Origin of the sequence: Pseudarthrobacter albicanus (assembly GCF_018224015.1) — a bacterium.
In the GTDB taxonomy this organism is placed as follows: Bacteria; Actinomycetota; Actinomycetes; order Actinomycetales; family Micrococcaceae; genus Arthrobacter; species Arthrobacter albicanus.
Map to the genome: position 1 here is coordinate 1 of NZ_JAGPOT010000042.1, position 54,129 is coordinate 54,129.

Below are 54,129 nucleotides of genomic sequence, written 5' to 3' on the forward strand. Positions count from 1 at the left end.
CGCCCGAACCAGCTGGACCGGCTCCGCGAGGACGTCACCCCGGACGACCGCGCCCTGCTCGACATCGCCTCCACCACCGGCACCATCACCGAACAGGGCATCCGGAACAACATCGAGGTCGGGATCCGCTACATCGAGTCCTGGCTGCGCGGCAACGGCGCCGTGGCGATCCACAACCTGATGGAGGACGCAGCCACCGCGGAGATCTCCCGCTCGCAGCTGTGGCAGTGGATCTTCGCCCGCGCCATCACCGACAAGGGCGACGTCATCACCCGCGAGTGGGTGGAGGACATGCTCGACGAGGAGTTCGCGAAACTGGAACGCTTCGAAGGGGACCGCTTCGCCGACGCGCGGGACATCTTCGAGGAAGTCACGCTCAGCGCCGAGTTCCCGGCCTTCCTGACGCTTCCCGCCTACGACAGGTTCCTGCACGAGGCGCGCGACGGCGTCGACCTTGCCAGCGAGGACCCCGCGCTCGTGCCGGCCTGACCGGAACGGAACGGACCGGTGGGTCCGCAGAGATTTCCGTCAGCCGGGCTGCCACGCCCTTCGCAACAGGCACCCCGAGATCCGGGGCGGCGGCCCGGCGGCGGAACACCCCGTTCCACTCCGCCGAGCGGACAGTTCAGGCCCATGTTTGCGCGGCAACATGGGCCTGAACTGTCCGCTCGGCGCTGTTGGTCAGTGCTGTTTCGGGACGTGGCGCAGCGAGAGGGCGGTGCCGAGGGTGAACACCGCCGCCGAGCCGAGGATGATCAGCAGCGGACCCGTCCAGGACCCGGAGACGCCGTGCACGTAGCCCAGCAGGGTGGGGGCCGCGGCCCCGAAGCAGTAGCCGGCGCCCTGGACGACGGCGGACATCCGGCCCGCCGAGGCCTGGTCGCGGGCCAGCTTGATGATGGCGATGAAGATCAGCGTGATGCCACCGCCCTGGGCGACGCCACCGAGCGAGGACCACAGCCACCACAACTCCGGGGCCAGCAGCAGGCCCAGCGGAACAGTCAGCCACAGCGCCCCCAGGGCGAGGCCCGCCGTCGTCGTGCTGACATAACGGGCTACGAACGGCACTCCCAGCCCGCCGGCGATCGCAAAAATCTGGAAGAGCGAGGACCCGGCGCCGGCGGCCGCGGCCGTCATGCCGAGCTCATCGGCCAGCAGGGTGGGAAGCCAGGCGGTCACGCCGTAGTAGGTGAAGGCCTGGCCGGCGAACCCGGCAGTGAGGCCTGCCGTGATCCACCGCGACGCCGGCTTGGCTGCCGGCCGGGCCGGATCCGGCACCGGCACAGCCTCGGGAATGAAGGCCCTGCGGCGCACCGCCAGCGCCCAGAACACCGCCCCGGCCACGGCAAGACACCGCAGGAAGCGAGCGCCAGGCGCCAGCCGAGCAATTCGGCCAGGGGCGCCGTGACCATGGCGGTAATGAAGGAGCCGATGTTCAGCGACGCCGTGTAGACACCCATCGCCGCGCCCTGGCGGGCGGGCGTGAAATCGCGCCGGATGATCAGCGGGACGACGATGTTGCCCGCCGTGATCGCGACGCCCAGTATGACGGTGCCGAGCATGACGAGGGCGCCGCCGCCCGCGGACCGTACTGCTACGCCCAGAAGCACGCCGAGCAGGGTGAGCGTGATCGCGAACTCCGGCCCCGTCTTCCGCCCGGTCAGGGCGGACAGCGGCGCGGCCAGGGCGAAGCACAGCACCGGGATGCCGGTGAGGTAGCCCAGTTCCGCCGGCGAAAACCCGAGGTCCCGGTTCATGGCGCCGACCACGGGCGCCACCGCCACGAGCGGACCGCGCATGTTCAGGGCGATCAGCCCGATCGCGGCCAGCAGGATCCAGCCGCTGGGCCCCCTGGAAGGAATCTTGGTCGACATGCGGCGGCCCGGGTTGCCGGGCTTGGAGCTGGAAGTGACTTTCATCAGTTCCATTGCTATCACGGCGGCCGCCGTACTGCGCAGCGGAATGCGACTAGGGTTTTTGGCATGAACCATGTGATCCGGAGAGCCGGTGCGGACGACGCCGGAAGCCTGGCTGAGCTGGCGGCCGTAACCTTTCCGCTGGCGTGCCCGCCGGGTTCGGCGCCGGAGGACATCGCGGCGCACCTGGCGAACACCCTGAGCGAGGAAAACTTCCGCGCCTACCTCGCCGATCCCTCGGTGACGGTCCTCGTCATTGAGGCCGACGGCCTTCACGCCGACGGCCTTCATGCCGACGGCGGACTCCGCGGCTACAGCCTGCTGGTGTTCCGCCCCGCGCAGGATCGGGACGTGGCGGCTGCCCTGCCCATTCTGCCGTCCGCCGAGCTCAGCAAGTGTTACGTCCATCCCGACCACCACGGGCTCGGCGCTGCGGCCGAACTCATGCACGCGAGCGTCGCGTCCGCGGCAGCCGCCGGGGCCGCCGGGATCTGGCTCGGGGTCAACAGCCAGAATGCCAGGGCCATCCGCTTCTACGAAAAATCGGGCTTCCGGAAGGTCGGAACCAAATCCTTCCAGCTCGGAAACACGGTGGAACACGACTTCGTCATGGAGCGCCCGCTCGGGTAATTCCGCGCAGGCCGTCGTCCAGAGGCGGTCGGGGCTCATTCACGAGCGTCAGCGCAGGAGGCAGCCCGTCCACGCTTCCCGCCCTGCCCCGGGCCTGTATGGCGATCCTGGACTGGCCCAGCAGCACGTTTTGTGCCTGGAAATCGCCGATTTCCTCCGGCAGGATCGGTGCCAGATGGAGCACTCTCCGGGTGAAGTCGGGATCAAAGCGCAAAAGGATGCGGGCCAGCTGCACGGGGGCCGCCGCTGCCCACGCCTGGGGAGAGCAGGCGGTGGGATAGGGCACCGGTTCCGGGAAATCGCTGCGGTCAAACCCGCAGAACAGCTCCGGCAGTTGCCCGTCGAAATGCGCGGCGGCCGCAAAAAGACCGCTGGCAATCCGGCTGGCCTCTTCCACGAAGCCGTAACGCATGAGACCGGTGGCAACGAGGGCCGTATCGTGCGGCCAGACTGAGCCGTTGTGGTAGCTGACGGGGTTGTACGCACCCATATCCGATCCCAGTGTCCTGATGCCCCAGCCGGTAAACATCTCCGGGGACATCAGGCGCTCGGCGACCAGGGACGCCTTATCCTCATCGACAATCCCGACCCAGAGGCAGTGGCCCATATTTGAGGTGCAGGAATCCACCGGCTGCTTGTCCCTGTCCAGCGCGAGGGCGAAGTACCCTTTCCCGGGCAACCAGAACCGCTCGTTGAACGATTCCTTCAGGCTGGCGGCGCGTTCGGCCCATTTGTGTTCCAAGGCTTTGTCGCCGGCGGACCGGGCCAGCAACGACCGGCCGATATAGGCCGCGTACACGTACCCCTGCACCTCGCACAGCGCTATGGGCGGCTCAGCCATCCTGCCGTCGGCGAAATTTATCCCGTCCCACGAGTCCTTCCACCCCTGGTTCAGCAGTCCGTGGGGGTTGGGCCGCAGATATTCCACGAAGCCATCGCCGTCACGGTCCCCGAAGTGCTCGATCCAGTCCAGGGCGCGGTCCGCATGCGGCAGCAGCGACTCGATGATGTCCCCGCCCAGCCCCCAACGGTTGAGTTCGCTGAGGACGCTTACGAACAGCGGTGTCGCGTCGGCGGTGCCGTAATACGCGGTACCGCCCAGGGCAAGGCCCGAAGTAAGGCCAAACCTCACCTCATGGGGGATCCTGCCCGGTTCTTCCTCCGAGGCCGGGTCCACCTTCGTTCCCTGGATCTCTGCCAGGGTCTGCAGCGTCCCGGCGGCCAGGTTCGGGTCCACCAAGAGCGCCATGTAGGAGGAAAGCAGCGAATCCCGGCCGAACAGGGCCATGAACCAGGGGGCTCCGGCGGCAACCGCGACCCTGTCCGAGTGCGCCGAATCAAAGATCCGGAGGGAACCCAGATCGCTCTGGCTGCGGTTCAGGACGTTTTGAACATTCCGCTCCGAGACAGTTATGCGCGGTACATGTTCGCCCCAGGCGATATGCCGCTGTACGCCGGTCCGGTGGTGGGGGGATCTGGTCTCGGTAAAGGGCTCATCCGGCCCCTTTCCGTTGATCAGCGGCACCACGATGACGGACGTGGACCAGTGTCCCCGGGGCGGAATATCCACCCGGAAAGTCAGGGCATCCTCCCGGACGTGCGCGCCGGCCGCACGGATGGCCGTGGCCCGGCGCTGGCCGTTACGCTCGGCTTCGATATGCAACTCCCCGTCGTGGACGCTCCGGCGGACAACGGCCCCGGTTGCCACCCTGCCGCCTTTGACGTCGAAGAGATCCGCCAGGTCGGCGTCGACGATCAGCTCGATGTCGCATTCGGCAGGTTCGGAGGAGTAATTGCGGATGGTGATGTCGTCCCGCAGTCCGGGCCCCACATGCCGCTGGTGCCGGACCACCAGGGGGCTGTCGAACCTCCCGTCCGACCAGCGCGCCCTTCCCACGAAGGTCGCCTGGAACGCCGTGGGTGTCCGGGCCACCAGCGGTTCCCTCGGCGCGCCGTTGACGCGGAGCATCCACCGGGAAAGTATCCGGGTGTCCTGGTAGAAATCGCCCTGCGGCCCGCCCGCAATGATGTCGCCGCTATGGGACGAGATACAAAACGAAGACCCTTCGACGACGGTGACGGCACCCGCCTCGGACGGCCCTGCTGAGGTGTCGGCGTTCCAGGCATTCATGGGGGTGATCCCTTCCCTTCGGGCAGACGTCGCGGACCCTGGACTCATGCACCAGGCGTCAACGAATCCTGTATCTGATTCTCATGCACCGTGCGCGGATCCGAATCCCCGAGGGGCATCCGCTGCTGCAGGATCTGCGCGAACAAGTCCAGATGCTCGGCAACCATGCGATCAGAGCTGAACCGCTCCTGGACGGACGCGCGGCAGGCGGCCCGGCTAAGCGCGGCCGCCCGGGGCAGCAACGCCGGCAGGTCCGCCAGGGAGGCCAGATATCCGGTGGTGCCGTGCTCCACGATTTCCGGGGCTGAGCCGATCGGGGTGCCCACCACCGGGGTCCCCGTGGCCAGGGCTTCAATCATGACCAGGCCAAAAGGCTCGGACCACTGAATGGGATTGAGGAATGCGAACGCGCCGCCCATCAGCGCGTACTTTTCGGCATCCCCGATCTCCCCCATGAATTCCTCATTGGGACCGAGAAGCGGCTCCACGACCTCCCGGAAATAGCGCAACTCCTCGGGCTCGCGCATTTTTGCCGCGATACGCAAGGGAAATCCCGCCTTCCGGGCGACCGCGATCGCCTCCGTCACGCCCTTGTCGGGGCACATCCGTCCCACGAAGCAAACGTAGCCACCCTGGCCCGCGCCCCTGGGAACGGTGGACAGGTCCAATCCATGGTGGATAACCCGGGCAACGGGCACGTCCGGAGCATGACTGACCTGATCACGGGAAATGGCGATGATGCTGGCGTTTCTCCCGATGGCCCGGTAGACGTCCGCCGCCGAAGGCGTCAGCGGGCCGTGAATCGTTGTGACCACCGGGACCGAGGATGGACGGTGCGGGTACAGCGGACCGGCCGCGGTGTGGTCGTGGATGACGTCCACTCCCCGCATGCCCCGGTACGCCCGTATCACGTGGCTAAGCTCCGAAAGGGTAGTCCCCAGTGCGGCCGGTTCCGAGATCCTCATTCCGGAAACGCGGGGAACCGGGCATTCGCTGTCCGAGGGAACAGCCAACAAAACCTCATGCCCGGCAGCAGCAAAACCACGGGCGAGGCTGTCCACCACCCGCTCAATACCACCGTAACCGGCCGGAGGTACCGGAATCCAGGGTCCCGCTATTAGTCCTATACGCATTGCCTGGCCTCCCAGCTCGCAGAGCAGACTGCTGCCGCACGGTGGGTCCAAGCGCCCGCCTGGGCGCATCACGGCAGATTCACGATTGCGTCCGGATGAAAGGCATCCGGGGGGCTGACTGCATTGCCTATGTCAAACCATATTGCCCGAAGTGATTCCGGGCAAGGATCAGACCTTCCGCTACCCCTGTGGCCTATCCAACAACGCCCAAGGGGAATGAGACCGCGTGGGCGGAGGTTGTGGGAAGCATGAAGATTGAGATCTGGTCCGACGTCGCGTGCCCCTGGTGCTACATCGGCAAGCGCCGCTTTGAAACTGCCCTTGCGGCCTTCCCGCACCGCGACTCCGTGGAGGTGCAATGGCGCAGCTACCAGCTGGATCCCGCCCTCCCGGAGCACTACGACGGCACCGAACGGGAGTACCTGAGCACCCGCAAGGGCCTGGCTCCGGCGCAGATCGCCGGGATGTTCGAGCACGTGGCCGCCCAGGCCAAAGGCGAGGGGCTCAACTACCGCTTTGACGACGTCGTGGTGGCCAACAGCTTCACCGCGCACCGCCTGATCCACCTCGCCGCCGCGCACGGGCAGCAGGACGCGGCGAAGGAACGCCTGCTCAGCGACCACTTCGAGCACGGCAAGGACATCGGCAACCGGGAATACCTCACCTCCCTCGGCCTGGACCTCGGGCTCGACGCCGGCGAGCTCAGCGAGCTGTTCAGCACCGACAAATACGCCGACGCCGTCCGGCAGGACTTCGAGGAGGGCCGCGCCCTGGGCATCAACGGCGTCCCGTTCTTTGTCATCGACCGGAAGTACGGGCTCTCCGGCGCCCAGCCGGCCGGGACGTTCAGCGCGGCCCTCGCCCAGGCCTGGCAGGAAAGCCATCCGCTCGTCATGGTCGACGCTGCCGGCAGCGGCGGGGCCACCGGTGAAGCGTGCGGACCGGAAGGTTGCGCGGTCTAGCCAAACGTCCGCGCCCCGGACCTCCTCCACCCCCGCGCCCCGCCGGGAAACCGGGGCTTTGGTGACAGATCACGCTAAAGTGTCCCTATGCCCAGGATTTCGGCCGCGAACAACGCCGCCCAACGCGCCGAGACCCAACGCCGCATCCTGACCGCCTTCGGTGAACTGCTGTTCACCCACGGGCTGCCCGGGCTGACCATGACGGACGTGGCCAGGCATGCGGGGATCGGCCGCACCGCCGTCTATAACTACTACGCGGACATCGAAGAGCTCCTCATTGCCTACGCCCTTGACGAGACCGAACGGTTCCTCCTGGACCTGAGGGAATCACTGGCCTCGCTGGAGAACCCGGTGGAGAGGCTTGCCGTCTACGTGCGCGCCCAGGTCGAGGACCTGAGCCGCAGGCATCTGCCGCCGGGGCCGGCCATGGGGGCGGTCCTTTCACCGGCGTCCTTCGCCAAGCTTGCGGACCATGTGGGCGAGCTCAGCGTGCTCCTGCAGGGCATCCTGCGTGACGGCATGGCCCAAGGCTACCTGCCCCAGACCGACATCGCGCAACTGGCGCAGCTCATCCACGGCACGCTCTCCTCAAGTGCCGCCCGTGGGGGCGGCGCGGGCCCGGACCCCGCCGCCGAGGCACGCGTCGCGCGCACCGTGCGGTTCATCCAGCTGGGGGCCGGTGCCCGGTTCGACGACGCCGGCGCCCCCGTCCCGCTCAGCACCTAGCCACCCCGGCGGATCCGGCCGGGCTACCCGCCCGGCGGAACCGCCGTCGGCACGGGCAATGGCGGCTCATCAACGATGCGCCGGGCCTCCCGGGGGCAGCTGAGCTTGCCCGGCGTCTGGTCCACCAGCTCGGGCTTCGCCAGCTCCTTGTAGTCGCCGGTCAGGATGACGTCAACGCCCGGGTCCGTGCGGCCGTCCTGGACGTAATCCGAGCCCGGCAGGTTGCGCTGCACACTGAAGGCCGCCGACTGGCCCGCGGCTCCGGATACGACCAGCGCCACGCCGCGGTAGCTGGACGTGGTGTTGCCGACGGCCCCGACGATGAACTTGCGCGCCGCGAACCCGTCCGCCACGATGCGGGCCAGGCCCGGGCGGTTCGTGGCGTTGAAGACGCTGACGGTGATCTTCTCGGGCGGGGTGTAGTCGAAGGTGGCGTCCGGGCAGGGGGACGCCGCCGCAGAGCTCCGCTCCGCCGTCGGAACCTTGAGCTGTCCGTTCATGATCGCCAGGGCCGTCACGATCGCCGCGGCGATCAGGCCAGCCAGCAACGCCAGGACCACGGCGTGCAGGATCCGGCGGCGCCGCCGGACCCGATTGCCTTCCGTGTCCTCCGGCGGCACCAGGGCAGCATCCAGGTCGGAGGCGGTGACCACGCGATGCCCGTGCAGGACCTTGACGTCCTTCGGCTTTCTAGCCATTGATCACCAGTACGCGCGCGTGGATGGCGGTGCGCTGGTGCAGGGCGGTGCGGACGGCCCGGTGCAGCCCGTCCTCCAGGTACAGGACGCCACGGAACTGCACGACGTGCGGGAACAGGTCGCCGAAGAAAGTCGAGTCCTCCGCGAGCAGCGCCTCGAGGTCCAGGGTGCGCTTGGTGGTCACCAGTTCGTCCAGGCGCACCGGCCTGGGCGGGAGGGCGGCCCAGTCCTTGGGCGTGGTGTAACCATGGTCGGGGTAAGGGCGTCCCTCGCCCACAGCTTTGAATATCACCCTGCAAGCGTAAGGAACTTGGACGGCCAAGGGAATCACCGGGCGGTGGTCGCGGGAGGTTGTAGCCAAACGGTAACCATTTGTCACATTGAATGGCCCGGTCCTGTCCCGGTTGACCCGGCCGTCGCCTCGCTCCCGGACACATGCAAAGGGGCGTGGCGGCTGAGAGAATGAGTGCATGACTGCATCCGAAACTTCAGCCGGGATTTCAGCCTCCCCGGCGCCGTCGGCTCCCCCGCTCGCCCTGCTGCTCGACGTCGACGGCCCGATCGCGAGCCCGGTCACCCGGGTTGTCCAGGATGGGATCATCGCGGACCTGCTGGCCCTGGCCGCCGTCGGGATCCCGGTCGTTTTCAATACCGGCCGGTCCGATGCCTTCATCCGCGAGCAGGTGATGGAGCCGATGATCGCCGCCGGCATGCCGGCCGGCACGACCATCCATGCCGTGTGCGAGAAGGGTGCGGTCTGGTTCAGCTACACCGCGGCCGGCCCCGGTCCGGTCCATATGGATAAGGAACTCGCCGTCCCGCGGGCCTACGGCGACGACATCCGCCGGCTGGTCGCCGAGGACTATTCCGCCCACATGTTCTTCGATGAAACGAAGCGGGCCATGGTTTCCGTGGAACAGCACATCGCGGTCGCCAACTCCGATTACCGTGCCGAGCAGGAACTCTTCGACGCCGACGCGATGGAGCTGATGGCACGGCACGGTCTCGGCGTCGTACGGCTGGACCACCATGCCCCCGCTTCCGACGACCAGATCGACTACCGGGTGGATCCCACGATCATCTCCACGGACATCGAGTCCATCCGGCTGGGCAAGGACCTGGGCGCGAGCCGGGCGGTGGAACTGCTCGCGGCCCAGGGCATCACCCCCCAGGCCTGGCGCACGGTCGGCGATTCCCGCACCGACTATGCGATGGCGGACTGGCTGCACCACAACGACCACCCGGTGAAGCACGTGGACGTCCGGCCCGCCGACGGCATCCCCGTGAAACCGTATGAGGTGCTCACTGCGGCCGATCTGGGCCTGGCGGAGGACGTCATCCACGACGACGCCGGGGCCGCCTTCCTGCGCAGCTGGCGGTCAGCCCTCGCGGACTGAGCCCGGCCCCCGGCCCGGTACGGCGGCGGCTGGGAGGGCTGTGGCGGCGCGGACACGCGGGTTTTTCCGGAACCGATTTTGGGCGGGAGGTTATTATGCAAGTAGATGCAACACCATTCAACGCAGCTCGGAGAAACAACATTACAGAAGCACTGATCCAGGACGAGATTTACTACGGCGGCCAGGCCTCCGAAGACGCCCACGCCGAGGTGACGTCCGCGGCCGCCGTCGCGAGGTTCCGGCCCCGCGCGGACGTGGTGCGCCGGCGCGGCCGGTATGCGCTGATCAATGAGAACCGCACGCAGTACCAGGCCATGGTCGAAGACCTGCTGTTCCTGCGCTCCGTCCTGGCCGGCGCCGGCCTCGACTACCTGCTGGTGCGCGGCAATAACCACCGGCCGGTCATTGCCGTGGACTGGAAGCTGCGTAAGGAACTCCGCGACGCGCTCGTCGAGGCCTGCCGTGACGAGCCGTTTTACTCCATGAGCATCGATGCGAAAAAGAAGTCATCCGTGCTGGTCGCCGACGGCGAGCTCTCGCCCAACCGGCAGTCCCGGATCTTCCGGCTGTACCGTCCCCGGGTTGAACCGGAGGGCGGCTTTGAATTCGGCGCCTCGGCCGGTGTCCAGCTGGAGCTTTGGAGCTTCGAAGGGAACGAGCTGGTCCTGCCGATCGAAAACTCGCTGACCCGCCGGACCATGCTGGCGCAGGACGCGGTGCGCGGCACCGTGGAGCGCTACGGCCATACCTGGCCCACCATCGAGAACATGTTCGCCGACCACGCCAGCGATATCAGCTTCGACGTCGACCTGGTGTTCTCCTGGGTGGACGGCACGTCCCCGGAGTACATCGCGGCCCGCCGGGCCCGCATGGCCGGCGTCGTGGTGGGCGAAGGCGATGACCATGAGGCCCGTTTCCGCCAGATTGACGAGCTCAAGTACGCGCTGCGTTCGGTCTACATGTTTGCGCCCTGGATCCGCCGGATCTTCATTGCCACGGATTCCCCCGCACCGTCCTGGCTGGCGGACCACCCGGGCGTGACGATCGTCCGCAGCGAGGAGTTCTTCGCGGACCCGTCCGTGCTGCCGACCCATAATTCGCAGGCGGTCGAGTGCCAGCTCCACCACATTGACGGGCTCTCCGAGCACTTCCTGTATTCCAACGACGATATGTTCTTCGGACGGGCCGTGGGACCGGACATGTTCTTCACGCCGGGCGGGATCACCAAGTTCATCGAGGCGGAAACACGGATCGGGCTGGGCGACAACGACGCCGAGCGCAGCGGCTTTGAGAACGCGGCCCGCGTGAACCGCAAGCTGCTCTGGAACCGTTTCGGCCGGATCACCACCCGGCACCTGGAGCACACGGCCGCACCGCTGCGTCGCAGCCTCATGGCGCAGATGGAACAGGAGTTCCCGGCGGAATTCGCCAAGACCGCCGCCAGCACCTTCCGGGCGGCGGACAACATCTCCGTGACCAACTCGTTCTACCACTACTACGCGCTGCTCACCGGCCGGGCCGTCACCCAGACCGCTGCCAGGGTGCGGTACGTGGACACGACGGCCCGGGCCGGCCTGAACTACCTGCCCAAGCTGCTCACCAAGCGGAACATGGATTTCTTCTGCCTGAACGACGGCAGCTTCCCCGAGGTGCCGGCAGAGGAGCGCGCCGAGCTCGTGACGGACTTCCTGGAGAAGTACTACCCCATCAAGGCGCCCTGGGAAAAGTGAGTCAGCCGGCCTAGTTGCGGGTCGTGACCTTGGTGTGGCCCGGCGTCTTGGCCGGGTCCTCGGGCCTCGCCTGGCGCGGGATCCGGACTCCGGCGGAGGCAATGCGCCGTTGAACTTCGTCGGCGGAGACCAGTTCCCCCACCGGAGGGGTTTCACCGAGGAGGACCACGGAGTGCACGATCGTGTGCTCGTAGACGTGGACAAGGTTGAAGGCCTGCCCGCCGTCACGTCCGCGCGTGCCGCCCACCGGCACATTCAGGTCCTGGGTGTAGCAGGTGGCCGAGGCCACGGAGACGGGAATGCCGGCGAAGGTGGCGGTGGTCGAATAGTGCAGGTGGCCGCCCAGGATCGTGCGGACGTCGGAATTGCGCAGCACGCCGGCGAGCGCGGCCTGGCCACGGAGCTCAACGAGCACGGCGAGATCCAGCACCGACGGAACGGGCGGGTGGTGCAAGGCGAGGATCGTCCCGTCCGGCGCCGGGGTTTCGAGTTCGGTCGCCAGCCAGTCCAGCTGCGCCGGGCTCAGTTCGCCGTGGTGGAATCCCGGCACGGAGGTGTCCAGGGTGATGATCCGCAGGCCGTTGATGTAGTAGCTGTGGTCCACCGGCGCGTCATTGGCCGGCTGGTCCAGGAGTCCGGCCCGGAAATTGGCCCGGTCATCATGGTTTCCCATCGCCCAGATGACGCGGGCGCCCATGGCCCGGCAGGCGGGCTCGACGATGGCGCGGAGCTTGGTGTAGGCCTCCGCTTCGCCCTGGTCGGCGAGGTCCCCTGTGAAGATCACTGCTTCGGGGCGCGCGCCCGAAGCGTGGACTTCCTCGAAGAGTTGCCGGAGCAGGGCATCACTGTCCACCGCTCCGTGCAGGGGTTGTGGTCCGCCCAGCAGGTGGGGGTCACTCAGGTGGAGTAGGAAATGACGTGGCCGGGGGTGCTCGGCCTCCATGAGTTCCATTGCTGCCTTCTTGGTTGGGTGGAAGCGGTTGCCTCCAGCGTCCCTCTCAGTAAGGTCTATCCAACCAGACATTGGGCAAACAATGTGCAAACTTCCGGAGGCGTGTTCGAAAAAGGGCTATTAATCGTCTTCGTCCTCCACATGCCATCCGGCGCATATATCGGGAACAGCGTCCCGTCAGCTGAGGTATCCGTTCGGATTGAGGACGTACTTCCGGGCGGCGCCGGCGTCGAACTCGGCGTAACCCTTCGGGGCATCCTCGAGGGAGATCGCCGTGGCGTTGACGTTCCGGGCGATGTGGACCTTGTCATGCAGGATGGCCATCATCAGGCCGCGGTTGTACTTCATCACCGGACACTGGCCGGTGGTGAAGCTCAGTGATTTTGCCCAGCCGGTGCCGAGGCTGATCGACAGGGAGCCCTTCTTGGCGGCCTCGTCAACGCCGCCCGGGTCCCCCGTGACGTAGAGCCCGGGAATGCCGAGGGCGCCGCCGGCCGCGGCCACTTCCATCAGGGAGTTCAGCACCGTCGCCGGAGCCTCGTGCGCACCCGCGCCGTGGCCCTTCGCCTCGAACCCGACGGCATCCACACCGCAATCGACTTCCGGAACGCCCAGGATCTGCTCAATCTGTTCGGCCGGGCCGCCCTTGCTAAGGTCGACCGTTTCACAGCCGAAGCTGCGGGCCTGCGCCAGTCGGTCCGTATTCATGTCACCGACAATCACGACGGCGGCGCCCAGCAGCTGCGCGCTGGTGGCCGCGGCGAGCCCCACGGGGCCGGCCCCGGCGATGTAGACCGTGGAGCCCACTCCGACGCCCGCGGTGACGGCACCATGGAATCCTGTCGGGAAGATGTCGGACAGCATGGTCAGGTCCATCATCTTTTCCAGGGCCTGGTCCCGGTCCGGGAACTTCAGCAGGTTCCAGTCGGCATAAGGGACCAGGACGTAGTTGGCCTGGCCTCCCACCCAGCCGCCCATGTCCACGTACCCGTAGGCGCTGCCGGGGCGGTCAGGATTGACGTTGAGGCAGATGCCGGTCTTGCGTTCCTTGCAGTTCCGGCAGCGGCCGCAGGAGATGTTGAAGGGAACCGAGCAGATGTCCCCCACCTTGATGAATTCAACGTCGGGCCCCACTTCCACCACCTCGCCGGTAATTTCGTGGCCGAGGACGAGGTCCACGGGGGCTGTCGTGCGGCCCCGGACCATGTGCTGGTCGGAGCCGCAAATGTTGGTGGCAACGGTCTTAAGGATCACGCCGTGGCGCACCTGGCGGCCCACGTTGGCGGGGTTTACTCCCGGGCCGTCTTTGAGTTCAAAGCCGGGGTAGTCAATATCGATGATTTCGACCTTGCCGGGCCCCTTGTAGGCAACTGCTTTGTTCCCTGTCATCTCTTCCTCCTGCTGTCACGGATCCGCGGGACGGGTGCCCCTGTTGTGATTCACGAAGCTTTCTGATGCTCCCTCCGCCGACGTGCCGGCCGGCCGCCGGGCAATCCTGAGGACTCCGGGGGCAGCCCGGCGGGCCGGCCCGGAAGGTTGGAATGTCCGCCCAGTCTAGGCGGCAAGGATGCTCAGCGGTAGGGTCCTTGGTCCTAGGCGGGATCAGGCGAGGGCTGCCCGGGCGGCCTCGACGAGAGCGGGTGCTGGTTCCCGCCCGGACGTCTGCCTTCGTGGCCAACGCCCGTGGGACGGTTGTGCGCCCTGAAACGCAGCCGCGCCCGCGGGGCGTCCGAGGCGTCGCGCCTCGACGCTACGGGAGCGGCGCCGTCGCGGGGTCAGTCGCGGCGCCGGTGGCGGCGGGTGCCGGAGTCGTTGCTGGCACCGGAGCCACCGTTTGAGGCGGCTGGACCGCGGCGGGCGGGATGAGGGAAGCGGTGGCCGCGGGAGCGGGGGCCTTCGCTGAGGGCGGCGCGGCCGGGTCCGGGCCGGGAGCTGGCGTATCAGCTGCGGGCGGCGTGGTGGGCGGTGCCGGTTTCGCCGGCGGCGGTGTCGGGCTCGGTGGGGGCGTCACGCTGGGTGCCGTAGGCGACGGCGTCGGCGACGGGGTGGTGGACGGCGCAGGCGAAGCCGTAGGGGGTGCTGACGGCGTCGGCGAGGACGGCGGCGCTGACGGCGAGGCCGGCGGCGCTGACGGCGAGGCCGGCGGCGCTGACGGCGAGGCCGGCGGCGCTGACGGCGAGGCCGGCGGCGCTGCTGCGGCGACCTTGATGGCTGCCGCCGACGCCGGCGGAGAGGGGGCGGCCAGGGCGGCAACGGTCCGTTCCTGGTCGCCGCCGGCGACCACGTGCGTCAGGTCTGTCCGGACAGGAATGGCCCAGCCGAGGCTCGCGTTTGATGCTTTGTCGGCCTCCGGGGCGTAGCTGGTCATGGCGATGGGGCCCAGCGGGTCCACCTGCCGGATAGGTATCATCGCCCAGCGGAGCGGATCGGTATGCGAGCCGTTGAGGATGGTTTCGAAATGCAGATGGCAGCCTGTTGATGAGCCCGTGGTCCCCACCCTGGCGATGACTTCGCCCACCCGCACCGAATCGCCCTTCTTGACGGCGATTGCCTCCAGATGGTTGTACGTGGTGATGAGGCCGTTGCCGTGGTCGATTTCCACCCGGTTGCCGCCACCCCAGGGGTGCCAACCGACGGCGCGCACTACGCCGGCGTCGGCCGAGTAGACTCGCGTGCCGCAGGCCGCGGCGTAGTCCTGGCCCCAGTGGAATTCACCCGCCGCTAACGTCAGCGGGCTGATGCGCAGGCCAAACGGGGAAGATGGTACGAGCGATTCCAACGGAGCCATGAGCGAACCCAGCGGCGGCCGCTTCATCCCGGCGGAGGCAACATTGAGCTCGCCGCCGCCCTCTTTGGACGTGGTCTCGACCGTGGACCTGGTGAAGGCCACGAGCGCCAAGGCATCGGCGGTGAACGCTGATGCAGCCGCTGCCGCCGCGCTCGGTGCGGCGGCCGGCACTCCTGGATCCAGCGTGCCGGGTCCCACGACACCGGTGGGCGGCAACGCGCCGGTTGCGTCGCGAACCGCCGTGCCCGCCAGGCCTTGAATCCCGAAGGTCAGGACCGCCAAGGACAGGCACACACCCCCTGACAAACAGCGCACGGCAATGGTCCGTGCCCTGATTGGCTGCTCACTCGATGAATTTCCCCAGTGTTTTCCCACGATGAGACTCCTGCTGTCTGCCCGCCAGACCCCAATCTCGACGGACTCACCTACCAATGGGACCACAGGGGGCCGGCCCTGTGAACCGCCGACACGACCCGATTGTGGCCTCATTCCGGAATTGTCGTGGCCTCCGAGTAGAACCCGAGTGGCGACCCAGTAGTCTCCTGCACCGAAGCAGGTGCTGGTGCGGCGCGGCCGGGTAAGAACGAGTATGCCTGAGGACCCTTGTGACGGCCGGCCTGGATGATGCGCTGGATTATGTTCTACGCTTCAACGGCCGTAGCGCGTGCTGCCTCCGACTGGCTGCACCGGACTGTCAGGGTGGAGTGGGTGGACGCCGACGGCGCCGCTGGACATGAAATCCATCAGCCTGAAGGTGACATCCTTGATCCAGGCGCCCTTCGGCACCCCGAAGTAGTCGCCCGCCGGGACCGCGTTTTCGGCCGGAGAAGTCCAGTTTCGAGCCGTCATTGCGGGCAGCGTTGATCCGGTTGTTCAAGCCGGCGGCGAACGGGACCTCGCCGGAGGTGAGCTGCTGCATCGGCGCCGGATTGGCTGCGAGGCAGCTCAGCCGGTCCTTGCCAGCGTGGTGCCTAGTGGACGGGTCCCGGAGCCTGGTGTGGCGCAACCGGCGGCGGCTCGACTGGGCCCGCCGGCGGCACAACAGGCGGGACAACCGGCGGGACAACTGGCGGCACAACAGGCGGGACAACAGGCGGGACAACCGGCGGGACAACCGGCGGGACAACCGGCGGGACAACCGGCGGCACAACAGACGGCGGCACAACAGACGGCGGCACAACAGACGGCGGCACAACAGACGGCGGCACAACAGACGGCGGCACAACAGACGGCGGCACAACAGACGGCGGCACAACAGACGGCGGCACAACAGACGGCGGCACAACAGACGGCGGCACAACAGACGGCGGCACAACAGACGGCGGCACAACAGACGGCGGCACAACAGACGGCGGCACAACAGACGGCGGCACAACAGACGGCGGCACAACAGACGGCGGCACAACAGACGGCGGCACAACAGACGGCGGCACAACAGACGGCGGCACAACAGACGGCGGCACAACAGACGGCGGCACAACAGACGGCGGCACAACAGACGGCGGCACAACAGACGGCGGCACAACAGACGGCGGCACAACAGACGGCGGCACAACAGACGGCGGCACAACAGACGGCGGCACAACAGACGGCGGCACAACAGACGGCGGCACAACAGACGGCGGCACAACAGACGGCGGCACAACAGACGGCGGCACAACAGACGGCGGCACAACAGACGGCGGCACAACAGACGGCGGCACAACAGACGGCGGCACAACAGACGGCGGCACAACAGACGGCGGCACAACAGACGGCGGCACAACAGACGGCGGCACAACAGACGGCGGCACAACAGACGGCGGCACAACAGACGGCGGCACAACAGACGGCGGCACAACAGACGGCGGCACAACAGACGGCGGCACAACAGACGGCGGCACAACAGACGGCGGCACAACAGACGGCGGCACAACAGACGGCGGCACAACAGACGGCGGCACAACAGACGGCGGCACAACAGACGGCGGCACAACAGACGGCGGCACAACAGACGGCGGCACAACAGACGGCGGCACAACAGACGGCGGCACAACAGACGGCGGCACAACAGACGACGACGGCCCACCCGCCTGCTGAACCGGGGCACCAACGGGCGGCTCGGGCGGAGGCGGAACCACCGCCTCGGCGTTCCCTCCTGTGACGGCATGCGAGTTGTCTTGCCGCACCGGGATGGCCCAGGTCGGTGCACCCTTGGGGGCATTCGTGCCGGGGAGGTAGCTGGTCATCTCGATGTTCCCGAGTGGATCGAGCTGCTTGATCGGCATGAGCGTCCACCGTAGCGGATTGGTGTGGGCACCATTCAGGATGGTCTCGAAATGAAGGTGACAACCGGTGGATGAGCCCGTGGTGCCAACTTTTGCGATCACCTCGCCCACCTGGACCGACTCACCCTTCTTTGCGGCTATTGCCTGCAGATGGTTATAGGTAGTTATCAGCCCGTTTCCGTGGTCGATTTCCACACGGTTGCCGCCGCCCCACGGGTGCCACCCAACGGCCCTGACCACGCCGGCGTCGGCCGCGTAAACCCGGGTGCCGCACGGTGCGGCGTAGTCCTGGCCCCAGTGGAACTCTCCCGCGGAACCAGTGAGGGGACTGACCCGGAGCCCGAATGGCGACGTTGCGGTCAGCGTCTCCAGAGGCGCCATCAGAGACCCCAACGGCGGACGCCGCAAGCCAAAGGACGCAAGCTTCATTTCGTGCTTGCCGTCCTTAGACGTTGTCGTGACGTCAGAACGGTTCACGGGAACGAGGGCGTTTACGTCCGCGGTAAACATTCCCGGGGAGGACCGCCCGGACCCGCTGCCGGTCTTGGTCGCGGCAGACCCCGTGGCGGGACTGGCTTTTCCCGCTGGTGCCTGCAACCCGCTATCGAGCGGAGCGAGTTGCGGTCCGAGGGATACAACCGCCAACATGGCCAGCGCCAAAACAGCACACACGCCCAATATCCATGCAAGCTTTGGCCAAGGTCCGCCAGAGCGCTTTTCGGTTCCGTTTCCCCAGTGATTTTCCACGAGGTGACTCCCGCAATATGCCTGCCAGACCCCAATCTCGACGGGCTCACGATCCTATGGGAACACAAGTGGCCGGGCCTGTGAACCCCCCAACCGCGCTCGTTTGGGGACGCCCGCGTTGCTGTCCCCGGAATCCGTTCGGGCAGTTACGGTGGTTGCCAGATATCCAAGGCAGCTGGTGAGCAGCGGTTCAGTGGAGCGCCTGCAAGTGCGCGAGAATTGACCATGCGCAATGTCCGCAGGGAATGGCAGGCCGAACTCAAGAGCACGCTCACCGGGACCCGCGACGCCGTGCCGGAGTGGGTACCCCATCTGGCGGAAGGCGACGACGCCGGCTACCATCTGCCGGGCTCGGCGGTCTGGGCCGTGCACGGGGACATGCCGACGATCGTGGCGGGCATCCGCGCCCTGCTGATGCAGTCGCTCCATCCCGGCGCCCTTGCAGGCGTCCACGACCACTCCCGCTTCCGCGAGGACCCCCTGGGCCGGCTGGCGGGGACCATCCGGTGGATCTTCACCGTGTCCTACGGCTCGACGGCCGCGGCCCGCTCAGCGTCCGATTGGGTGCTCCGGCTGCACGGCACGGTCAGGGGGGAATATGTGGACGGCCACGGCGTCACCCGGAGCTACGCCGCCAACGATCCCGAGCTCCTCCGCTGGGTCCATATAGCCTTCACCGATGCATTCCTCTCCGCCCATAAGCTGTGGGCAGGCCGATCCCGGGCGGCCCTGATGCGTATGTCCGCGAATGGGCCCAGGCCGGCCGGCTGATGGGCGTGGACTGTCCGCCGCTGAGCGAGGCGGAAATGCGCCGGCAGCTGGACCGCTGGTACGACGACGGCGAGCTCCGCTCGGACGCCCGGGTCGCTGAGACTGTAGCGTTCATCCGCAATCCCCCACTCCACCCGTCGCTCAGGCGGGGCTACCGGGTGCTGTTTGCCGCCGCCGTGACCAGCCTCGAGCCCAAGTACCGGGAGCTGCTGGGACTGCGGACCGCCCGGCTGGGCCCCATCCCGCTGCCGGTGAGACTGGCCACCAAGGTGGCACTCGCCGTCGTCCATCTGGCCCTGGGCCGGGTGGGCCCGAGCGAACAGGCTGCCCGGAACCGCCTCGCCAGGCTGGGTTACCAGTCCTGAACCGGGGCCCTGCGGGGCGCGCTCGCCGTGCTCGCACGCTGCGACAGGTCGCAAGACGCAAAAAGGCCCCGGTCCAGGGGACCGGGGCCAGACGCGGAGAATGGGGGATTTGAACCCCCGAGGGCGTTAACCCAACACGCGTTCCAGGCGTGCGCCATAGGCCGCTAGGCGAATTCTCCAGTAGCTTCTGAATCAAAAGCAGATACTAGACTACCTGATCTTCCCGGCATCGCCCAATTGGGCCCCCAAGCCCTCACAAAGCGCCTCCTGCAAGGGGACATGCCCCACCCTGTCCGCGAGGGATGGACATAGGCCCATCATGCCCGTCGCTGGTCCCGAAAAATGGGCATGTCCCGCGGGGATCCGGGCGAAAACGGGCCGATTCGGGGCACACTCAAACGTCGGGTAAGCTTACTGGCGGCCCCTCATGTGGCGTCATCCTGTTGAACTCCCCCAGGACCGGAAGGTAGCAAGGGTAAATGGGCTCTGGCGGGTGCATGGGGGGTCTTTTATGTCTGTGCCGATTGGTAGGGTTTATTTGTGACTGTTACTACCGCCCTTTACCGCAGATACCGCCCGGATTCGTTCGCGGACGTTATCGGGCAGGAACACGTCACGGAGCCGCTGATGACGGCCCTGCGCAAGAACCGCGTCAACCACGCCTACCTGTTTTCCGGCCCGCGGGGCTGCGGGAAAACCACCTCCGCGCGCATCCTGGCCCGCTGCCTGAACTGCGCCGAGGGCCCCACGGACACCCCCTGCGGCACGTGCCCCAGCTGCATTGAACTGGCCCGCGGCGGATCCGGTTCCCTGGACGTCATCGAGATCGACGCCGCGAGCCACGGCGGTGTGGACGACGCCCGCGACCTGCGTGAACGGGCCACCTATGCCCCGGTCCGTGACCGCTACAAGATCTTCATCATCGATGAGGCCCACATGGTCACGTCGGCAGGCTTCAACGCCCTGCTCAAGATCGTGGAAGAGCCGCCGGAGCACATCAAGTTCATTTTCGCCACCACCGAGCCGGACAAGGTCATCGGCACCATCCGGTCCCGGACGCACCACTACCCCTTCCGGCTCGTGCCGCCGGAGCCCCTCATGGCGTACCTGGAACTGCTCTGCCAGCAGGAGAACGTCCCGGTGGCGCCCGGCGTGCTGTCCCTCGTCATCCGTGCCGGCGGAGGCTCCGTGCGCGACTCGCTCTCCGTACTGGACCAGCTCATGGCCGGCGCGGGACCGGCCGGGCTCGACTATGAACTGGCCGTCGCGCTCCTCGGCTACACCCATGCCTCGCTGCTCGATGATGTGGTCGAGGCCGTCGCCGCCTCCGACGCCGCCACCGTGTTCCGGGCCGTGGACCGGGTCATCCAGACCGGACACGATCCCCGGCGCTTCGTGGAGGACCTGCTGGAGCGTTTCCGTGACCTGATCATCGTCCAGGCGATGCCCGAGAGCGCACAGTCCATCCTCCGCGGCATGCCCGCGGACCAGATCGCCCGGATGCGGAACCAGGCGCACAACCTGGGCGCGGCCGAACTGTCCCGCGCGGCGGACGTCACCAACACAGCGCTCACCGAGATGACCGGGGCCACCTCGCCGCGGCTGCACCTCGAACTGCTCTGCGCCCGCATCCTGCTGCCGAGCTCGGAACAGACCGAGCGAGGCATTGCCGCCCGGATCGACCGTGTGGAGCGCCGCCTGAATTACGCGGGGAACGACGTCGGGGCCCCGGCCCCCGCCGCCGCACCCCCGGCCGCCGCCGCACCCCCGGCCGCTGTCGCGCCCGCCAACTCTGCACCGGCCGCCGTCCGGTCCGCCGAGCCCGCAGTTGCCCCCGCACCCGCCGCCCGCGCCGAGGAGCCGGTCCGGGAACCGCTCCGGGCACCGCGCGTCAGCACGAGCGACTGGCCCGTGGACGAGCCCGCCGCTGCCCACAAGGTCCCGCCTGCGCAGGCCACCTCTGTCCAGGCGGCACCGCAGGCACCTATGGGACAGACTGCACCTATGGGACAGACTGCACCTACGCGCCCGTTGCCGCCCGAACCTGCACAGACCGCCCCGGTGCAATCCCGGACCGTCGCGGCGGCTGCGCCTGTTGCCGCCCCCGCCGCCGGCCCGGGTGCCGACGTCGAGGTCCTCCGCCGCGCCTGGCCGGAGATCCTGCAGACACTGACCAAGATCAAACGCAGCACCTGGGCGCTGGTGGAACCAAACGCGCAGGTCGGCCACTTCGAGGGCCAGGTCCTGACGCTCGCGTTCACGACCTCCGGGCTCGCCGGAGCCTTCGGCCGGGCGGACCATGCCGAGAACCTGCGGCAGGCGATCCACAAGACGATCGGCATCGATTGCCAGATCAACGCCGTGGCCGGCGGAGCCAACACTGCGGCGAGCTCTGAGCCAAACCCAAAAGCACCCGCCAGCCCGGACACTCCGGCGACGTCCGCTGATGCCGCCTGGGGCCTAACACCGGAGGCCCGGCCGTCCGCGCCGCCGGCTGGCCGTCCTGCCGAACCCGGGGCCGCGCCGTCGCCCGTTTCCCCGGCATCCGCTTCACCGGCGCAACTGCCCCCGACACCGGCCGCTGCACAGCCAGAGGCAGCGCCGGTACCCGCATCCGCCGCCCCTGCTGGCGGACAGCCCGCCGCGCTTGCTGATCCCGGCGAATCCGCGGGCTCGTTTGCCTACGACGACGACTGGGGGCCGCCGCGGGACGAAGATGCGCCGCCGCTTGACGAGGAGCCTCCGATGGACTGGAGCCCCTCGACGACGGCAACGGCCCTGTCTGCCCCGCCGACTGTTTCCCTCACACCCGCCCGGAAGAGGGCAGCCACGCCATCCGGCTCCCCAACCCCGTCGACCGGGACTGCGGCGTCCTCGGCGCCGGAAGCTTCCGATGACCTCTGGGCGCGCGCCGTCGAGCAGTCCCCCGGGATCTGGACCGTCGGCGCAGGCACCAACGTCGGTCGCCACACCCCCTCGGAGGCGGCACCGGAACCCGGGCACGCACCGGAACCCGGGCACGCACCGGAGCCGGAGCCGCAGCACTACGAACCGGCAGCCGCCCAGATCCCGCAGGATATCGGCGCCCCGGCGATGCCGGCCGCCCCTGCCCCTGAGGTTTCGGACGGCTGGGCGCCGCCGCAGTTGGTGCCGGCCGCGGCTCCGGTATCGGCCGCCACGGTATCGGCCGCCGCTCCGGTTTCGGCGCCCGCGGCCCCCGCCGCGCCGGCTCCTACGGGCCGTCAAAGCCTGTACCAGCGGCTGTCCAACAGCCCGGAAGCCGAGGCCGGACGCGCGAAGGCACCGTCCCGGGCGGCGGTATCGGCCACAGCCCACGTCCAGGACATCCCCAGCGCCGACGACGAAACGATCGAGGAATCGGGCGTCTTCGGCCGCGCCGCCGTCGAACGCATTCTGGGCGGAAAGCTTGTTGAAGAGCGTTCCCTGGACGGAAGTCCTTTGCCGCCGCGGTTCTAGCCGGCCCGTAGCGGACACCGCCCCACCCCCAAACGAACGAGGAAATTGTGTACGAAGGTGCAGTTCAAGAGCTGATCGACGAGCTGGGACGCCTTCCCGGCATCGGGCCCAAGTCCGCCCAGCGGCTGGCCTTCCACATCCTCGAGGCCGATCCGCAGGACATGAAGCGGCTCGTCGACGCCATCACCACGGTGAAGGAGCGGGTCAAGTTCTGCACGGTCTGTGGCAACGTCACCGAGCAGGAACTCTGCAATATCTGCCGCGACACGCGGCGGGACCCCTCGATCATCTGCGTCGTCGAGGAGTCCAAGGACGTGCTGGCCGTGGAGCGCACGCGGTCCTTCCGCGGCAGGTATCACGTCCTCGGCGGCGCGATTAACCCGATTGCCGGCATCGGCCCCGAGCAGCTCCGGATCCGCGAGCTCCTCACCCGCCTCAACGACGGCGCCATCCAGGAAATCATCATCGCCACCGACCCCAACCTCGAGGGCGAGGCCACGGCCACTTACCTGGCGCGGATGCTCAAATCAATCGGCATCGCCGTGACCCGGCTGGCGTCCGGCCTTCCCGTGGGCGGGGACCTCGAATACGCCGACGAAGTCACCCTGGGCCGCGCCTTCGAAGGCCGACGCAACGCGCTGAGCTGAGCTGCTGCCGGGCCGCAACCGCTCCGCCGCCGTGGTCCCGGCTGGCCCCGCAGGATCTGTCCGCCCCACTCCGCCGGGCATGTCCACCCTTGGCCCACCGGACATGCCCACCCCGCCCCGATGGACATGTCCACCCTTGGCGCCAAGGACTGGACATAATGCCAATATGCCCATCCCCTGGTTCCAGCGGGGAGCATGTCCCGGGTGGCCGGGGGACATGTCCATTGCTGAGCCCGAAGAGAGGGCATGCCCGGGGGCGGCGGAGCCGGGCGGTCTGCGATTCGGTCACAATTCAACGCCTGAGCGCTCCCGGCGATAAACTGGCCTCAGAAGTTACGCCGTCGCGCCGTTTGGTTGCTTGGCCCAGAACCCCGATGATCCAGTGAGGGTGCGCGCATGAGTTTGCCCACTACCGAAGTCCAGCCCGGACCGCAGCCGCAGGAGCTGCCCGTTTCGGCCGCCGTCACCAAGCACCTTGTGGTGAAGAAGTTCGGCGGTTCCTCGGTGGCGGATGCGGAAGGCATTAAGCGTGTCGCCAGGCGCGTCGTGGATGCCCGGAACGCCGGCGACGAAGTGGTCGTGGTCGTCTCCGCGATGGGCGACACCACCGATGAGCTCCTCGATCTCGCGGCCCAGGTGACCGATTCGGCCCCCGCCCGCGAAATGGACATGCTCCTCTCCGCCGGCGAACGCATCTCCATGGCGCTGCTGGCCATGGCCATCAACAAGTTCGGCGCCTCGGCCCAGTCCTTCACGGGCTCCCAGGCGGGCATGATCACCGACGGCATCCACGGCAAGGCCCGGATCATCGACGTCGACCCGCACCGCATCCGCACTGCCCTGGACAAAGGCCACATCGCGATTGTCGCGGGATTCCAGGGCATGAGCCGGGTCACCCACGAGATCACGACGCTGGGCCGCGGCGGTTCGGACACGACGGCGGTGGCCCTCGCCGCCGCTCTCGACGCCGACGTCTGCGAGATCTTCACCGACGTCGACGGCATCTACACCGCCGACCCGCGGGTTGTTCCGGCCGCCCGGAAGATCGACCGCATCTCCAGCGAGGAAATGCTGGAGCTCGCCGCGTCCGGCGCCAAGATCCTGCACCTGCGCTGCGTCGAATACGCCCGCCGTTTCGGGGTGCCGCTGCACGTCCGTTCCTCATTCAGCCAGAACGAAGGCACCTGGGTCCTGCCCGGCGCCGACGACAAGATCACCATCCAAGAGGGAGTTGCCTTGGAGCAGCCAATCATCTCCGGCGTTGCCCACGATCGTTCCGAAGCCAAGGTCACGGTGGTCGGCGTTCCGGACATCCCCGGCAAGGCCGCCGCGATCTTCCAGGTGATCGCGGATGCGCACTCCAACGTCGACATGATCGTCCAGAATGTCTCGACCCATGGCACCGGCAAAACCGACATCTCCTTCACGCTGCCGATCGTTGAGGGTGCGGACGCGCTGGCCGCCCTCCGCGCGGCCCAGCCGGAGATCGGCTTTGAGAACATCGAGTACAACGAGAAGATCGGGAAGCTGTCCCTGATCGGCGCCGGAATGCGCTCCCACCCGGGCGTCTCGGCCCGGTTCTTCAAGGCGCTGTCCGCCGCCGGAATCAATATCAACATGATCTCCACCTCGGAGATCCGCATCTCGGTGGTGACTCACGCCGACCTGCTCGACGACGCCGTGCGCGCCATCCACCAGGCCTTCGGCCTGGACAGTGAGGACGAGGCGACCGTCTACGGCGGCACCGGCCGCTGATATGACTTGAGTTAGTCCTTCCCAACACCGGCACTGCGGGCCGCGAAGCCCGCGGCACCCACGAAAAACACGCACGAAAAAGGGAGCGGCACGTGCCGCTCCCTTTTCGCACTCCTTGTGAGCGCCGTCAGGTCTGTTCTTTCCCGAGGTCTTCCTTGCGCACCGCGTAGTGATGCCCTTGCGAGTCGGTCTCCACCTCGAACGTTGAAAGGTCCTCTTCCGAGGCGTGCTCGAAGTCATCGTGCCGGTGAACCACCGGCGCTGAATTGTCGCCGTGGCTTGCGGGGCCGAAAACAAACTTCAGCCTGTCGGTCGCGTTCATGAAGCGGATGGCTGCATGTGCCACTCTCCCCACCCCCTTCCCTTGCCGCGCGGTAGATAACGGATGCAGCACTTCGCTGTGCCGGTGCCCTTATTTTACGCCCGGCGCCGGAAAAAAGCCCGGGCAGGGTTGACGTTGACAGGGGGCGGCAACGCAGCAAACGCCCTTTAGCGCAGGGACTTGTCGTCCGGATTCCTAGGGACGACATACGTACTGCCGTCCGGCCGGCGCACGGTCTCCCACTGCTGGGTCTCGGCCTGCCGCTGCACCAGCAACGCCTTGTTCTGCTCCGTCATCTCGTGCCGCAGGGAACTGCGGTTGGCCGGCCCCAGAATGGCCCGGATCCTCCCGGTTGCACGCATGAACCTCTCGACAGGGCTTCCCTTGGCCATCGCTATCCTCTCTTCGGAACGAACCAGATGCTCCCGTCAGTGTACGCTAATCATTAGTGCACTAACTATCAGGAGGAGGAGGCCCGCATGACCAACGTGACCGAAAAGACCCGCGGAACCCCCGGCGCCCCTGCACCCGTCACCCCCCGCAACGCTGCCGACGACGATCTCCTGCTCGAACAACAACTCTGCTTCGCCCTGACCGTGGCCTCCCGCAGCGTCGTCGGCGCCTACAAGCCGGTGCTGGACGCGCTCGGCCTGACCCACCCGCAGTACCTGGTCATGCTGTGTCTGTGGGAGTCCAGTCCCCGCTCCGTCCGCGACATCAGCGAGGCCCTCGCCCAGGAGCCCGCGACCATCTCGCCGCTGCTGCGCCGCCTGGAAACGGCCGGCTTCATCACCCGCCAGCGCCGGGACGGCAACGAGCGCACCCTCGACGTGCGGCTGACCGATGAGGGGGCCGCACTCCGGCAACGGGCGCTGGCCGTCCCCGGCACCATGATGGCCAAACTGGGGCTGACCCGGGACCAGGTGGCCGCGCTGCACGCATCCATGACGGACCTGATCGCCGCCACCAGACCGGCCATCAAGCACACACCAGAGGCCACCCCGGGAGACGCGCCCCGGGGGTAGGCCCCGGAGGTAGACTGTGCACAAAACGGAGGAGGACTTCTGATGCGCAAGCAACTGGCCCGCACGGCACTCGTTCTGCTGGCCGTGGCCGGATTGGCCGGCTGCACGGGCGGGCCCCCTCCTGCTCCGTCCTCCACCGCCCCCGCCTCCACGGGCGCACCCACCGGCGCCACCACGGGCCCGGCGTCCGGCACACCTTCGCCGGACACCGAAACGACAGCCCCCGCCCCGTCGCCGTCTGCCGCGCCGCTGACGTCCGGGCCGGGGCAGGGCAATGCCGAACTGGCCATCATGGTCAAACCCTCCGAGACCGGAACCCCCGCCAACTTCACGCTCGTCTGCCAGAACGGTGCCCCGGCCGCCGAAAGCCAGCACCCCGACGCCGCCGCGGCCTGCACCGCCCTGAAAAACAACCCCGCGATCCTCGGCCCTGCCCCGCGGGCGACCGACCAGGCCTGCACGCAGCAGTACGGGGGCCCGCAGCAGGCAACCGTCACCGGCGTCGTGGACGGCACATCGGTGGAAGCCAGCTTCAGCCTGCGCGACGGGTGTGAAATCGCCGCCTGGAATGCGGCCAAGGACGTCCTGGGCTCCAGCGGTGGAGCTGGCTAAGCTGATACACCTCCCGCAGGACGGCTGGCTGAAACGCCAGGCCGCCTACCAGGAACGCGTCCGGCGCTACGCCGACCCTTACCTGGCCCGGCGCTCGGCCGGCCAGAAGCACCCGGTGGAGGACTTCCTCTTCACCTATTACACGCAGAAGCCCGGCCAGCTGCTGCGCTGGCACCCGGGCGCCGGCGTCGTCCTCTCCGGTCCCGCCGCGGCAGAGCGGACCGGCTGGAAGTATTACCGCACCCCCGACGACGGCGAACTCGCCTCCGCCGGGATCCCGGCGGGAACTGCGGCCGTCATTGTCGACGTCGACGCCTTCCGGCGGGACCGGCGGGATGCGCTGCAGTTCGCCGCCGTCATTCTCGGCGGAACCGCCGGCCGGCCCGCCCAGTTCGGTTGCTTCGGGCTGCACGAGTGGGCGATGGTCTACCGTCAGGACAAGTTCGAGCTGCGGCACGAATACCTCCGGCTGCGGCTCGGCGGAGAACGCACCGACCAGGTGGTGGAGGACAACCGGATCCGGTGCTCCCACTTTGACGCCTTCCGCTTCTACACCCCGGATGCCATTGGGCTGAACAGCCTGGCGCCCAGCCGGGAGAACCAGCGGAGCATGGAGCAGCCCGGCTGCCTGCACGCCAACATGGACCTGTACAAGTGGGCCTACAAACTGGCGCCGTTACTGCCCGGCGAGCTCGTGATGGACTGCTTCGAACTCTCCTGGCGGATCAGGGCCATGGACATGCGCGCCTCCCCTTACGACCTGAGCGCCTGGGGCTACCCCGCCATTCGGATCGAGACGCCGGACGGCAAGGCCGAGTACGTCCAGTACCAGCGGGGATTCGCCGCGGAGTCGCAGGAACTGCGGCGCCGGCTGCTGGCCGAGCTCGCGCGGTTGCCCCATGCAGTAGACACAGTCGCGGCATCCGGCCCCGGCGGCCCGGGGACAAGTGCCGGGCCAGGTGCCGGCAGAGGCCCAGTCACCCGGAAGGACAGCCATGACAGCCCCGGGTGACCGGCACAGCCTGCTCGACGTCGACCTCACCATCCGCCTGACGGAGTCCCCGGGAGCCCCGGAGCGCACCTTCCGGCTCGAGGCCAGGGACGGCGCCCCCACCGCCGCGTCCACCCTGCCGGATCCCGACGCCGCCCTCGAGTCCGTGCAACGGCACGGGGAGGCGATCTTCTTCCCCGTGCCGGGACCGCCGAAAATTTGCACCCAGCAATACGGCGGTCCGCAGGTTGCCGTCGTGACGGGCCGGTTCCTGGGCCGCGAAGTGCACAGCCGGTTCAGCCGCACCGACGGCTGCGAGCTCGCCCGCTGGCGCGCCATGGCCCCGCTGCTCGGCGGCGTGGCCGGGTCCACCGGGGCCATCTGAGAACTCAAACGGCAATGGCCTTTAACGGCAATGCCCGGCGGTGGAAACCGCCGGGCATTGCCATTGCTGCAGGACCGTTGCTACGGGCTGCCGCCCGCCTAAATGGCGCCGTTCGGAGCCGCGCGACGTTCCCCGTTCTGGATCTTGCCCTTCTCCTTCTTCACCTTCTTGCCCTTGTCCTTCTTTTCCTTTTTGTCCTTGTTGTCCTTGCCGTCGGCGCCGCCGTTGTCGCCATCATCACCGGGGCCGTCGTTGCTGTCCTGGTCCTCGGAGGTGGGCGGAACCACCACGGTGCCGGCCGGGGTCACGAGGACGCTGACGAAGCTCGGATCGCTGGCTCCGGCGAAGGTCGCGCGGCCGAGGTAGGAGCCGGCGGACAGGCCCTTCCAGTCCAGCGTGACCTTCCCGGACTTGCCGTTGGACAGCCGGAGCGGGTTCGGCGTGAGCGTCGCATTGCCGACGTTGGCCTCAAGCACCGCCGCGTCCACCGACGCCTTCGTGGCGCGGCCGCCGGGGCTGGCGTAGAGGTTCGCGTAGATGGTGTACGTGCCGGGTGTCGGGTTGGGAAGGGACACCGACTCGCTGGCAGACGTCGTCGCGACGGTCAGCGGGCCCTCGGGGGTCATCACGTACATGTCGAAGTCGGCGTCCGGGTCTGCGGAAAGCACCGAGAACTTCGCCAGCGTGGTGTTTTCCGGGACCTGGACCGTCTTTTCGAGGTTCGAGGCATCCGTTGCGCCGGTGAACGGACCGGGGACCAGTTCGACGCCGGTGGAGTCTGCCTTGGAGAGGCCATCGAGGGTCATGCTGACGGGCCCATTCGTGCCGGAGACGAGCCTGATGCCGCCGGAGCCGGTGCCGCCTTCGGAGGTGAAGGCCACGTCACCGGCGGCCACGAGCGACTGCGGCCGGACGGCGATCGGTGAGGCGACAGTCCTGCCGGCGCCCTGCCAAATCAACGAACCCGTCGCGAACTGGCCCAGCGGCGCGTCCTTGTTCTCGAAGCTCACCTTGAAGGTGCGCTTCTCACCCGCTGCGCTGAAGTTCAGGACGGCGGGGGTCACGCTGACCTTCACGCCCGGAACGACGGCCGTGGCCTTGTAGCTTCCGGGGGTCAGGGCGGTCATCGTGCGGGTGACCTCGATCTTGCCGGCCAGGTTGCCCAGGGCAAAGGAGGGGACGTTCATGTCCCGGGGCCTGGTGGTCCCGATGCCGGGCTTGGCCAGGTCCAGGCCGGTGCCCTGGACGAAGGCCGCGTACTCGTCGTAGCCGGCGTCGTAGACCAGCCCGGGATCGAGCACGCGCGCCGGATCCACCTGGCCTGCGCCGGTGGCGAAGACGTCGGTGTCCCTGGTGCCGTCGGCGAGCCTGAGGTCACCGGCGGTGGTCATCATGGCGGACTTCACCGCGGCCGGTGACCACGTCGGGTTCCTGCCCAGGACCAGCGCGCCGAGGCCGGCGACATGGGGGGACGCCATCGAGGTGCCGGAGAGGAACCCGAAGGTGTCCCCGCCGGTGCCGAGCGGTGAAACGCCGGCCAGCACCGCAACGCCCGGAGCGGCAACGTCGGGCTTCAGCAGGTCGGACCCGGCGGCCAGGAGCGGCCCGCGGGAGGAGAAACCGGCGATCTGCGGCTCGGCCTCGAGGGGCGCCCCGGTGGTGTCCTTGTTGACGAGGGAGACCGTGAGGGCCGGGTTGGCGGCGACCTTGGCCTTGATGGCCCCGGTGGCCGGCGGGTTCACATGGACGGTGGGGACGGAGTGCTTGTCGGTGTCCAGCGACGAGTCGTCCAGGTTGACGAGGACCATGCCGGCGCCGCCGCCGCGCTTGACTTCGGCGCTCTTGGCGACGCGGTCGACGACGCCGCGGTCGCAGACCACGACCTTCCCGGCGATCTTCGCCGGGTCCAGGGTGCCGGGGCCGCAGAACGCGGCCTTCTGCTCGTCTGCCGCGGCTGCCGGATCGGCTGCCGCGTCGGCGCTCAGCACCACTCCCGCGTTCGCGACCTGGCCGCTCATGATGCTGGCGCCGCGGTACTTGCTGCCGTCGGAGAATTCAACGGTTCCCTGCAGTTCCTGCGAGAAGCTGCTGGCCGCGACGGTGGTCAGCCACGGTGCGCCGTGTTCCACGGTGCCGGCCGCCGCACCCGTGTTGCCGGCCGAGGCGGCGATGAAGATGCCGGCCGAGGCGGCGGACAGGAACGCGAGGGAGACCGGATCGGTGGTGGTCGACGTTGCGCCGGAGATGGAGTAGTTCAGCACGTCCACGCCGTCCAGGATGGCCTGGTTGATGGCGTCAATGGCAGCGGAGGAATAGCAGCCCCCGGTGTTGGGATCGTCATCTTCCCAGCAGACCTTGTAGATGGAGAGCTTCGCGGCCGGGGCGATGCCGCTGGTCAGGCCGAAGCTGCGGCCGTCCACGACCGCCTCGACGTTGGCGTTGCCGGCGGCGGTGCTGGCCGTGTGGGTTCCGTGGCTGGCGACATCAACCGGGGAGAGCAGTTCTTCGGCGGCGCGGCTCCCGGCCGGGACGTTGTTCTCGAACTCGTCGGCGAAGTAGCGGGCACTGAGCACCTTGGAGTTGCAGGCGGTGCCGTCAAAGGCTGCACCTGTTTCCACGCCTTTCTGGCATTCGCCGACGAATGTCTCGCCGTCGGACTTGAGCATGGCGATCTTGCCGTCGGCGTTACGGTACGGGACCCCGACGACGGGGTCCCCGGCCAGGGGGGCAACCGGCTCGCCGGCGAAGAAGGCGCTCGACGGCGTGTAGCCGGTGTCGATGACGCCGACGACGACGCCCTTGCCGGCCGCGTCCTGGCCGCCGAACCTGGTGCTCCAGGTGCCGGTGGCGCCGCTGAGCCTGAGGAAGTCCGTGCTGGAATAGTCCGGCGTGTTTTCGGTGTCCGGGGCAACCACCAGGACGCCCGGATCCTTCGCCAGCTTGATGGCCTGGTCCGCCGTCAGCCTGGCGCTGAAGCCGTTGAGGGCCGCGGTGAACTGGCGCTGGATCTTGACGTTCTGCTGCCCGGCCACCTCGGCCTGCTTCTTTTCGAGGTGCGCCTGGTACTTCCTGACTTCGGCCCGCTTCGCATCCAGCTTCCGCCCGGACTCCGGTTTGGTGGCCGGCAGGCCATCCGTGCCGCCGTCGTAGGTGGCCGCCGGCTTTTCGGCCAGGACCACAACGTAGCGGCCGTCCTTATAGGAGTTCGGATCCAGGCTCTTCTGCGCAACCGAGGCCGCCGGCGGGCCCTGCCGGGGCGAAGCGTCGGCCGGCGCAATGGCGGCAGTTGACAGGAGAACCGGCAAACCCAGGGTCAGCGCCGCGGCCCTCCGGAGTCCCCCGCTTCGAAGGAAGCTCTTTCCTGGTGATTTCACGACTGAATGAACCTTTCATAAGGAATGGTCCCAGCGACCTTGCCGGGCTCAACAGGCAGGCGGGGCCGCACGAGCGCAGGCTCGTGCGGCCCCGGCGGATACCGGCCGATTCATACAGTACAGACTGAGAGCGAGATATGAGATCGAACACAAGGACAAATCAAAATGTGTCACAAAAATTCGCCACACCGTCACGAAGGGCCCTTTTGTCGCACCGTTCCAAGGGCGGCGACGGCGCGCGGAGGCGGCGGCAGTGACCGGGTGCCCGGGTGCCGCTGCCCTGTGGCGGCGCTATTGCCGCGGGGTCCTGACCACGTCGCTGATCCAGGCCCGGGTTTTCGCGTCGACGGGGCCTGCCACCTTGCTTTCCCGGACCGCACGGTCCGCCTTGAGCTTCTGCACAACCATCCGGCCCAGTCCGGCAAACACGACGGCGGCGAGCACGGGCAACAGCACGGACTTCGGTTTCTCAGCCATGCGCCCATCCTACGGACGTCGCGCATCCCGGACCAGAGCCCGCCGCGCGAATGCGCCGGGACGCACGGTGGCCGGTAGAATGGGCATGCAAGCTCGCGGAGCGCCCGTTCACCGTCCTTACATTGGCCCTGTCAGTTGTTCACTAAGTTGACCAGGCGCCCGTGCGGCGTGAGACGGCACCACTCCGCTGCGCCCTTACCCAATGCTCACGCACAGGAGTTGCCGGATGCCCCGGATCGTTGTCGATGTCATGCCCAAGCCCGAAATTCTGGACCCGCAGGGGAAGGCCATCGTGGGTGCACTCCCCCGGCTCGGCTTCACCGCCTTCAGCTCTGTCCGACAGGGCAAGCGCTTTGAACTCACGGTTGACGGCGAGGTGACCGAGGAGATCCTGGCCCAGGCCCGGAACGCCGCGGAGACCCTGCTGTCCAACCCGGTCATCGAGGACGTCGTCAACGTCGAGGTCGTCGAGGCCTGAGATGACTGAACTCCCCCTCATCGGCGAAGCCACCGCCGCAGGCGCTGGCGCAGAGCGCAGCCTCGCCGGCGCGAAGATCGGCGTCGTCACCTTCCCCGGCACCCTGGACGACCGCGACGCCGTCCGCGCCGTCCGTCTGGCCGGCGCCACCCCGGTTGCCCTCTGGCACGCCGACACCACGCTGGGCGACGTCGACGCCGTCGTGATCCCCGGCGGGTTCTCCTACGGCGACTACCTCCGGGCCGGCGCCATCGCCCGGTTCGCGCCGCTGATGTCCCGGATCATCGACGCCGCCAACTCGGACGCCAAGCTTCCCGTGCTCGGCATCTGCAACGGCTTCCAGATCCTCACCGAGTCGCACATGCTGCCCGGCTCGATGATCAAGAACGACCAATTGAAGTTCATGTGCCGCGACCAGCTCCTCCGGGTGGAGAACAACACCACGTCCTGGACCGGGGACTACGCCGCCGGCCAGGAAATCACCGTGCCGCTGAAGAACCAGGACGGCCAGTACATCGCCGACGAGAAGACCCTGGACGCGCTCGAGGCGGAAGGCCGGGTGGTGTTCCGCTACGTCGGCTTCAACCCGAACGGCTCGCGCCGCGACATCGCCGGCATCGCCAATGCCGCCGGCAACGTGGTGGGGCTGATGCCGCACCCGGAACACGCGGTGGAGGCCGGCTTCGGCCCCGAAATCGGCTCCGACACCGAGGGCCTCGGCTTCTTCACCTCTGTACTGAACAAGATCGTGGGAGACAACAAATGACGGAGACGTCAGCGGGCTCGATCACCGAGACCAAGAAGTTCAACATCGACACCGTCGAAAACGCGGCCAAAACGCCGGACACCGAACTCCCGTGGGCCGAACTGGGCCTGAAGCAGAACGAGTTCGACGAGGTCGTCACGGTCCTGGGCCGCCGCCCGACCGGCGCCGAGCTCGCCATGTACTCAGTGATGTGGAGCGAGCACTGCTCCTACAAGTCCTCCAAGAACCACCTGCGCCAGTTCGGCGAAAAGGTGACCGACGAGATGAAGAAGGACATGCTGGTGGGGATCGGCGAAAACGCCGGGGTCACCAACCTGGGCGACGGCTGGGCCGTGACGTTCAAGATCGAGTCCCACAATTCGCCGTCGTTCGTGGAGCCCTACCAGGGCGCCGCTACCGGCATCGGCGGCATTGTCCGCGACATCATCTCGATGGGCGCGCGCCCGGTGGCCGTGATGGATCCGCTGCGTTTCGGCGCCATTGACCATCCGGACACGGCCCGCGTCATGCACGGCGCGGTGGCCGGCATCGGCGGCTACGGCAACTCCCTGGGGCTGCCCAACATCGGCGGCGAAATGGTCTTCGACTCCGTGTACCAGGGCAACCCGCTGGTCAACGCGCTGGCCGTCGGCGTGATGCGCCACGAGGACATCCGCCTCGCCAACGCCTCCGGCAAGGGCAACAAGGTGGTGCTGTTCGGCGCCCGCACCGGCGGCGACGGGATCGGCGGCGCCTCGGTGCTGGCATCCGAGTCCTTCGACGACACCAAGCCGTCCAAGCGCCCCGCCGTCCAGGTGGGCGACCCCTTCGCCGAGAAGGTGCTGATCGAGTGCTGCCTGGAGCTGTTCAAGGGGTCCCTGGTGGAGGGCATCCAGGACCTGGGCGCCGCGGGCATTTCCTGCGCCACCTCCGAGCTCGCCTCCAACGGCGACGGCGGCATGGAGGTCGAGCTGACGTCCGTCCTGCTGCGCGACCCCACCCTGACCCCCGGCGAAATCCTGATGTCCGAATCGCAGGAACGCATGATGGCCGTGGTCACCCCCGAAAACGTGGCCGCTTTTGAAGCCGTCATGGACAAGTGGGCCGTGGAGTACTCCTGGCTGGGCGAGGTGACCGATACCGGCCGCCTGATCATCACGTGGGAAGGCGAAGTCATCGTCGACGTCGACCCGCGCACCGTGGCGCACGACGGTCCGGTCTACGACCGCCCGTACGCCCGCCCCGAATGGCAGGACGCCGTGCAGGCCGATGCCTTCACCGGTTCCGTGCAGGATGCCGGCCGCCCTTCCGCCCCCGCGGACCTGGCCGCCGCCGTGACCGAGCTCATCTCCTCGCCGAACATGTGCAGCAAGTCCTGGATCACCAAGCAGTACGACCGCTACGTCGGCGGCAACACCGCCATGGCGTTCCCGGACGATGCCGGCGTGGTCCGGGTGGACGAGGAAACCGGGCTGGGCGTGGCCCTGGCCACCGACGCCAACGGCCGCTACACCTACCTCGATCCGTACCACGGCGCACAGCTGGCGCTGGCGGAGGCGTACCGCAACGTGGCCACCTCCGGCGCCGTGCCGATGGCCGTCAGCGACTGCCTGAACTTCGGCTCTCCCGAGGACCCCGCGGTCATGTGGCAGCTGGCCGAGGCCATCCGGGGCCTGTCCGACGCCTGCATGGTGCTGGGCATCCCGGTCACCGGCGGCAACGTCTCGCTGTACAACCAGACCGGCACCACACCGATCCACCCCTCCCCCGTGGTGGCCGTGCTGGGCAAGCTCGACGACGTCGCCCGCCGCACGCCGTCGGGCTGGCGCGAGGACGGACAGGCCATCTACCTGCTGGGTACGACGGCGGCAGAACTGGACGGTTCGGAATGGTCCAACATGCGCGGACACCTCGGCGGGCTGCCGCCCAAGGTTGACCTGGCCGCCGAACGCGCGCTGGGTGAAATCCTGATCAACGCGTCCCGCGACGGCATGGTGGACTCCGCCCACGACCTCTCCGAAGGCGGCCTCGCGGCAGCCCTCGTGGAATCCGCGCTGCGCTACGGCGTGGGCGCCCGGATCGCACTGCAGGATGTCCTGGACCGCGACGGCGTGGACCTGTTCACGGCGCTGTTCTCCGAGACCCAGGGCCGCGCGGTCGTGGCCGTGCCCCGGTCCGAGGAGATCCGCTTCACCGACATGTGCACCGCCCGCGGCTTCGCGCACACCCGGATCGGCGTCGTGGACGCCGAGGGCGGCACGCTGGAGATCAACGGCGTCGAAACCCTGTCCCTCGAGGCGCTCCGCGAAGCCCACGAGGCCACCCTGCCGAAGTACTTCGGCTAACCTTCCCGCCGTCCTAGGTTCCATCGACTGCTCCGTAACTGCCCTTCCGCACTCCGGAAAGGGCGGTTGCGGAGCAGTCGTTTAATCACTTGCCTGGACGCCAGCCTGCCTGGACGAGCGCGGTGCGGATCTTGGCAACCGCGGCTCTCGCGTCGTCGTGCATGTGGCGTTTGGAAATGCGGACCTCTGTCCAGCCCAGGGCCGAGTACCGTTCCGACCGCGCAATGTCCCGGACGATCTGGCCTTCTTCACCATGGTGCTCCCCCTCGTACTCGATTCCGATTCTGTAGTTGCGGTAGGACAGGTCCGGCTCGTGGTGCCGGGACCCGTCGTCGGCGATGATGGGAACGTTCAGTTCCGGCTCGGGGAGACGGGCCCGGACGATGGCCAGCCGCAGCAGGGATTCCTGTGCGGAATCGGAGCCCACCCGAATGAGTCTGAGGGCTTCCTTGGCCTTGCGGATTCCACGCTTCCCCTTGTGCCGATCGATCATCCGCTGCAGATCCGCGATGCTGCACAACGGCATGTCCCGTCCCTCAAATGCGGCCCGGGGCACACGGACGCAGCTGTCACCGGCCACCACGAGTTCGTCCACGGTCAGCATCTCGGCGAGATCCAGCCACGTGCGCTCGGGCGTGGTGATGGGAATCCCGTCGAGCACGGTGATCTCGTCCTCGTACAGCTTCATGCGGTGAACTATGACGTGCGGCCGGTTCAGGTGGGCCTCACCCTCCGGGCGGATGACGTGATACATCTCGCTGGTCTCCTTCTGCCGTCGCCCCGGCAGCCCTAGCAGGCCCAAGGCGGTGAGGTGGGATGCGGCGCATCGCTCGTTGACCTCGATGAAAGGCCGCACCCGCAGGGTCAGGGGAAGGTCGGCCGTCGGGCCCAGGGAACGGATCCCCTTGCCCAGCGCCGTCAGCGACCCGTGACGAAGCCGCTTCGGGGACACGCCTGCCAGTGTCGCTTCCGCGACGGTGAAGGGTCGGTTCTGAAAATCCTCGGGCAGCGGTTGCGCGGTTTTCATGGCTTCATAGGACCAGATCAGCGGCGATGCTGCAGAAGTTATCCACAGCCTTCATCCGTTGCTCCATGAACGCCCTTTTGGGCGCTCAAAACGGCAGTTCCGGAGCAATCGATGGTCAGTCGTCGCTGCGGAGTTCCCGTTGCCGGGCGCTGAGCAGCTCCGTTTCGGGGCGGCCGGCCACGAATCGTTCGACGGCGGCAAGCACCTCCACCAGGTGGGCCCGGTCCGCGGCGACGAGTCCGGCGCCGATTACCGCGCGCCGATACTGGTCCTGCAGCCCGGCCTCCGTCACCGAGACATCGAACCGGCGCTTGATCTCGGCGAGCAACGGACGCACGACGGACCGTTTCTCCTTCAGGCTGTGCACATCGCCGAGGAGAAGGTCGAATTCAATCCAGCCGATCCACATGTCTCCATTGTCATCCGTTGCTGCGTAACTGCCGTGTTGGGGTGCTAAAGGGCAGCCTGGGCTCTTTTGTGGCGGCTGGCACGAGTTTGGATGCACCAGGCCGCCGTATCTACGGAGGTCCGACTTGATCTCCTGTATCCCTTTATAATGGGCCGGCTATGCTCCCGGCCTCGGCACTTCGTTCCGTCGACCGGGCTCCAGGCAGTCAAACAAGCAAGGCTTCGCTTTTGACGACGCTGATCATTGGGGAAAGTAGCTCCAGAAGGCTTAGCGCCTGATCATGCGCAGCGTCGCTCTGGCCAGCGCAGGCGTCCTCGACCACCGTCACATACCGGCCTGCATCCGCGGCGCCGAGGGCGGTGGCAAGGATGCAGCAGTCGGTTGCCACGCCGGTGAGGATTATCTCTTCCCCGACGGGAATCCGGTCTGCCAGCGCTTCCCCCCATTTGGAGAACGTCGGAAGGTCAATGGGGTTGCGGGCGTCAACGTCTGGAAGCTCGATGTGCCAGACGGGATCGGCGGGATCCAGGCGCATGCTTCGCCAGCGGTCATAGTACGAGGACCACGAGCCTTGCTCCGCGGGGTCGGGGATAAACCGTGTGATGACGGGTTCCAGTCCGGAGGCTGCCAGGCGCGCGATGGTTCGGGCCGCTTCGTCGTACCGCGGGATATGCCACTCCCCCGGTTGACGGAAGGCGCGTTGCATGTCAATCACGACCAGATGACGCTTTGCCCCGCCCGTTGAGGTCCTGGTCCTGCTGTCAATCACGATTTCTGGCCTTTCGCGCTGGCATAGGGATCGGCGATGCCGATGTATTGAGTCGTGGTGTACTCGGCGATGCCCTCAGAGCCGCCCTCCCGGCCCAGGCCTGACTGCTTTACGCCGCCGAACGGGGCCGCAGCGTTGGATACCACGCTGCGGGACCAGTCGAACCAGAGGTTGCCCGCTTCCTTCCGGGTAGCCTGCGTGAAGTCATCCACCAAGCCGAGCCAGCGCCCGGACCATTCAGGCTTGACCTTGAATTTGACGACGATGAAGATCACGGGTTGGAGCCTTTCGGTGGGCGGGTCGGTCATACATTCTTGCAGGACGGCGTTGCGGGCTGGAAGGAAAACTCAGCCGGCGTCGGCGACCTCCCCGGCGAGTTCCTGTGCGCTCCGGATGTAACGGGAGGTGACGAGGCTCCGCGCGCGCCTGGTCAGCGCCCCTCCCGCGGCGTAGAACCAGCTGGACGGCACGCCGAAGGCCCTGATTTCGATCAGCACCCTGCCCTGCCGATCGATGGAGATCTCGAAGGCCTCCTCGCCGCGGACCGGGTGGCCCGGAAGCGTGCCGTAGCCGAAGCCCGCCGACTGCGGCCCGTCGCCCGCCACCGGGCGGCGCACCCAGACAACCTCGCACGGCGCGTCGATCCGGAACGGCCCGACGCCGAAGCCGCTCACCACGCGCGCGCCGGGGACCACGACGTCGGACTCCGCACGGACCCGAAGCCCGCTCCTCTTCTGGAGCTGCCACGTCAGCAGGCCCTGGACGGCCCGGCGGTAGGCCGCGATGCCATGCCCCAGATACGCGTGCGTGACCAGGCATTCCACCTCCGCGGGCGGGGGGCCGTGCTGCGTGGACCCGATCCCCTCGTAGTTCAGCTCGCCTGGGGCAATCCGCGGCCCGTTCATGCCCGCCCCTGCCGGGAGGCTTCCCGCCTGGAGGATTCCTGCCCGGAGGCTTCCTGCGTGAGCCTGGCCCAGCCGAGGTGCTCCTGCTGGCGCCGGCTCAGCGTGGCCACGACGAGGTCGTAGGAGTCCTCCACCATGTCCCGGATCATCGCATCGGGCAGCGAACCGTCCAGCCGCACCCCGTTCCAGTGGGTCTTGTTCATGTGCCAGGCTCCCGTGATCTCCGGGTGGGCGGCGCGCAGCTGCTCGGCCAGGACGGGCTCGCACTTCAGGCTGACCGAGAAATCGGACCCGTCCATCGCGGACGCGGCGAACATTTTGGCTTCGTGACGGGCCCCGCCGGAGACCGCGGCCCGCACCTTGAACACTGACGTTTCCGGGCCGAAGGGGAAGTCCTCGAAGGTGCCGGGAAAGCCGAGGCAGAGTTGGCGGAGTGCAGCTGCGTCCATGGTTCGAGCCTACTTCGGTCCGCCGACATTAAGCGCCGACAATAAGCACCGGCATCACGACCGGCTCAGGCGACGCCGAGGAAATCCTCGAGCAGCACCACTTCCAGGCCCGCGGCCAGCTGCGCTGCGCGGAAGGCGGCCAGGTCTGCGGCGAATTCGGGGCGGAAATGCATCAGCACAATGTCGCCCGGGCGCAGTGCATTTCCATACTGGTAGTCCATCCGCCCGGCGTTGGCCTTGGCCTCCCAGGTGACCACCGCTTTCAAGCCGGCTGCGGCCACGGCCAGCCTCATGGCGGTGGAGTAGGCGCCTCCGGGCGGGCGGAACAGCGCGGGCCGGCGCCCGAACTGCTGCTCGGCGAACTCCTGCATCCCGGTGATTTCGGCCAGCTGCTGCTGGTACCCGAGCTGGGTGACCATGTTGATGTTGTGGCTCACGGTATGGTTTTCCACCAGGCTCCCCTGGGCGGCGAACTGCTTGAAGAAAGCCGGATCGGCCTGCACGAAGTTCCGGGTCAGAAAGATCGACGCCGGGTAGTCGTATTCGGCCATGAGGCGCACCATTTCCGGGGTCCGCGTCACGCCGTCGTCGATGGTCAGGAACACGACGGGATGCTGCGTCGCGATCCGGGTGAGGACGGGCGCGAGCCCGTTCTGCACCGGCGGCAGCTTGAAGTCCGGGATGAAGCTGCGCCTGATGCGCTTGTTTCCCGGGCGGCGGAGGTTTGCCGGTGCGGCGGGCACCGCGGCTTTTCCGCGGCCCGCCGTCAGCGCCGGAGGCAACGCCTGGCCGGGGCTTGCTTCGGAGCCGGCCGCCGCTGCGGGCGCCGTGCTGCCCGGAGCCGCACACGCGCCCAAGGCCGCCATGAGGGAGGCGCCCAACAACCCCAGCGCCGTCCGCCGCCCAGGAGCCGCCGGGGGTACTGCCGGATGGTGCTCACACATGGCTGGTCCTGGCTTCTGGGGAATGGTGCAGCAGAATAATAGCAGACCAACATGGCTGTTGTAGCCGCGTCCTCCGGCCCGGTCAAGCCACGGCGCGGGACGCCCCTGATAAATCGGCCGCTTAAAGGCCGAGCCGCGGGGCATCCTGCGCCGGACAGGTGTTCATGATCACGTCCAGGCCTGCGGCCTTGGCCCGGGCGGCGGCCGCTTCGTCGATGACGCCCAGCTGCAGCCAGACGGCCTTGGCGCCGACGGCGATCGCCTGGTCCACGACGGCCCCCACCTTCTGCGAATTCACGAAGCAGTCGACGACGTCGATGGGCTGCCTGGCCGCCGGAATGTCGGCCAGGCGGGCGTACCCCGTTTCGCCGTGGACGGCATCGCCAGGAAGGTTCACCGGGATGATCTCCATGCCCAGGCGGTCCCGGATGAACAGGGCAGTATCGTACGCGGCCCGCCACACGTTGGTGGTCAGTCCGACGATGGCCCACCGCCCCTTGGTGCGCAGGAGCCTTTCGAGGACTGCCGGATCGTTGACGTGGGCCATGACGCACAGCCTACGCGGCGCAGGGTTCGTGGCGCAGAGTTTGCAGCGCAGCCTGCGTGGCGGGGCACGTGGCGCAGGGTACGCCGCGGGTCGCGTCCCGGCAGGGCGGCTCCGATCCGCCCGGCCTCGAAGATCTGACGGACCGGAAAGCCCGATGCGGCGCGGGATCGAATATTACGCCGCAAAACGTCGCGATTTGGGAAAAAACTCCGTTTCCGTTGTAGTTGAAAGCGACCATCCCGAGCGGCCGAGAGACCTGGATCGATGAAGCCGCAGCAACCCTGGTCGCCGGAAACCTCCCCCTGACTCCGGCGATAGCAAGGCAAAGAGCCGCGGGAACGGCCGGACTGACCACCCGGCTTCAAAAAGCTCTTTCCGCAGGGTGCTGCTGCCAGGACCGATGGAGTACCCCTATGCCTATTTCCTTGTCCCTCTCCGCGCAGCCCTTCCCGCGCCTGAGCCGTCCCCGGACGCCCCGGCCGCCGGGACCCCCGAGAACCCGCCGGTGAAGCAGGCATGCCCTTCCGCCGCCACCGGCGACAATGTTGCTGCAACCAGTACGGAAGCCCTGCAGGCTACTGGCATTGCAGCGACCCCAGCAGACGCCGCCCAGCCGGGCTCGCCCGATTCGGGCCAGAGCGGTCCCCCGGCGAACGGATGGTCCCCCGCCGGGATCCTGGCCAGCGGCTGGGCGCGTCTGCTACCTGGGCCGAAAATCACCGGTGCCCTGCCCGGCACCGCGGCGGAACGGACCGCAGAGAATTGGAGGGCACCACGATGGGCGTAAGCACGACGACAGCTACCGGGACAGCCGACCCCACCAGCGCCGGCACCGAAGCCGAACGCATCGCGTTCTGGGAGGCCGCCGCCCTCCGCCTCGACTGGGAGCAGGGGCCGGACGCCACCGCCCCGGGCAGCACGCCGTGGCACACCGCGCACCGCCGCGTCCCGGCCGACGTCGACGCCGGCACCGGCCCGGACATCACGTGGTTCGAAGGCGGCCGGCTCAACGTGGCCTACAACTGCGTGGACCGCCACGTTGCAGCCGGGCGCGGGGACAAGGTGGCCCTGCATTTCGAGGGCGAACCCGGCGACCGCCGCTCCATCACCTACGCCGAGCTCCAGCGCGAAGTGTCCAGGGCCGCCAACGCCCTGGTGGACCTCGGCATCACCAAGGGCGACCGGGTGGTCATCTACCTCCCGGTCATCCCCGAAACCGTCATCATCACCCTGGCGGTGGCCCGGATCGGCGCCATCCACTCGCTCGTCTTCGGCGGCTTCTCCGCCGAGGCGCTCAAGTTCCGGGTGGAGGACACCCGCGCGAAGCTGCTCGTCACCACCGACGGCCAGTTCCGCCGCGGTGCCGCCGTCCCCGTCAAGGACAACGCGGATGCCGCCGTCGCCGGCGAGAACGAGATCGAGCATGTCCTGGTGGTCAACCGCACCACCCCGGCAGACGAGCTGGACACCGTCCCGATGACCGAGGGCCGGGACGTGTGGTGGCACGACGCCGTCGGGCAGGCCGCCGACGTCCACACGGCGGAAGCGTTCGACGCCGAGACTCCCCTGTTTATCATGTACACCTCCGGCACCACCGGAAAGCCCAAGGGCCTCGTCCACACCTCCGGCGGGTACCTCACGCAGGCCTCCTGGAGCTTTGAGCACCTGTTCAGCAACCCGGACCCTGCCCTCCGGGATGCGGACGTGCACTGGTGCACGGCGGACCTCGCCTGGGTCACCGCCCACACCTACGAGATCTACGGCCCGCTCTCCAACGGCGTCACCCAGGTGATCTTCGAGGGCACGCCGAACACCCCGCACCCGGGCCGGCACTTCGAAATCATCGAACGCTACGGCGTGACGCAGTACTACACCGCACCCACCCTGGTCCGCTCGCTCATGGGCTGGTTCCCCGACGGCGTCCCGGACACGTACGACCTCTCCTCGATCAGGATGCTGGGCACCGTCGGCGAGGCCGTCAACCCCGAGGCCTGGCGCTGGCTGCGGAAGAACATCGGCGCCGGCACCGCCCCCGTGGTGGACACCTGGTGGCAGTCCGAAACGGGCGCCACCATCCTCTCCCCCGCCCCCACCGACGCCGAGTTCAAGCCCGGCTGCGCGGCCCGCCCGCTGCCCGGCGTCGGCACCCGGATCGTGGACGACGCCGGCAATACGGTACCGCCGGGAGTCCAGGGCTACATCGTGGTGGACGCCCCCGGCCCCGCCATCGCCCGGACCGTGTGGGGCAACCCGCAGCGGTACTTCGATTCGTACTGGCGCAAGTACGCCGCGCAGGGCTGGTTCCTCGCCGGCGACGGCGCCAGGTATGACGACGACGGCGACATCTGGATCCTGGGGCGGGTGGACGACACCCTCAACGTCTCGGGCCATCTGCTGTCCACCATCGAGATCGAATCGGCCCTCGTGTCCCACCCGGACGTGGTGGAGGCCGGCGTCTGTCCGGTCGCCGACCCGAAGACCGGGCACGCCATCGTCGCGTTCGTGGTGCTGAAGTATTCGGCGGCTACCGAGGACATCGCGGCCGAACTCCGCAACCTCGTCGCGAAGGAGATCGGCCCGATCGCCAAGCCGCGCGACGTCGTCGTCGTCCCCGATGTGCCGAAGACCCGCAGCGGCAAGATCATGCGCAGGCTGCTGACCCAGCTGTTCGAAGGAACCGCGCTCGGGGACACCACCTCGCTCCAGAACGAACCGGCCATCGCGGACATCCAGGATGTCCTGCGCCAACGCACCACGGCCGCGCCCACAATCCCCACCCGGAAGTAAAGGAACACCCATGACCGACATCAGTAACGTCGCCCGACTGTCCGAGCCGCTCAAGTTCGCCTACTGGGTCCCCAACGTCTCCGGCGGCCTGGTGGTTTCCACCATCGAACAGCGCACCGGCTGGGACTTCGACTACAACAAGAAGCTGGCGCGGATAGCCGAGAACTCGGGCTTCGAATACGCCCTCACGCAGACCCGCTACGCCGCCTCCTACGGCGCCGACAAGCAGCACGAGGCGACGTCCTTCAGCCTGGCACTGCTGGCCGCCACCGAACGGCTCAAGGTGATCGCCGCCATCCACCCCGGCATGTGGCACCCCGGCGTGCTCGCCAAATTCATCATCACCGCGGACCACATCTCCAACGGCCGCGCCGCCGTAAACATCGTCTCCGGCTGGCTCAAGAACGAGTTCACCAACTTCGGGCTCGAATGGCTTGAGCACGACGAGCGCTACGTCCGCACCGAAGAGTTCATCAAGGTCCTCCGCGGCCTCTGGACCGAGACCGAGTACAGCCAGTCCGGCAAGTACTACAACATCACCGACTTCACCCTGCAGCCGGCCCCGGTGGACGTGCCGGGCCGCGCGCACCCGGAAATCTTCTTCGGCGGCAACTCCACCGCTGCCCAGGCCACGGCCGGCCGTGTCGCGGACTGGTACTTCTCCAACGGCAAGGACCTTGAGGGGTTCAAGGAGAACATCGCCGGCGTCGTGGCGGCGGCGGGCGAGACCCGGCGCGGCACCGCGGGCGCCCTCGAGGCACTGCCCTCACTCCCCGCCCCGCGTTTCGGCCTCAACGGCTTCGTCATCGCCCGCGACTCCGAAAAGGAAGCCCGCGACACCCTCCGCGAGATCGTCGCGAAGGCCCACAAACCGGCAGTCCAGGGCTTCCGCGACGCCGTGCAGGAAGCCGGCGCGTCCACCAAGGACGGCAAGGGAATGTGGGCGGACTCCTCGTTTGAGGACCTCGTCCAGTACAACGACGGCTTCAAGACCCAGCTGATCGGCACCCCGGAGCAGATCGCCGAGCGGATCGTGGAGTACAAGAAGATCGGCGTGAACCTGTTCCTCACCGGCTACCTGCACTTCCAGGAGGAAGTCGCGGCGTTCGGCCAGGACATCCTCCCGATCGTCCGCGAACTCGAGGCGGACCTCGCCCGCACGAACGGCACCGAACTGGACCTGTCCGGCACCCCGGCCGCCAACGTAGAGGTGGCAGCGTAATGGCTGACCGCACCTTCGGTTTCCGCACCCGCGCCCTGCACGCCGGCGGGACCCCCGACGCCGAGCACGGCGCCCGGGCCGTCCCGATCTACCAGACCACCTCCTTCGTGTTCAAGGACACCCAGGACGCCGCCAACCTCTTCGCCCTGCAGAAATACGGCAACATCTACTCCCGGATCGGCAACCCCACGGTCGCCGCGTTCGAGGAGCGCATCGCCTCCCTCGAAGGCGGCATCGGTGCGGTGGCCACGTCCTCGGGCATGGCGGCCGAGTTCATCACCTTCGCCGCCCTCACCCAGGCCGGGGACCACATCGTGGCGGCCTCCCAACTGTATGGCGGCACCGTCACCCAGCTCGACGTCACCCTGCGCCGCTTCGGCGTCGACACCACCTTCGTCGCCGGCACCGATCCGGCGGACTACGCCGCCGCGATCCAGGAGAACACCAAGGCGATCTTCGTCGAGGCGGTGGCCAACCCGTCGTCGGAAGTCCAGGACCTTGAGGGTCTCGCGAAGGCGGCGCACGACGCCGGCATCCCGCTCGTCGTCGACGCCACCTTGAGCACCCCGTACCTCGTGCGGCCGATCGAGCACGGCGCGGACATCGTGATCCACTCCGCCACCAAGTTCCTCGGCGGGCACGGCACCACCCTGGGCGGCGTGGTCGTGGAAAGCGGCCGCTTCAACTGGGGCAACGGCAAGTTCCCGATGATGACCGAGCCGGTTGCCTCCTACGGCAACGTCTCCTGGTGGGGGAACTTCGGCGAGTACGGCTTCCTGACCAAGCTGCGCTGCGAGCAGCTGCGCGACATCGGCCCCGCGCTCTCCCCGATGTCGGCCTTCCAGCTGCTGCAGGGCGTCGAGACGCTCCCCCAGCGCCTGGACGAGCACCTGAAGAACGCCCAGGCGGTCGCCGAATGGCTGGAGGCGGACGAGCGCGTGGCCTACGTGAACTTCTCCGGCCTGCCCTCGCACCCGCACTTCGAGCGGGCGAAGAAGTACCTGCCGCTGGGCCCCGGCTCGGTGTTCTCCTTCGGCGTGAAGGGCGGCCGTGCCGCGGGACAGACGTTCATCGAATCCCTGCAGCTGGCCTCGCACCTGGCCAATGTGGGCGACTCGCGGACCCTGGTGATCCACCCGGGCTCCACCACCCACCAGCAGCTCAGCCCGGAGCAGCTGGCATCCGCCGGCGTGCCGGAGGACCTCGTCCGGATTTCCATCGGCCTCGAAGACCTCGAGGACATCCTCTGGGACCTGGACCAGGCGCTCACCGCGGCGCAAATTGCGACGTCCGACGACGAGACCGGGGTTTCGACGAGTTCAGCCCCAGAAGCCGACGCCTGCACGATTGGAGCACGCGCATGAGCACCGCCGACCGCACCTGGACCGGACCGTCCGCGCCCGGGCGGCTGGGCCTGCTGCGGCAGGCGAAGTCGATCGCGATCGTGGGCGCCTCGGACAAACCGTCCCGCGCCAGCTACTTCGTGGCCACCTATCTGCAGTCCTCCACCCGGTACAAGGTGTACTTCGTGAACCCGGTGGTGAAGGAAATCCTGGGCGAGCCGACGTACGCCTCGCTCGCTGACCTGCCGGAGAGCCCCGACATCGTGGACGTGTTCCGCAAGCACGATGACCTGCCCGGGGTCCTCGAGGAGGCCATCGCGGCCGGCGCCAAGACGCTGTGGCTGCAGCTCGGGTCCTGGCACGAGGACGTCGCCAACGAGGCGGAAGCCGCCGGCCTCGACGTCGTGATGGACCGCTGCGTGAAGATTGAGCATGCCCGCTTCCACGGCGGCCTGCACCTGGCCGGCTTCGACACCGGCGTCATCTCGTCCAAACGCCAGGTCCTGGCCTGACGCCAGGCGCGTTCGGATGCCGGGCTCGCGGGAAACGTGCGGACTCGCCTTAAGGCTACGGCGAGTCCACACTGTTCCGGCGACGTCGATGGCCTGGAACCAATCCGGAAGCCAGGGATCCCCTAGGGCTGGCCGGGGACCGCAGGCGTGATGCCGCCCGGGATAGTGGGCGTGACGGGAGCCGGCAGGGGCTGCTTGCCGTTGCCCTGGCCGAGTCCGGGCAGGCCGGGCAGGCGCGGCACTGCCCGGTTCACTGGGCCCTGGCCCGGTGCCGGGAGAACTGTGCCTCGGCCGACCGCGGGCGGCGGGGCAGACGGCATCGGCGTGGCCCGGCCGGGAGCCCGGGTTGCAGGGGCTGCCGGAGCGGCTGATCCCGGGACTACTGCCGCGGCCGCGGCGGTCGGCGCAGGAACCGCCGGAACCGCCGGAATCGACGACGGCGACGGCGACGGCTGGGCATGTTCCGGTGCCGGGGCCGGAACATGGCCGGCCGGCTGGAAAAGAACGCCGATGGTCTGGCCGACGTTGTGGCGGAAGTCCTCGCTGGACGCGGCAACAGCACCGGCGCCGAGAGCCATCGCACCGGCGACGGCGCCGCCCACTATCGCCAGGCGGCGCTTCCGGCCGCGGCGGTCAGCCAGGCTCGTGACGCCCGCCGGCAAAGTGCCGTCCGCAGGAGCCAGCGGGGACACGACGGCGGGCATCGCCGTCGTCACTGCTGTGGGAGATCCGGCGGCGGGAGATCCGGCTGTGGGAGATCCGGCGGCGGGAGATCCGTGGGCTCCGGCGGCCAGCAGCGCCGCGAGGTCGGCCCGGGGCGCCGGGGCACGGCCGGGGACCAGGGCCCGCAGCTGTTCCAGGGAATCGCGGAGCTCCGTGGACGCTGCGAGGCCGGAATCACGGAGCATCGCCTGGATGCTGCCATCCTGCTGGGGGTCGCGTGTGCCGGTCATGATGCTGCGTGGTCCTTTTCGGTGACGAGTTCGCGCAGGGCGCTGAGCCCGCGTCGCTGAAGCTGCTTGATGGCACCGGGCGTCTTGTCCATGATGCCGGCCACCTGTTCGATGGAAAGGTCCGCGACGATCCGCAGGACCAAGACCTCGCGCTGCTCCTCATTGAGCTTGGCGAGGGTGCCGGAGATACCGCCGAGGGAGCCGAGGGCCTCCTCCTCGGCGGAAGCGGAATACCGGGCGTCGTCCCGGGGATCGTATTCGGCCAGGTACGGCGTGCGTTCGGCCCGCCGCCGGTGGTCGACCAGCCTGGCGTGGGCGACGGAGAAGATGAAGGTCCGCAGGCCGGCGTGGCCGCCGGTGACGCCGGCCAGTTTCGGCAGGACATCGACGAAGACGTCCTGGGTGAGCGCCTCGGCGTCGTCCACTCCGCGGGCTCTGAAGTAACCGAGCACCGCGGGGGAAATGACCGTGTAGACAGCGCTGAAGCCTGACGGCTCGCCAGCTAGAGCGGCTGACAATTCGTCATCGCTTAGCTGTTCTGCCAAGAGGTTGTCCTTCCGTTGCTGCTGGGGTGCGGCCCCGGCAAGTCTAGCGGCCGCACCCCCGGCGCCTCCGTGGGAGGCGTTCGGTCCTTACTTGTCGAGCTGGGGCAGCTCGGCGGACGGGGTGGCCGGAACGGCGGGAACAGCCGGGACGCCATGGGCGCCCGGGACGGCCGGGACGGCTGCATGGACGTCAACGTTGGCGTGAGCCTCGCCGGCTACACCCTTGGCAGCGGCGCTGCCCTGGACGTCGGCACCGTGCTTGTCAGCGTCGATGGAGCCCTCGGCGGCACCTTTGGTACCTTCCACGCCGGCGTCGACCTTGGCGGAGCCGTCAACGGCGGGGGTGGCCGGCACGGCGGGGGCCACGGGCACGGCCGGGGCAGCCGGCTTCGCGGGAAGTTTGGGGGTGGCCGGCACGGCGGAAGTGGCCGGGGTGGCGGGCGTAGCGTGGGTCACTTCAGCCTGCTGCGTGCCGGACTGGGTGTTGGATACCTGGGCCGCGTTGGCCAGTCCGATACCGGAAAATCCTCCGACTGCCAGAATGGCGGCACCGATGGCAATCTTGGTGGTCTTGCTAACACTCTTCATCACAGGGATACATCCTTCGGTTGGGTGAAGGCCGGCCGGCGCCTCATGGGGGCAAGGCGCCGACCCGCACTTACGGTGGAAGGCCATCCGGATATCTGGTGGGGGTCCAGTCTCCGGCGGCGCTTACAAAGGAGTAATCGCTGGGGAGACCCGAAAGGTTACGCACCGATCGGAATTTTCTTTTTTCTTTTCCGGACGGGCTCAATGGCGGGCCCAACTGCGGCTTAACCGCGACGACGGCGGGCCACCTTTACAGGTGACCCGCCGTCGTCGAGCGTCAGTCAGTCGGTCCCGGCCGGACAGTGTCAGTCAAGGATCAGATCGTTGATCACGATGGTCTGGTCGCGGTCCGGGCCGACGCCGATGGCCGAGAAGCGGGTGCCGGAGAGCTTCTCCAGCGCCAGCACGTAGTTGCGGGCGTTCTCCGGGAGGTCCGCGAGGGTGCGGGCGCCGGTGATGTCCTCGGTCCAGCCGTCGAAGTACTCGAAGATCGGCTTGGCGTGGTGGAACTCGGTCTGGGTCATGGGCATCTCGTCGTGCCGGACGCCGTCGACGTCGTAGGCCACGCAGACCGGGATCTGCTCGATGCCGGTGAGCACGTCCAGCTTGGTGACGAAGTAGTCGGTGAAGCCGTTGACGCGGGACGCGTGGCGGGCCAGCACGGCGTCGTACCAGCCGCAGCGGCGCGGACGGCCGGTGTTCACGCCGAACTCGCCGCCGGTCTTCTGCAGGTACACGCCCATCTCATCGAACAATTCCGTGGGGAAGGGACCTGCGCCCACCCGGGTGGTGTACGCCTTGATGATGCCGATGGAGCGCGAGATCCGGGTGGGGCCGATGCCCGAGCCGACGCAGGCGCCGCCTGCGGTGGGGTTCGAGGAGGTCACGAACGGGTAGGTGCCGTGGTCCACGTCCAGGAACGTTGCCTGGCCGCCCTCCATCAGCACCACCTTGCCCTCGTCCAGCGCCGTGTTCAGGACGAAGGTGCTGTCGATCACCAGCGGGCGGAGGCGTTCGGCGAAGGACAGGAAGTACTCCACGATCTCGTCCACCTCGATGTCGCGGCGGTTGTAGACCTTGACCAGGAGTTCGTTCTTCTGCCGCAGCGAGCCCTCGACCTTCTGGCGCAGGATTGACGCGTCGAAGACGTCCTGGACGCGGATGCCGAGGCGGGCCACCTTGTCCATGTAGGCCGGGCCGATCCCGCGGCCGGTAGTGCCGATGGCGCGGCTGCCGAGGAAACGCTCGGTCACCTTGTCCAGGACCTGATGGTAGGGCGCCACGAGGTGGGCATTGGCGGAAATGCGCAGCTTGGAGGTGTCAGCGCCGCGGGCTTCCAGGCCGTCGATCTCTTCGAACAGTGCCTCGAGGTTCACCACGCAGCCGTTGCCGATGATCGGGACCGCGTTGGGGCTCAGGATGCCGGCAGGAAGGAGCTTGAGCTCATACTTTTCACCGCCTACGACGACGGTGTGCCCGGCGTTGTTGCCGCCGTTGGGCTTGACGACGTAGTCGACACGGTGGCCGAGCAGGTCAGTGGCTTTACCTTTGCCTTCGTCGCCCCATTGGGCTCCGACGATCACGATTGCTGGCATGGGATCCTCCCCCATTCGTTCGGGCCGAATCCCGTGTGGTCCACCCTGCCTGATTCGCCAGGGTGGTTCGCCGGAGCTCAGCACCGTTCATGAGAACGCCCCGAATCTTCACGCTGTGCTCTTACCCATCAACGCCAGAGTTCCGGGGCTCTTACCACCCAAGTTTAGCCGATCGCGGTGACCGGCATCGCCTGAAGGCCATGGCCTCACCGGGAGGCAGCCCGGCCGCGTTGCCGCGACACAATGCCCGGCGGATTTGCCAGGTCCCGGCCCCTGGAATTAACTGGGTGGGACCATCCCGAGCGGCCGAGGGACCTGGACCGTTGACGCCGCAGCAACCCTGCCCGGACACGGAATCCCCGACACCACGGGATTCCGCCCGGCAAAGGTGCTACCGCCAGGACCGATGGAAAGGAAACTGTCCCCATGCCCCAGGACCCTCACAACCCTCACAACCCTCAAAACACAGACCGCATCCGCGTCACCCACGCCGGCTCGTTGCCCCGCACCCCGGAACTGATCGCCGCCAACGAGGCCAAGGAAGCCGGGGGCATCACGCCGGAATTCCTGGCGCTGCTGGAAGGCTCGGTGGTGGACGTCGTCCAGCGCCAGAAGGACCTGGGCATCGATATCCCCAACGACGGCGAGTATGGCCACACGATGTCCAGTTCCGTGGACTACGGGGCCTGGTGGAACTACTCCTTCTCCCGGCTCGGCGGCCTGGAGCCGACCGACGTGGACCGCTGGGCCGACGCCGGGGTGCACCGCTCCAGCCCCGGCAACATCGTCCTGACCTCCTTCCTGGACCGCCGGGACCGGCAGCAGTTCAATGCCGCCTACAACGATCCGTCCTCCGGGATCCTGGCCCACCGCAAGAGCGTGAGCCAGCCCAAGATCGCCGGCCCGCTGACGTACACGGGCCAGGACCTCGTCGGCTCGGACATCGCCAACCTGAAGACCGGCCTGGCCGCAGCGGGCCTGGCCGAGGGCTTCGTGGCCTCCCTGTCCCCCGGGTCCTGCGCCCGCGTCGCCAACGAGTACTACAAGACCGACGAGGAACTCCTCTACGCCTGCGCCGACGCGATGCGCGAGGAGTACAAGGCGATCATCGACGCCGGCCTGACGGTCCAGCTCGACGACCCCTCGCTGGCCGAGAGCTGGGACCAGATCAACCCCGAGCCCAGCCTGGCGGACTACCTCAAGTTCATCCAGCTCCGGGTCGAGGCCACCAACTGGGCCCTGCGCGGCCTCCCGCAGGAGCAGATCCGCCTGCATGTCTGCTGGGGCTCCTGGCACGGCCCGCACACCACCGACATCCCCTTCGCGGACATCATCGGATCAGTGATGCAGATCGACGCCGGCGGCTACTCCTTCGAGGCCGCCAACGTCCGCCACGAACACGAATGGCGGGTCTGGGAGGACACCAAGCTCCCCGAGGGCAAGGTCATCATCCCCGGCGTCGTCTCCCACGCCACCAACGTGGTGGAGCACCCGGACCTCGTGGCGGACCGGATCGTGCGTTTCGCGGAGCTTGTCGGGCGTGAAAATGTGATTGCGTCCACAGACTGCGGCCTCGGCGGCAGGGTGCATCCGCAGATTGCCTTCGCCAAGCTCGAGGCGCTCGGTGAGGGCGCACGCCGCGCCAGCAAGCGGCTCTGGTAGCCGGCTGAGCTGCGGCGGCGGTGCCTGCCCGGGGTCCCGCGCGGGCGCCGCGGCGGCTGCCGGCCGCCGCCGGCGCCCGCTGCGGCGGCCTGCTGCGACCTCCGGCCGGTCCGGCATTTCCCAGGGCTTGATAGACTGATAAGGATCGACTCGGAATCGGTCCACACCACATTTTCAATCCACACCGGACTCCGCGCGCCTGCGTTTGCCGTGCCCCCGTCCGGTCTGGCAGCGTCACCAATCCCGGGAAGCAGCAATATATGACAGCCTTGGCCACTGAAAATTTCCGCGAACAGCTCCTGAGCCGCCGCTACGAACCTAGCGTCGCGGCCGTCAACGAGCTCTGCGACACGCTGCGGGGCAACAAAGCTGGCACCAATGTACCCTACGTTGATCCGATGCATGACGTCGACGAGTGCCGCATCATCAGCCTCTTCTCCAACATCGGAACCGAGGACGAGTCCGGCTTCATCACCGCCGGCGACGAGGAAGCGGCCACCCGGATGCTGGGCGTCCAGTGGAAGCTGGGCCTGCGCCCCGAATACATCATGCCGTGGAACGTCCACCCCTGGTACGTGCCGGGCGAGCCCAACGGCAAGTTCACGCCGGACCAGATTTCCGCCGGCCTCAAGCCGCTGCTGAAGTTCCTCGCCCTCGTGCCCCGCGCCTCCGTGATCGTCGCCCACGGCACCGAGGCCAACCGCCTCGCCCAACTGCTGCTCAAGACCGAGGTCCCGCTGCTGTGGCGCCGAGGCCTGAAGACCTACAAGGTCCGCTCGCTCAGCGGCCGCGCCTTCGCCGGCACCCCGGCCCGCCAGGAGCAGTACCTCGAGGACATGCACACCGCCTACGCGGACGCCATGGCCCGCACCGGACTCGCGAAGGCCTAGTCCCCACCCGCTCCCTAACCTCGCAAGTCCCCACCGGCTCCCAGCCTTCGCAAGCTCAGGCAGGGACCCTCGCCGGTGTGGCCCCACGGTCAGGGAACCCGGCGGGCGTGGGCCCACCAAAGTACGACGGCGGGCGGTCACCTTTTCGCAAGGTGACCGCCCGCCGTCGTACTTTAACGCGTGCCTGTCCGGTCAGCGCTTCTCGGCCTCGATGGCCGCCTTGGCGGCGGGATCGGAGTCCTTGAGGAACTTTTCGATGCGCTCGGGCTCCTCGGCCTCGCCGATCGCGGCGGAGGCACGCCCCAGCGAGTACAGGGCGCGCAGGAAGCCGCGGTTGGGCTCGTGCTCCCACGGGATCGGCCCGACGCCGCGCCAGCCGTTGCGGCGCAGCGAATCCAGGCCGCGGTGGTAGCCGACGCGGGAGTAGGCGTAGGAATCGATGGTCCGGCCCTCGCTCCAGGCCTCCTCGGCCAGGATGGCCCAGAGCAGCGAGGACGTCGGGTGCTTCTCGACCAGGTCCAGGGCTTCCTGGCCCGCGTCCAGCTCCGCGAGGACGTCGGTCTCGGCAGGCAGGAGCGTGGGCTCGGGGCCCATCAGGTTCTTGCGGAAGTCGTCGGACATGCTCAGAACGTCTTGCCGGTGGAGCCGAGCTGCTGCGCTGCCTCGACGACGCGGGCTGCCAGGCCTGCCTCGGCGGAGGCGCCCCAGACGCGGGGGTCGTAGAGCTTCTTGTTCCCGACCTCGCCGTCGATCTTCAGCACGCCGTCGTAGTTCCGGAGCATGTGGTCCGCCACCGGGCGCGTGTAGGCGTATTGGGTGTCGGTGTCGATGTTCATCTTGATCACACCGTACGAGACGGCGTCGGCGATTTCCTGCTCGGAGGAGCCGGAGCCGCCGTGGAAGACGAGGTCGAACGGGTTGGCCTTGCCGATCTTGGCGCCGACCTGTGCCTGGATGTCCTTGAGGATCTCCGGGCGGAGCTTGACGCCGCCGGGCTTGTAGACGCCGTGCACGTTGCCGAAGGTCAGCGCGGTGATGTAGCGGCCGTTCTCGCCGGCGCCGAGGGCGTCGATGGTGGCCAGGGCGTCCTCGACGGTGGTGTACAGCTTGTCGTTGATGGCGTGCTCGACGCCGTC

General features: G+C 68.0%; 48 protein-coding genes, 1 tRNA gene, 1 other RNA gene and 4 pseudogenes. 25 read left to right on the forward strand and 29 right to left on the reverse strand.

The genetic code is table 11. The features are described from left to right. Window positions 1-489: pseudogene (locus tag J9611_RS10900) on the forward strand (malate synthase A); the annotation flags it as partial. Window positions 490-681: 192 nt separating this feature from the next. Here the strand turns inward: J9611_RS10900 and J9611_RS10905 are convergent. Next, window positions 682-1,874, reverse strand: a pseudogene (locus J9611_RS10905) (MFS transporter). A 108-nt stretch (window positions 1,875-1,982) separates the two neighbouring features. Here J9611_RS10905 and J9611_RS10910 point away from each other — a divergent pair. After that, window positions 1,983-2,546: a GNAT family N-acetyltransferase gene (locus J9611_RS10910; RefSeq protein ID WP_211880104.1), complete on the forward strand. Its 564-nt coding sequence runs from the start codon at window positions 1,983-1,985 to the stop codon at window positions 2,544-2,546. On the opposite strand, the gene J9611_RS10915 is transcribed toward J9611_RS10910, so the two are convergent. Further along, a complete protein-coding gene (locus tag J9611_RS10915; RefSeq protein ID WP_211880106.1) occupies window positions 2,524-4,677 on the reverse strand; it encodes an amylo-alpha-1,6-glucosidase in 2,154 nt (717 codons plus the stop codon). The two genes, J9611_RS10910 and J9611_RS10915, sit on opposite strands and share 23 nt — an antisense overlap. A 44-nt stretch (window positions 4,678-4,721) precedes the next feature. After that, window positions 4,722-5,810 (reverse strand): glycosyltransferase family 4 protein, encoded by a 1,089-nt coding sequence (locus tag J9611_RS10920; protein WP_211880108.1) that lies wholly within the window; start codon window positions 5,808-5,810, stop codon window positions 4,722-4,724. 248 nt (window positions 5,811-6,058) lie between these two features. Between J9611_RS10920 and J9611_RS10925 the strand changes: the two genes are divergently transcribed. After that, entirely contained in the window at window positions 6,059-6,772 is a 714-nt protein-coding gene (locus J9611_RS10925) for a DsbA family oxidoreductase (protein WP_211880110.1), read from the forward strand. Window positions 6,773-6,859: 87 nt separating this feature from the next. Beyond that, window positions 6,860-7,498, forward strand: a complete 639-nt coding sequence (locus J9611_RS10930) for a TetR/AcrR family transcriptional regulator (protein WP_211880111.1) — start codon at window positions 6,860-6,862, stop codon at window positions 7,496-7,498. A 23-nt stretch (window positions 7,499-7,521) separates the two neighbouring features. Here the strand turns inward: J9611_RS10930 and J9611_RS10935 are convergent, their stop codons facing one another. Both J9611_RS10935 and J9611_RS10940 read right to left on the reverse strand, forming a co-directional pair. Next, window positions 7,522-8,196: a LytR C-terminal domain-containing protein gene (locus J9611_RS10935; RefSeq protein WP_211880114.1), complete on the reverse strand. Its 675-nt coding sequence runs from the start codon at window positions 8,194-8,196 to the stop codon at window positions 7,522-7,524. Next, window positions 8,189-8,488 (reverse strand): type II toxin-antitoxin system VapB family antitoxin, encoded by a 300-nt coding sequence (locus tag J9611_RS10940; protein WP_211880116.1) that lies wholly within the window; start codon window positions 8,486-8,488, stop codon window positions 8,189-8,191. Before J9611_RS10940 ends, J9611_RS10935 begins: the two co-directional genes overlap by 8 nt. A gap of 178 nt (window positions 8,489-8,666) precedes the next feature. On the opposite strand from J9611_RS10940, the gene J9611_RS10945 reads away from it, so the two are divergent. Both J9611_RS10945 and J9611_RS10950 read left to right on the forward strand, forming a co-directional pair. Then, window positions 8,667-9,593, forward strand: coding sequence for a Cof-type HAD-IIB family hydrolase (locus J9611_RS10945; RefSeq protein ID WP_211880118.1), 927 nt, complete (start codon window positions 8,667-8,669; stop codon window positions 9,591-9,593). Between the two features lie 95 nt (window positions 9,594-9,688). Beyond that, on the forward strand, window positions 9,689-11,323 hold the full coding sequence (locus tag J9611_RS10950) for a stealth family protein (RefSeq protein WP_211880120.1): 1,635 nt from the start codon (window positions 9,689-9,691) through the stop codon (window positions 11,321-11,323). A gap of 10 nt (window positions 11,324-11,333) precedes the next feature. Here J9611_RS10950 and J9611_RS10955 read toward each other — a convergent pair whose 3' ends face one another. From J9611_RS10955 to J9611_RS10970, 4 genes are all read right to left on the reverse strand, one after another. Next, window positions 11,334-12,275, reverse strand: a complete 942-nt coding sequence (locus tag J9611_RS10955; RefSeq protein WP_211880122.1) for a phosphodiesterase — start codon at window positions 12,273-12,275, stop codon at window positions 11,334-11,336. Window positions 12,276-12,452: 177 nt separating this feature from the next. After that, the gene (gene fdhA, locus J9611_RS10960) at window positions 12,453-13,664 is read right to left on the reverse strand and encodes a formaldehyde dehydrogenase, glutathione-independent (protein WP_211880123.1); all 1,212 of its coding nucleotides are present in this window, start codon (window positions 13,662-13,664) and stop codon (window positions 12,453-12,455) included. A gap of 361 nt (window positions 13,665-14,025) precedes the next feature. Continuing rightward, window positions 14,026-15,357, reverse strand: a complete 1,332-nt coding sequence (locus J9611_RS10965) for a M23 family metallopeptidase (RefSeq protein WP_211880124.1) — start codon at window positions 15,355-15,357, stop codon at window positions 14,026-14,028. Window positions 15,358-15,711: 354 nt separating this feature from the next. Then, window positions 15,712-15,912 (reverse strand): hypothetical protein, encoded by a 201-nt coding sequence (locus J9611_RS10970; RefSeq protein ID WP_211880125.1) that lies wholly within the window; start codon window positions 15,910-15,912, stop codon window positions 15,712-15,714. Between the two features lie 148 nt (window positions 15,913-16,060). On the opposite strand from J9611_RS10970, the gene J9611_RS10975 reads away from it, so the two are divergent. Next, complete coding sequence (locus J9611_RS10975) at window positions 16,061-17,206, forward strand: histone H1-like repetitive region-containing protein (protein ID WP_211880126.1); 1,146 nt, start codon at window positions 16,061-16,063, stop codon at window positions 17,204-17,206. Window positions 17,207-17,357: 151 nt separating this feature from the next. Here J9611_RS10975 and J9611_RS22490 read toward each other — a convergent pair. Beyond that, a pseudogene (locus J9611_RS22490) lies at window positions 17,358-17,978 on the reverse strand (M23 family metallopeptidase); the annotation flags it as partial. 324 nt (window positions 17,979-18,302) lie between these two features. Here J9611_RS22490 and J9611_RS10985 point away from each other — a divergent pair. Next, window positions 18,303-19,213: pseudogene (locus J9611_RS10985) on the forward strand (oxygenase MpaB family protein). A gap of 94 nt (window positions 19,214-19,307) precedes the next feature. Here J9611_RS10985 and J9611_RS10990 read toward each other — a convergent pair. Further along, a tRNA-Ser gene (locus J9611_RS10990) sits at window positions 19,308-19,392 on the reverse strand. A gap of 237 nt (window positions 19,393-19,629) precedes the next feature. Here J9611_RS10990 and ffs point away from each other — a divergent pair. The 4 genes from ffs to J9611_RS11010 all read left to right on the forward strand — a co-directional run bounded on the left by ffs (window position 19,630) and on the right by J9611_RS11010 (window position 25,092). Next, an RNA gene (gene ffs, locus J9611_RS10995) (signal recognition particle sRNA small type) lies at window positions 19,630-19,726 on the forward strand. Window positions 19,727-19,753: 27 nt separating this feature from the next. Further along, the gene (locus J9611_RS11000) at window positions 19,754-22,690 is read left to right on the forward strand and encodes a DNA polymerase III subunit gamma and tau (protein WP_211880128.1); all 2,937 of its coding nucleotides are present in this window, start codon (window positions 19,754-19,756) and stop codon (window positions 22,688-22,690) included. Window positions 22,691-22,737: 47 nt separating this feature from the next. Then, on the forward strand, window positions 22,738-23,337 hold the full coding sequence (recR, locus tag J9611_RS11005) for a recombination mediator RecR (protein WP_211880130.1): 600 nt from the start codon (window positions 22,738-22,740) through the stop codon (window positions 23,335-23,337). Between the two features lie 396 nt (window positions 23,338-23,733). After that, window positions 23,734-25,092 (forward strand): aspartate kinase, encoded by a 1,359-nt coding sequence (locus J9611_RS11010; protein ID WP_211880132.1) that lies wholly within the window; start codon window positions 23,734-23,736, stop codon window positions 25,090-25,092. A gap of 127 nt (window positions 25,093-25,219) precedes the next feature. Here J9611_RS11010 and J9611_RS11015 read toward each other — a convergent pair whose 3' ends face one another. Together J9611_RS11015 and J9611_RS11020 are read right to left on the reverse strand one after the other, a co-directional pair. After that, window positions 25,220-25,414, reverse strand: coding sequence for a hypothetical protein (locus J9611_RS11015; RefSeq protein WP_211880171.1), 195 nt, complete (start codon window positions 25,412-25,414; stop codon window positions 25,220-25,222). Window positions 25,415-25,581: 167 nt separating this feature from the next. Then, complete coding sequence (locus J9611_RS11020) at window positions 25,582-25,806, reverse strand: hypothetical protein (RefSeq protein ID WP_211880134.1); 225 nt, start codon at window positions 25,804-25,806, stop codon at window positions 25,582-25,584. An 87-nt stretch (window positions 25,807-25,893) separates the two neighbouring features. Between J9611_RS11020 and J9611_RS11025 the strand changes: the two genes are divergently transcribed. From J9611_RS11025 to J9611_RS11040, 4 genes are read left to right on the forward strand one after another with little or no spacing between them, the layout of a single operon-like run. Then, window positions 25,894-26,439 (forward strand): MarR family winged helix-turn-helix transcriptional regulator, encoded by a 546-nt coding sequence (locus J9611_RS11025; RefSeq protein WP_211880136.1) that lies wholly within the window; start codon window positions 25,894-25,896, stop codon window positions 26,437-26,439. A 42-nt stretch (window positions 26,440-26,481) separates the two neighbouring features. Further along, window positions 26,482-27,051, forward strand: coding sequence for an SSI family serine proteinase inhibitor (locus tag J9611_RS11030; RefSeq protein WP_211880138.1), 570 nt, complete (start codon window positions 26,482-26,484; stop codon window positions 27,049-27,051). Then, entirely contained in the window at window positions 27,008-28,063 is a 1,056-nt protein-coding gene (locus J9611_RS11035; RefSeq protein ID WP_246527661.1) for a 3-methyladenine DNA glycosylase, read from the forward strand. The genes J9611_RS11030 and J9611_RS11035 overlap by 44 nt, the downstream gene beginning before the upstream one ends. Then, window positions 28,047-28,427, forward strand: a complete 381-nt coding sequence (locus J9611_RS11040; protein ID WP_211880140.1) for a serine protease inhibitor — start codon at window positions 28,047-28,049, stop codon at window positions 28,425-28,427. The genes J9611_RS11035 and J9611_RS11040 overlap by 17 nt, the downstream gene beginning before the upstream one ends. A 98-nt stretch (window positions 28,428-28,525) precedes the next feature. Here J9611_RS11040 and J9611_RS11045 read toward each other — a convergent pair whose 3' ends face one another. Both J9611_RS11045 and J9611_RS11050 read right to left on the reverse strand, forming a co-directional pair. Beyond that, window positions 28,526-31,801, reverse strand: coding sequence for a S8 family serine peptidase (locus tag J9611_RS11045; protein ID WP_443701378.1), 3,276 nt, complete (start codon window positions 31,799-31,801; stop codon window positions 28,526-28,528). Between the two features lie 291 nt (window positions 31,802-32,092). Beyond that, entirely contained in the window at window positions 32,093-32,278 is a 186-nt protein-coding gene (locus J9611_RS11050) for a hypothetical protein (protein ID WP_211880142.1), read from the reverse strand. A gap of 226 nt (window positions 32,279-32,504) precedes the next feature. Here J9611_RS11050 and purS point away from each other — a divergent pair, with 226 nt between their 5' ends. Genes purS through purL form a run of 3 tightly spaced genes read left to right on the forward strand, consistent with a single transcriptional unit; the run spans window position 32,505 to window position 35,846 of the window. After that, complete coding sequence (purS, locus tag J9611_RS11055; protein WP_011690410.1) at window positions 32,505-32,756, forward strand: phosphoribosylformylglycinamidine synthase subunit PurS; 252 nt, start codon at window positions 32,505-32,507, stop codon at window positions 32,754-32,756. Between the two features lies 1 nt (window position 32,757). Beyond that, window positions 32,758-33,522 (forward strand): phosphoribosylformylglycinamidine synthase subunit PurQ, encoded by a 765-nt coding sequence (gene purQ, locus J9611_RS11060; protein WP_211880144.1) that lies wholly within the window; start codon window positions 32,758-32,760, stop codon window positions 33,520-33,522. Beyond that, window positions 33,519-35,846, forward strand: a complete 2,328-nt coding sequence (purL, locus tag J9611_RS11065; RefSeq protein ID WP_211880146.1) for a phosphoribosylformylglycinamidine synthase subunit PurL — start codon at window positions 33,519-33,521, stop codon at window positions 35,844-35,846. The genes purQ and purL overlap by 4 nt, the downstream gene beginning before the upstream one ends. Window positions 35,847-35,931: 85 nt before the next feature. On the opposite strand, the gene J9611_RS11070 is transcribed toward purL, so the two are convergent. From J9611_RS11070 to J9611_RS11110, 8 genes are all read right to left on the reverse strand, one after another. Further along, window positions 35,932-36,873 (reverse strand): hypothetical protein, encoded by a 942-nt coding sequence (locus J9611_RS11070; protein ID WP_246527662.1) that lies wholly within the window; start codon window positions 36,871-36,873, stop codon window positions 35,932-35,934. A gap of 115 nt (window positions 36,874-36,988) precedes the next feature. Further along, a complete protein-coding gene (locus tag J9611_RS11075) occupies window positions 36,989-37,282 on the reverse strand; it encodes a DUF503 domain-containing protein (protein WP_211880148.1) in 294 nt (97 codons plus the stop codon). Between the two features lie 205 nt (window positions 37,283-37,487). After that, the gene (locus J9611_RS11080; protein WP_211880149.1) at window positions 37,488-38,051 is read right to left on the reverse strand and encodes a cysteine hydrolase family protein; all 564 of its coding nucleotides are present in this window, start codon (window positions 38,049-38,051) and stop codon (window positions 37,488-37,490) included. Next, window positions 38,048-38,326: a putative quinol monooxygenase gene (locus J9611_RS11085; protein ID WP_307857077.1), complete on the reverse strand. Its 279-nt coding sequence runs from the start codon at window positions 38,324-38,326 to the stop codon at window positions 38,048-38,050. The genes J9611_RS11080 and J9611_RS11085 overlap by 4 nt, the downstream gene beginning before the upstream one ends. Window positions 38,327-38,398: 72 nt before the next feature. Continuing rightward, complete coding sequence (locus J9611_RS11095) at window positions 38,399-38,956, reverse strand: DUF1990 domain-containing protein (protein WP_211880150.1); 558 nt, start codon at window positions 38,954-38,956, stop codon at window positions 38,399-38,401. Further along, a complete protein-coding gene (locus tag J9611_RS11100; RefSeq protein WP_211880151.1) occupies window positions 38,953-39,405 on the reverse strand; it encodes an MmcQ/YjbR family DNA-binding protein in 453 nt (150 codons plus the stop codon). Before J9611_RS11100 ends, J9611_RS11095 begins: the two co-directional genes overlap by 4 nt. A gap of 65 nt (window positions 39,406-39,470) precedes the next feature. Then, window positions 39,471-40,349 (reverse strand): polysaccharide deacetylase family protein, encoded by an 879-nt coding sequence (locus J9611_RS11105; protein ID WP_211880152.1) that lies wholly within the window; start codon window positions 40,347-40,349, stop codon window positions 39,471-39,473. A gap of 121 nt (window positions 40,350-40,470) precedes the next feature. Then, a complete protein-coding gene (locus tag J9611_RS11110) occupies window positions 40,471-40,896 on the reverse strand; it encodes a CoA-binding protein (protein ID WP_211880153.1) in 426 nt (141 codons plus the stop codon). A gap of 777 nt (window positions 40,897-41,673) precedes the next feature. Here J9611_RS11110 and acs point away from each other — a divergent pair. Genes acs through J9611_RS11130 form a run of 4 tightly spaced genes read left to right on the forward strand, consistent with a single transcriptional unit; the run spans window position 41,674 to window position 46,760 of the window. Further along, the gene (acs, locus tag J9611_RS11115; RefSeq protein ID WP_211880154.1) at window positions 41,674-43,683 is read left to right on the forward strand and encodes an acetate--CoA ligase; all 2,010 of its coding nucleotides are present in this window, start codon (window positions 41,674-41,676) and stop codon (window positions 43,681-43,683) included. Window positions 43,684-43,693: 10 nt separating this feature from the next. Next, complete coding sequence (gene sfnG, locus J9611_RS11120; protein WP_211880155.1) at window positions 43,694-44,905, forward strand: dimethylsulfone monooxygenase SfnG; 1,212 nt, start codon at window positions 43,694-43,696, stop codon at window positions 44,903-44,905. Further along, window positions 44,905-46,269, forward strand: coding sequence for an O-acetylhomoserine aminocarboxypropyltransferase/cysteine synthase family protein (locus J9611_RS11125; RefSeq protein ID WP_211880156.1), 1,365 nt, complete (start codon window positions 44,905-44,907; stop codon window positions 46,267-46,269). Before sfnG ends, J9611_RS11125 begins: the two co-directional genes overlap by 1 nt. Beyond that, entirely contained in the window at window positions 46,266-46,760 is a 495-nt protein-coding gene (locus J9611_RS11130) for a CoA-binding protein (RefSeq protein WP_211880157.1), read from the forward strand. The genes J9611_RS11125 and J9611_RS11130 overlap by 4 nt, the downstream gene beginning before the upstream one ends. 122 nt (window positions 46,761-46,882) lie before the next feature. Here the strand turns inward: J9611_RS11130 and J9611_RS11135 are convergent, their stop codons facing one another. From J9611_RS11135 to J9611_RS11150, 4 genes are all read right to left on the reverse strand, one after another. Beyond that, window positions 46,883-47,713, reverse strand: a complete 831-nt coding sequence (locus tag J9611_RS11135; protein WP_211880158.1) for a hypothetical protein — start codon at window positions 47,711-47,713, stop codon at window positions 46,883-46,885. Beyond that, window positions 47,710-48,258: an RNA polymerase sigma factor gene (locus tag J9611_RS11140; protein WP_211880159.1), complete on the reverse strand. Its 549-nt coding sequence runs from the start codon at window positions 48,256-48,258 to the stop codon at window positions 47,710-47,712. Before J9611_RS11140 ends, J9611_RS11135 begins: the two co-directional genes overlap by 4 nt. 87 nt (window positions 48,259-48,345) lie before the next feature. Next, a complete protein-coding gene (locus J9611_RS11145) occupies window positions 48,346-48,849 on the reverse strand; it encodes a hypothetical protein (RefSeq protein WP_211880160.1) in 504 nt (167 codons plus the stop codon). 302 nt (window positions 48,850-49,151) lie between these two features. Beyond that, window positions 49,152-50,441 carry an adenylosuccinate synthase gene (locus J9611_RS11150; protein WP_211880162.1) on the reverse strand — a complete coding sequence of 430 codons (1,290 nt, stop codon included), beginning with the start codon at window positions 50,439-50,441 and terminating at the stop codon, window positions 49,152-49,154. A gap of 426 nt (window positions 50,442-50,867) precedes the next feature. Here J9611_RS11150 and J9611_RS11155 point away from each other — a divergent pair, with 426 nt between their 5' ends. Beyond that, window positions 50,868-52,103, forward strand: coding sequence for a cobalamin-independent methionine synthase II family protein (locus J9611_RS11155; protein ID WP_211880164.1), 1,236 nt, complete (start codon window positions 50,868-50,870; stop codon window positions 52,101-52,103). Window positions 52,104-52,363: 260 nt separating this feature from the next. Further along, entirely contained in the window at window positions 52,364-52,993 is a 630-nt protein-coding gene (locus J9611_RS11160) for a uracil-DNA glycosylase family protein (protein ID WP_211880165.1), read from the forward strand. A 192-nt stretch (window positions 52,994-53,185) separates the two neighbouring features. On the opposite strand, the gene J9611_RS11165 is transcribed toward J9611_RS11160, so the two are convergent. Next, on the reverse strand, window positions 53,186-53,614 hold the full coding sequence (locus J9611_RS11165; RefSeq protein ID WP_211880167.1) for a DUF3151 domain-containing protein: 429 nt from the start codon (window positions 53,612-53,614) through the stop codon (window positions 53,186-53,188). A 2-nt stretch (window positions 53,615-53,616) separates the two neighbouring features. Beyond that, window positions 53,617-54,129 (reverse strand): class II fructose-bisphosphate aldolase (locus J9611_RS11170; RefSeq protein ID WP_211880169.1); only part of this gene is annotated, 513 nt, incomplete at its 5' end.

Bases quoted from the DNA above. Each gene is read 5' to 3' on its own strand.
- purQ (WP_211880144.1), top strand. From the start codon at position 32,758: ATGACTGAACTCCCCCTCATCGGCGAAGCCACCGCCGCAGGCGCTGGC.
- purL (WP_211880146.1), top strand. From the start codon at position 33,519: ATGACGGAGACGTCAGCGGGCTCGATCACCGAGACCAAGAAGTTCAAC.
- J9611_RS10920 (WP_211880108.1), bottom strand. From the start codon at position 5,810: ATGCGTATAGGACTAATAGCGGGACCCTGGATTCCGGTACCTCCGGCC.
- J9611_RS11020 (WP_211880134.1), bottom strand. From the start codon at position 25,806: ATGGCCAAGGGAAGCCCTGTCGAGAGGTTCATGCGTGCAACCGGGAGG.
- J9611_RS11095 (WP_211880150.1), bottom strand. From the start codon at position 38,956: ATGAACGGGCCGCGGATTGCCCCAGGCGAGCTGAACTACGAGGGGATC.
- J9611_RS11160 (WP_211880165.1), top strand. From the start codon at position 52,364: ATGACAGCCTTGGCCACTGAAAATTTCCGCGAACAGCTCCTGAGCCGC.
- J9611_RS11155 (WP_211880164.1), top strand. From the start codon at position 50,868: ATGCCCCAGGACCCTCACAACCCTCACAACCCTCAAAACACAGACCGC.
- J9611_RS11135 (WP_211880158.1), bottom strand. From the start codon at position 47,713: ATGACCGGCACACGCGACCCCCAGCAGGATGGCAGCATCCAGGCGATG.
- J9611_RS10915 (WP_211880106.1), bottom strand. From the start codon at position 4,677: ATGAATGCCTGGAACGCCGACACCTCAGCAGGGCCGTCCGAGGCGGGT.
- J9611_RS11165 (WP_211880167.1), bottom strand. From the start codon at position 53,614: ATGTCCGACGACTTCCGCAAGAACCTGATGGGCCCCGAGCCCACGCTC.
- purS (WP_011690410.1), top strand. From the start codon at position 32,505: ATGCCCCGGATCGTTGTCGATGTCATGCCCAAGCCCGAAATTCTGGAC.
- J9611_RS10930 (WP_211880111.1), top strand. From the start codon at position 6,860: ATGCCCAGGATTTCGGCCGCGAACAACGCCGCCCAACGCGCCGAGACC.
- J9611_RS10935 (WP_211880114.1), bottom strand. From the start codon at position 8,196: ATGGCTAGAAAGCCGAAGGACGTCAAGGTCCTGCACGGGCATCGCGTG.
- J9611_RS11105 (WP_211880152.1), bottom strand. From the start codon at position 40,349: ATGTGTGAGCACCATCCGGCAGTACCCCCGGCGGCTCCTGGGCGGCGG.
- J9611_RS10925 (WP_211880110.1), top strand. From the start codon at position 6,059: ATGAAGATTGAGATCTGGTCCGACGTCGCGTGCCCCTGGTGCTACATC.
- J9611_RS11035 (WP_246527661.1), top strand. From the start codon at position 27,008: ATGCGGCCAAGGACGTCCTGGGCTCCAGCGGTGGAGCTGGCTAAGCTG.
- fdhA (WP_211880123.1), bottom strand. From the start codon at position 13,664: ATGACAGGGAACAAAGCAGTTGCCTACAAGGGGCCCGGCAAGGTCGAA.
- J9611_RS10910 (WP_211880104.1), top strand. From the start codon at position 1,983: ATGAACCATGTGATCCGGAGAGCCGGTGCGGACGACGCCGGAAGCCTG.
- J9611_RS11050 (WP_211880142.1), bottom strand. From the start codon at position 32,278: ATGGCTGAGAAACCGAAGTCCGTGCTGTTGCCCGTGCTCGCCGCCGTC.
- J9611_RS10955 (WP_211880122.1), bottom strand. From the start codon at position 12,275: ATGGAACTCATGGAGGCCGAGCACCCCCGGCCACGTCATTTCCTACTC.
- J9611_RS11110 (WP_211880153.1), bottom strand. From the start codon at position 40,896: ATGGCCCACGTCAACGATCCGGCAGTCCTCGAAAGGCTCCTGCGCACC.
- J9611_RS11075 (WP_211880148.1), bottom strand. From the start codon at position 37,282: ATGTGGATCGGCTGGATTGAATTCGACCTTCTCCTCGGCGATGTGCAC.
- J9611_RS10945 (WP_211880118.1), top strand. From the start codon at position 8,667: ATGACTGCATCCGAAACTTCAGCCGGGATTTCAGCCTCCCCGGCGCCG.
- acs (WP_211880154.1), top strand. From the start codon at position 41,674: ATGGGCGTAAGCACGACGACAGCTACCGGGACAGCCGACCCCACCAGC.
- J9611_RS10970 (WP_211880125.1), bottom strand. From the start codon at position 15,912: ATGACGGCTCGAAACTGGACTTCTCCGGCCGAAAACGCGGTCCCGGCG.
- sfnG (WP_211880155.1), top strand. From the start codon at position 43,694: ATGACCGACATCAGTAACGTCGCCCGACTGTCCGAGCCGCTCAAGTTC.
- J9611_RS11015 (WP_211880171.1), bottom strand. From the start codon at position 25,414: ATGAACGCGACCGACAGGCTGAAGTTTGTTTTCGGCCCCGCAAGCCAC.
- J9611_RS11025 (WP_211880136.1), top strand. From the start codon at position 25,894: ATGACCAACGTGACCGAAAAGACCCGCGGAACCCCCGGCGCCCCTGCA.
- J9611_RS11130 (WP_211880157.1), top strand. From the start codon at position 46,266: ATGAGCACCGCCGACCGCACCTGGACCGGACCGTCCGCGCCCGGGCGG.
- J9611_RS11125 (WP_211880156.1), top strand. From the start codon at position 44,905: ATGGCTGACCGCACCTTCGGTTTCCGCACCCGCGCCCTGCACGCCGGC.
- J9611_RS11030 (WP_211880138.1), top strand. From the start codon at position 26,482: ATGCGCAAGCAACTGGCCCGCACGGCACTCGTTCTGCTGGCCGTGGCC.
- J9611_RS11070 (WP_246527662.1), bottom strand. From the start codon at position 36,873: ATGAAAACCGCGCAACCGCTGCCCGAGGATTTTCAGAACCGACCCTTC.
- J9611_RS11040 (WP_211880140.1), top strand. From the start codon at position 28,047: ATGACAGCCCCGGGTGACCGGCACAGCCTGCTCGACGTCGACCTCACC.
- J9611_RS11010 (WP_211880132.1), top strand. From the start codon at position 23,734: ATGAGTTTGCCCACTACCGAAGTCCAGCCCGGACCGCAGCCGCAGGAG.
- J9611_RS10950 (WP_211880120.1), top strand. From the start codon at position 9,689: ATGCAAGTAGATGCAACACCATTCAACGCAGCTCGGAGAAACAACATT.
- J9611_RS11150 (WP_211880162.1), bottom strand. From the start codon at position 50,441: ATGCCAGCAATCGTGATCGTCGGAGCCCAATGGGGCGACGAAGGCAAA.
- J9611_RS11100 (WP_211880151.1), bottom strand. From the start codon at position 39,405: ATGGACGCAGCTGCACTCCGCCAACTCTGCCTCGGCTTTCCCGGCACC.